Raw genomic sequence first — 53,210 nt, 5'->3', positions numbered from 1 at the left:
CCCTAAGTGGTCGAAACCTTTTACGATTCGCTCATGCGAGCGAAAAGATTATCTGGTATTAGCCCCGGTTTCCCGGAGTTATCCCAGTCTTAGGGGAAAGTTGCCCACGTGTTACTCACCCGTTCGCCGCTAGGAGTTTTCCCGAAGGAAAACTCCCCGCTCGACTTGCATGTATTAGGCACGCCGCCAGCGTTCATCCTGAGCCAGGATCAAACTCTCAAAAAAGTTCTTAGCGATAGCTTAGTACTTCTTGTCCCGAAATCTACGATTCTAGGGCTACCGCTACTAGTTTGATTGCTCATCAGAATTAACGAGTCATGTTTCACTCTTTAGTTTTCAAGGAACACTTTCAGTTGTTTCACCGCGTTCTTGCGGCGACGTTTAATAATATAACATGATAGTCAAAACAAGGTCAAGCGTTTTTTAGATAAAAATTTTAAATAAGAGTCTACCCTTCATTTGCTGCTTATTCCTATCGCCTAAATCAACCTATAAATGCTCTAGAAGATCCTATAAAACAAAAATCTAACCTTAAAAAAAAGATTCACAGCTTCATCTTGGAATGATCGATGATTTTAACTAATAGGTTTATTTATTTTGATCTTTAAACTTTTGTACCTAGGGTACATAAAATCTAATATTGGATACTTTTCCTAGGTATTATGTTTTATAAAAATGACCTTAAGGGCGATTAGGTACCTCTTAAGGTCATGACTTACCTACCAATTATTCACTTTCTGTCAACACACCCACATACTCTTCACGAACAGTTTGGGCACATCGACTACAAAGAGTTTCATATTCATCATCTGAGCCCACCGTAGGAGAAATAACCCAGCAGCGTTCACACTTTTCGCCTTCTGCTTCTTTAACTCTAACCACTAACTTCTGATCAGTAGGCAACTCCGCAGAGGGTGATAAAAGCTCAACATGAGAAACAATGAATAGTTGATCCAAGCGATCCAAGCGACTCAGTAGCTCATATGTTTCAGAGTTTGGTGTAATCTCTACCATAGCCCCGAGTGAGTTACCAATTATTTTTGCCGCTCGAGCTTCTTCCAATGCTTTTAATACTACATCACGTACATCTAAGAAAGCATCCCACTTTTTCTCTAACTGATCATCCAACCACTCAGGTTGCCCATTTGGATATAATTCCAGCTGGACACTTATCTCATCGGTTCCCGGAATGTGCTTCCAAACCTCATCTGCAGTATGAGGTATTAATGGACTAACTAATTTAACCAGCGCTAACATTAGCTCATACAGAACGGTTTGTGCTGAACGGCGAATAGGTGCAGCAGTTGATTCTACATATAATCGATCTTTAAGCACATCCAAATAAAACTGACTTAAAAATACTGTGCAGAATTGATGTACCGAATGATAAACTTGATGGAATTCATAGTTATCATAGCTTTTTTCTACATGTTGAATCAGACGATACAGTTTAACGAGTGTATAGCGATCCAGTTCTGTTAGTTCTGAGTACGATACTCGGTCCGTCTTTGGATCAAAGCCAGCTAAGTTCCCTAGTAGAAAACGGAAAGTATTCCGCCACTTCCGATATACTTCAGCAATTTGCTTTAAGATCGCGTCAGAAATACGCATATCTGCTTGATAGTCTACAGAAGCCACCCACAACCGTAAAATGTCTGCTCCGTACATGTTGATCACTTTTTGTGGAACAATGGTATTTCCTAGTGATTTAGACATTTTACGCCCCTCACCATCAAGGGTAAAACCATGACTTAATACTTCTTTATATGGTGCTGTTCCTCGTGTAGCCACTGCAGTTGACAAAGAGGAATTAAACCAACCTCGATACTGATCAGATCCTTCTAAATAAATATCTGCTGGCCAATGCAGTTCTGGACGTTGTTCTAGTACAGCTGCATGGCTACTACCTGAATCAAACCATACATCCATAATATCCGTTTCTTTACGAAATGCTGTCGAACCACACTTTTCACAAGAATGTCCAGCAGGCACCAACTCATTAACACTCTTAGCATACCAAGCATTAGAACCTTCTTGAGCAAATAAGTTCGCAATATGATCAATCGTTTGCTCATTGATATGTGGCTCTCCACATGCTTCACAATAGAAGATGGGTAATGGCACTCCCCAAATCCGTTGTCTAGAGATACACCAATCACCGCGATCAGCAATCATATTATGCAAGCGAACTTCGCCCCATTTGGGAATCCACTTCACCTTTTTAATTTCATCCAACATCGCTTCACGGAAGCCATCTATAGATGCAAACCACTGTTCAGTAGCTCGGAAAATAATTGGCTTTTTCGTCCGCCAGTCGTGGGGATATTGATGTTTAATAAAGTTAAGCTTGAGTAAACAACCTGCTTCTTCAAGGGTTTCTGTAACCTTTTTATTGGCATCATCATAGAAAAGCCCTTCAAAACCAGGTGCTTCCTGAGTCATACGACCCTTTTCATCGACTGGACAAAGCACACCAAGCCCATACTGCTTTCCAACATGGAAGTCTTCTTCACCGTGTCCTGGAGCAGTATGAACACAGCCGGTTCCAGCATCTAAAGTAACATGATCCCCAAAGATAATGGGGCTTTCCCGATCATAGAATGGATGGCTACACACTACTCCCGAAAGCTCTTGACCTTTCCAAGTTTGTATAATTTGGTATTCGTCGATATCACAAACTTTCATTACTTCTTCCACTAATTTACTAGCAAGTAAAAGATTTCGGCCATTAGCTTGTACAAGGCTATAGTCAAATTCTTCATTTAAGGCAATCCCTAAGTTCGCAGGTATTGTCCATGGGGTTGTGGTCCAAATAACGACATAGGTATTTTCCACTGGTACAACACCATTTCCATTTTTCACAGGAAATGCCACATAAATTGAAGGAGAGCGTTTATCATAATACTCAATTTCCGCTTCGGCTAATGCTGATTCCGAAGTGGGTGACCAGTAAACCGTTTTAAACCCTCGATAAATATGACCTTTGGCGACCATCTCACCAAATACACGAATTTGTGCTGCTTCATATTCAGGTAGCAAGGTGATATATGGATGATCCCAATCACCCCTTACACCTAGTCTTTTAAATTGCTCTCTCTGTTTATCAATAAAAGACAGAGCATATTCCCGACATTTCTCACGGAACTCCACGGGATCTACTTTTTTACGATCCACTTTCTTTTTTGTGACTACAGCATGCTCAATAGGTAATCCATGGGTATCCCAACCAGGAATATAGGGCACATCAAATCCTTTTAAAGATTTATATCGCATAATAAAATCTTTGATGATTTTATTTAATGCGTGTCCAATATGGATATCCCCGTTTGCGTAAGGTGGTCCATCATGCAAAATAAACTTTGCGTTACCTTCACGCTTCTTTCGTACTAATTGATACATGTCAACTTCTTCCCACCATTTTTGTACTTCAGGTTCGCGATTAGGAAGGTTTCCACGCATCGGAAACGCAGTCTTTGGTAGATTAAGTGTTTTACTATAATCTGGCATTTCTATTCACTCCTTCTTTAGCCTATGTAAAAATAAAAAGAGACCGCTCTCTTAACCTGTCGCTCATCGTTTCCACACTTACTCCTGCCCCATTAACAATCCATAAAACTTGTAAGATTTTAGTTCTTGGGAGAATAAGTCAATACTTCACAGAAACGATTCACAGTTTAATCTAGGAATAACCTAGCTTTTGGTCAAATGATACAACACGCTCAGAAAAATAAAAAAACCCTCTCCATCCTCTAGGGACGAGAAGGTTCCCGTGGTACCACCCTACTAGTTTCAAAAAAGAAACTCTTCTTTCGAAACCACTTTCTCATTCTTAACGTGAATGACTCGGTCTACCTTACTAAAAATTTCAGGAGACAGTTCAAGGGTGATCTTCAATAGATGCTCGGATTAGGCTCCCACCTTCCCTAATTCGCTGCTACTCGAGTCCATCTATTTACTCTTCCCTATCCTTACCATTCAACATATCAAGTTGCTATATTTGTTTAACTTCCCCATAATTCAACTTGTTCTTCTATGCCAGAGATTATAGCATAAATACAGATTAAATTCATCTCCCAAATTAGTAACTGGGAGATGAATTTTCCTTAAGTATTAAAACATTGCTTTTTTCTTTAATTTACGAGCTGTTCTTCTCAACTCACGGCGTGGTTCTTCTTCTTCCATATACGAAGCAGCTACTTCATCGATCACACTTTGTTGATCATCCATCGTTCTATAGTCATTTGCTTGATAATCATTCACTCTAAAATCATTATTTTGCATCTGCATCGAATTTGGCATTTGCATATTATTATTCATTTGCATAGGTGACGCCTGATGTTGTTGGAACTGGTGTTGCTGTAATGGTTGATGTTGCTGCTGATGTTGTTGATTTGGTTGTTGTAAGTTTTGATTTGGTTGATAATCCATAACATTTACATTGTTTTGGTTAAGGTTCATCATTTGATGCTCCATCATTTGACCTTGATGGCTTTCCAACATGTACTGATCTTGTTCAGGTGTCACAGTTTCGGTAAACTGCTCTAAATGTTTACCTCGTTCTTCTAAGTTCGTCTCAAGTTCTTCTAAGGATTCCCAATCAGAGTTCTCAAGAATGTCTAAGTGAGATTGGACTAGTGTACGGAAACGTGCACGATACACTGTCGCTTTTTGCTTGAGATCTAATAGTTCGGTATGGATAGCCCGTGCTTTTTGTAAAGCTTCATTAATAATACGATCTGCATTCTTCTCCGCTTCCTGGACGATAAGCTCAGCTTCTTTTTTCGCATTAATCCGCACTTCTTCAGCAACTTCTTGTGCAACACGAATCGACTTATGAATACTTTGCTCCATGGACGATAGAGACATTTGAGAAATTGGAGCAGGTGCATTCGTCGTAGGTAATGCTGGTTGCATTCCCGTAAACTGCTGCTGATTGTGGTTTTGCATTGCCGGGTTTTGCATTGCAGGATTTTGCATCGATGGATGCATAGGTGTATTAAGCGGTACCGTCTCAGGCTGTACTGGCGCAAACCGTTGTGTGCTTTGATGCCCCGATTGTGGCATCGTAGGCTGAGGCTCAGTATACATAGAGGAATCTCCTTGTAAGAGGCCATCGATTTGAGCTTGGAGTTCCTCCACCTGCTGTTCCAATTCTAGCTTCTCACGAGTAATAATTTCGAATTCCTTAATAATCTGGTCAAGAAAATCATTTACCTCGTCTACATCGTATCCCCGGAAAGAACGCTTAAACTCCTTATTGTGTATATCATACGCTGTTAATGCCATTTCCGCACCTCCTGGATTACTTCCATGCCTCTTTCTATTCGACAATATTAACAGATATCCTGCCCAAATGCTACCTATAACCAAAAAAAGGTGTTAATGTTTAAATTAAGTAATCTAATAGTATGATATATCTTCCTTTTTTTGTTAAGCCTTCGATATTTTTCATACAAATACGACCATATCCGCTGAGTGAGATCATATCTCCTTTACCGATTTGAAAAGAAGGATTATCTACTTGACTAAAATTCACCTTACATTTTCCATTTTTAATAAGTAGTGTTGCCTTTGCTCGAGATAAGCGATGTCCTTCTGCGAGTATTGCATCTAAACGTAAGGAAGAAACTGTAACTGCACGCGAAACAAACTCCGGTTCAGTGACAAGGAGTTCTTCTGCATTAATTTCTTTAACATTTACTGTAGTTCGTCCCACTTGGTGCAATAGTGAGCAAATATAATCAATCATTTCTGTACCTATAATACAATCACATCCATTTTCATGTGGATGGAGATCTCCTAACATCTCTCGTTTAATTCCTAAACCAAGTAACGCACCTAAAACATCTGGATGATTTAACTTTCCATGTCCGATCCGTTCAATTCGTAAGAAGGAAAGCTCAAACCAATCCGGATCTATAGGAATATGAGAGGGGCTTACAATTGCTCGGCACCTTTCTGCAGATGAATAGCCCCCACTCATCATCCAGTTTACATCGGGCTTACGTCTGATTAATGTTTCTAAAATATATTGTTCTCGTGGATTAAGAAAATGCGTCTGTATAGGCATTGATCTATTCACCGAACGATCTACAAAATCTAAAGCCCGCTGTACAAAAGGATGTTCATCGGGACGAAAGTGCATAAAAATAGAAGCTTCTCTTTTTACCATACTATCCCATAAATAACCCGGCAATATAATGAATAACTAATTGCAAACCGCTTACTAAAAATGGTAATGCAATAATTGCTAATATCGGTGATAGATCGATAAAGCCGATTGGTGGAATAATCCTACGAAAAACAGATAGATAAGGCTCACAAATTCGCGAAAGAAAAACACCCACAGGTGAATCCTTGACATTAGGTAACCATGACATCAAAACATATATAACGATAATAAACTGATAAATATTACTTCCCCAATTTAGTATGAGATCAATCAAATACAATGTTGTCATTCGAGATCCGTCACCCCGATCCTACCCACATTAAAAAGTGTCATCTTGGAGTATCTCAGTAATCGTTCCTTGTACATCTACATTAGCAGGGGTACATATAAAAATATGTGGCCCAAGTTTTTGGATTTGTCCCCCCAAAGCATAAACAGTCCCACCTAAAAAATCAACAATGCGTAAAGCCTGATCTCTACGGACACGTTGTAAGTTAACTACAACGGGGCGATGAGACTTTAAATTATCCGATATTTCTTGCGCTTCCTCATATGCACGTGGCTCAAATAAAACTAAGCGAATATTTTTTTGAGTGTGCAAGGATACGATATTACTTTTCCCTTTTGGCGGTGGTGTTTGTTGTGATTCCATATCCACTTCCTCTTCTTCATAATGATGATCTTCATCTTCATTGACACCAAAAAAACCTTTAATTCGATTCATCATACTCATGAAATTTAGTCCCTCCTCATAGATTACCTCCTCGTTTATATCCTCCTACAAGAATCGAACCAAGTCGAATCCATGTTGCTCCTTCTTCTATCGCTATGTCAAAATCTTGAGACATACCCATAGACAAGTGAGGAACTTGCAAACGAGGATTGTCTAATTTCTGTAGTCGTTGCTGTAGCCTTTTTAATTCACGAAATACTGGACGAACCTCTTCTGTTCGTTCTAGTTTGGGAGCCATCGTCATAAGACCTACTACTTCAATTTGTGAAAGATTCGCCACTTCTTTCGCAAATTCATCCAATTGATTTGGAGAAATACCATATTTCGATTCTTCTCCAGAAACATTAACCTGTAAGAAACAACGCACGTTTATTTCTTTTTGTAGAGCACGTTTATTTACCTCTTCTGCTAATGAAAAACGATCTAAAGAGTGTAGATATTGAAATCTCCCAATAACATCTTTGACTTTATTACGTTGTAAATGACCAATAAAATGCCAAATTCCACGATTACCTAGATTTTTCCATTTCGGAACTGCATCTTGCACTCGACTCTCACCAACGTGCACGAATCCGGTATCTAGTACTTGTTTCGTTTCTTCCAAATCTAAATACTTAGTGACAGCTACAACATGTAGATCTTGTGGATCTCGACCTACTCGATGACAAGCTTCATGTATCCTAGTTCGAACTTGATCCCACCCATAATTTAATTCGTTCATGAAGATCTCCTTTCCTTCTTTCCAATCCACGCAACCATGCGCCCTGTATTACCCTGATCTCGGCGATGCGAGTAAAAATAATCTAGATCACAGCTTGTACACCAAGATGAGATAATAAGATGTTGTGGATTAATGCCATTTTTAAGAAAAATTGCTGCGTTAGCTTGTTTAAGATCTAACTGCCACTTACTATGATTATTTCTTTTAGCAATTGTAGGTTTTAATTCATCAGACTGTAGAATGGAACGAAGGGGTTGGATCACTTTTTCATCTACTTCATAACAACAACCACCAATTGATGGTCCAATTGCAACACGGATATTTTTTAGGTTAGCTCCTAACTCAACTAAATTTTGAAGCATCTTCTCTCCAATGCCAGCAACTGTTCCTTTCCAACCAGCATGAGCTACTCCTACCCAATCTAAATCAGGGCTATAAAAAAAGAGTGGTACACAGTCCGCATAATAAGATGTAAGTAAAATATCTGTTTCTCCAGTTAATAGTCCATCTGTATCCGAAAACGCTGTTTCGCGCACTTCTCGTCCTTTTCCACGCTGATCTGAATGTACCACTTCAATATGTACCCCATGTACTTGTTCTCCACAAGTCCATGAAGCAAAGGATACTCCTAGCGCTTCTGATAATTGCTTTCTATTGTATATCACTTTTGCTGGATTATCTCCAACATGAAGGGCGTAATTACACGTACTCCAATCTTCTTGTGGTTTTCTTGCACTAAAGCCAACTTGGAGATGTGGAAATTCCTTTTTCCAAGGTGCTAGAGAAAAGAAAGGAAGCCCTTTTTTGCTTTGAAATAAAAATGGTTCCATGTATTCCCCTCCCTGTTTCATCTTATCATATCTCTATACATAGACAAAGAGTTAGATATCAGGAGAAAGCCTTTTCATAAGTAGATAAATCTTATATTTGGATCCATGTACTGTCGACTTAATCCCCATTAGCCCTCGAAATGTGCTTCTCATGAGTCGGCAGTTGAGTGAAAGGACGATTCAATAAGCTAGGAGATTCATGTGAATCTAAACGCACCAAAATAACATCGGAGCCTATTTTAATAATTTGTTTCCAAGGAATTACCCATTCTTGTCCTCCAGAAAACCATCCAAAAAAGCGAGTTTCACTTGGCACAATCACAGCCTTTATTACTCCTTGACGCAAATCTAGCTCCAAATCATGAATTTGTCCTAGCTTTCGTCCATCAATAATATTAACCACATCTTTCGCTTGTAGCTCAGAAATTTTTATCATTGACCCGTCACTCCGCTCTCCATTTTTATTTCATATATATGAAGATGCAAGATAAAATGTACAAGAATACTCACAATAAAAAAGTTCCAACGTTTTCCAAGTTGGAACACTAAATAACTTTTTAATGAATGTATTTATACATTTGACTAACCGCTGCTTTTTCAAGGCGAGATACTTGTGCCTGTGAAATACCAATCTCTTCTGCAACTTCCATCTGTGTTTTTCCTTCAAAAAAGCGCATGGATAAAATCATCTTCTCACGTTCATTTAGCTTACTCATCGCTTCTTTCAGAGCAATTTCTTCCAACCATTGTATGTCTTTGGTTCGATCATCACTTAGCTGATCCATCACAAAAATTGGATCGCCACCATCCTGATAAACTGGTTCAAATAGGGAAACTGGATCTTGGATAGCATCTAATGCAAAAACAACATCCTCTTTAGGTACATTAAGTTCCTCAGAAATCTCATGAATGGTTGGTTCACGTGAATATTGATTGGTCAATTGATCTCGTATTTGAAGAGCCTTATAAGCAATATCTCGAAGTGAACGAGATACACGAATAGGATTGTTATCACGTAAGTACCGTCTTATTTCACCAATAATCATCGGAACCGCATAAGTCGAAAACTTTACATTCTGGCTCAAATCAAAATTATCAATGGCTTTCATTAAACCAATACAGCCTACTTGAAATAGATCATCTACACATTCTCCACGATTATTAAAACGCTGAATTACACTTAAAACTAAGCGCAAATTTCCATTCACCAGTTTTTCTCGTGCAGAACGATCCCCTGATTGCAATTCGCGAAACAATACACGCATCTCTGGATTCTTTAATACAGGTAATTTAGATGTATCTACACCACATATTTCTACTTTGTTTCGCGCCATAAATGTTCCCTCCTCAGGATGGTTTCATGTTCAGTATCTCCTGAGAAAGGAATTTTATAATCGAATAAAATTTACATGAAATTATACCATTTTATTGAATTCTTTACGCAATCTCTTAATAATCCTTTTCTCTAATCGGGAAATATAAGATTGCGAGATACCCAATAAATCTGCTACATCTTTCTGTGTTTTCTCTTCTCCACCATCTAAACCGAAGCGAAGCTCTACGATTTTTCTTTCACGATCTGATAAACTTGATAAAGCGGTATGAAGTATCTTCCGATCCACTTGGTCTTCGATATCTCTGTAAATAGTATCATTTTCTGTGCCAAGCACATCTGAAAGAAGGAGTTCATTCCCATCCCAATCTGTATTGAGTGGTTCGTCAAATGAAACTTCGGAGCGTATTTTGTTGTTGCGTCGTAAAAACATGAGTATTTCATTTTCGATACAGCGAGATGCATAGGTCGCTAACTTGATTTTTTTGTGGGGATCAAATGTGTTGACAGCTTTGATCAGGCCAATTGTTCCAATAGAAATTAAATCTTCAATGTTGATACCTGTGTTTTCAAACTTACGAGCGATATAAACAACCAAACGTAAATTTCTTTCTATTAGCATTCCTCGTACAGCACTATCACCATCTGGTAGTAAGTTTAATAAATGTGCTTCTTCTTCGCGAGAAAGTGGAGGTGGTAAAGCCTCATTACCTCCAATGTAATAAATTTCTTCACCTTTAAATCCCCATTGTAATAAAAAACGGTACCAAAAAAGCTGAACAAATAATTTGAATTTGATCAGCATAAGCAAGCCTCCTCCTGAATAAGCCTAACTTACCACTGAGATACAAGAAGGATGGATAATAGCCTGGTATGTTCCATCTGATGAAAGACTCCCGACATCTATACCTATGAGTACTTTACCAACATTATTCCATCCATCGTCTTGCCAAATTTCTACTTGATCTGGTTTGAATGTAATCATCATATCTGTCTGACTTCCTGCAACCCGATATGGAATTAATTTGACTCTTACCATCCATTCAGGTGGCAAATCTCCCCAGCCATTTTCCCAATCTTTTTCTTTAACCATTTGAATTAATGCAATCGGAATTTTTTCTTCAAGCTGTTTTAATTCAACTAACATCACGGGAGAACGTGTAATGGGATCACGGAGTTGGTTTCCCGTATCGATTAATCCTGTACACTCTAGATATTCTCCTTTGATCTGAATTCTCACTGGTAGTAAATAACTTGCGATTCTCCGCTGCTGTTCCAAAGACCCAAAAGTAAGCTTAGCGTAGATCCATATCAATGGAAAACTAATCATTATAAATCCCCAAGAAACAGGGGAACCCCACCCAGCTGCTGTTTCTGTAAAAAAAATACCTCCAGCTATTTGCTGTTCTCCTGTCCAAAAAAAATGCAGAGCGATCAATGCACCACCTGTTAAGAAGCATACAAAATAGAAAACACCCAGTGTTCGTAGAAAAGCGAATAAATGAAGGAATCCAAACGCAACCCAAATCATGATAAAAGAGGTAATTAGTTTTGCTGGAAGAGAATAAATCAAATGGAACTTTGGCCAAAGATGAAGGGTTGCATAAGCACCTCCAATGACTGCTGCAATAAGTAGCCTCCAAACATTAATTTTTTGTTTTCGAATAATTGATGTCAGCCAAAGAAGCAAAAAGTCAAAAAGCCCGTTGAGGAGGAAAACCACATCTGCATAAACAGTCAGATTTCATCCCCTCCCCATTTTCCCATATTTTATATATAGACCCAGTATATACCTATTACTATTTCAAAGTCTGTCAAAACTTGCTTGCAAGACACCCATTTTTTTTGTCGAAGAGCAGGAATCTTTCGTTATTTTTGTTTAAAATATAGAGCTCTTCGATCTTTTATATGAAAGGGAATGACTCAAAAATCCTAGTATCATTTTTACTAGACTCAAATTTCCATTGATTAAGAAGCAAAATAGTAAAAGCCTGTATCACTTGATATATGATACAGGCACTTATTAAGGATGATGACATAAATAAAAGGCCTTTAGTTTACTTTATTCCCCAAAGGCCTTAGCAGATCCGCTTTTTACTTCTTATTGGTTTTATTAATACGAAGAAAGGTCGGGATATCGATAATCTCTTGCTTATTCGAGTTATAAAATTGCTCTGTATAGTTTAACCGTTCATTAACTGGAGCTAAATTTGGAGGTTTTTTAGTTGATGTGCTATTCAAATTTTCGCCACCAAAGATAGGCTTTTTATGTGAATGTATTGACGTTTTTTCTTGTTGATTTTCATCAAAGCCTGTTGCAATCACTGTGACATAAATTTCATCTTTTAATTCTTCATTAATTACTGCACCAAAAATCATATTCACTTCGGGATGGGATGCTTGTGTTACAATATCGGCAGCTTCATTAACCTCGAACAAGCTTAAATTAATCCCACCTGTGATATTCATTAAAACACCTCGCGCTCCATTGATCGAAGTTTCTAAGAGCGGGCTACAAATTGCTTTTTTTGCAGCTTCAGCGGCTCGGTTCTCTCCTGTAGCTTGTCCGATTCCCATTAGAGCGGAGCCTCTTTCGGTCATAATGGTTTTTACATCTGCAAAATCTAAGTTAATGAGTCCAGGAACAGCAATCAGATCCGATATTCCTTGTACACCTTGTCTCAAGACATTATCCGCTTCTCGAAAAGATTCGAGTAAAGGAGTATTCTTATCTACAATTTCAAGCAAACGATCATTGGGAATAATGATGAGAGTATCTACATTTTCTTTCAGAGCTTGTACCCCTTGATCAGCTTGTAATGCTCTTTTTCTCCCTTCAAAAGTGAAGGGTTTGGTAACTACACCAACCGTAAGCGAACCTAGATCTCTGGCAATCGCTGCAATTTCCGGAGCAGCTCCCGTTCCTGTACCTCCTCCCATTCCCGCTGTTACAAAAACCATATCTGCACCCTTTAAGACGTTTTCGATCTGTTCACGACTTTCTTCAGCAGCCTTTTTTCCAATTTCCGGCTTAGCACCTGCTCCCAAACCTCGTGTCAGCTTTTCACCTATCTGTAATTTCACTGGTGCTTTAGAACGATTAAGTGCTTGAGCATCTGTATTAACGGCAATAAATTCGACACCTTGTACTCCCGCTTCAATCATTCGATTGACCGCATTACTACCTCCACCCCCTACGCCAATCACCTTAATCTGCGCAATTTGATCCATTTCTATTTCAATATCAAAACCTAACATAACTTTGTCCCTCCAATACTTAACTTTACATCTATCCATTTGAAAAGGGCTGAACCCTTCCGAATAACGTTCAGCACAAAAGTCTCTTTTATTTCATTGCCTATGTAGACAATTACGCAAAAGTCTCTTATGGCCGGCGTAGATTTGATTAAATAAATTCACTTAACCAAGTTTTTACACGCTGGAGAGGTGAAAAACCACGTGATTTTTTTGTGCGGGAGTCTTCTAACATGGTAGCTTGCGTCTGGATTCGTCCCGTTTTTTGAAGGTAATGAAGCATACTAATACCTCCAGTATAGGAAGGATCTTGAATTCCTATATTTTCGGGTGTAGCAATCCGAACAGCTGAGCCTAGCTGTTTCTGGGCTACGTGTAAAATGTGGGACGTTGACATAACTCCCCCTGTTAACACATATCCCCCTGCAGGCTCCTCTAAAAACCCCATTGTTTTTACTTGTTGTTTAATCAGCTGAAACATTTCCGAAATCCTCGGCTCAATAATCTGAGCTAACTCCATTTGTGAAATCGTCATCTCTTTGCTACTACCAATCATCTCAACAGTAAATGTCTCGTTTTTTGTAGCATTCTCTTTACTAGCACAACCATGTTTTACCTTAATTTGTTCAGCCAATTCTGATTGTGTGCGAAGACCAAATGCAATGTCATGGGTGATATATTCACCACCGATTGGAATTACTGCCGTACCTGCTAAATGGCCTTGCTCAAAAATGGTAAGGGATGTTGTACCTCCCCCCATATCTACCATGACACAACCTAAATTCTTCTCATCCTCCGATAAGCAAAGTTCACTAACTGCAAGTGGAAGAAAAACAATTCCTGCTACCTGTACAGATGCTTTTTCTACGCATCGTAGTAAGTTGTGTATCATCGTTTTGGCGCCTGTTACAATGATGGCTTCCACTTCTAACCTTACACCGATCATACCATTTGGATCTCGAATATCCTTCAGACCATCAACAATAAACTGCTTAGGTATAACCTCAATGATCCTTCGCTCTGGAGGTAAAGCTATCACTTTCGCTGCCTGTAGAACCCGCTCTACATCGGGTAAACCTATCTCGCGATCCTCATTTGAAATAGCCACAACACCATGACTTTGCTGCAAAGAAACATGGTTACCTGAAACTCCTACATACACTTCTGAAATCTCTATCCCAACCATCCGCTCAGCATGTTCAATGGCTCGCTGGATCGACTGAACGGCATGATCGATATTAACGATGGCCCCCTTCTTCATTCCCTGCGTTGCAGCAGTTCCAATACCGACAATATGTGTGGTACCATCAGAATTAATTTCCGCAATGATGACACGAACCTGGGATGTTCCCACATCGATCGTCACAATAAAATCTTCAGTACTCACCTTGGGCACCTCCTTGCCCCAGAATCAATTTCATCATGAATCATTTTTAATCCTTTCTCTAGGGAATGGGAGGAAAACTGTTACAACTGAGTAATTCAACAATAATCAAGTTATCCCTCTTAAATTCCCAATTTTTCTAGTTATTAAGATACCTATTATTGTAAGTATAGGAAATTAAAATAATATCTCCTATCTACCTACATTTTGTTTTTAGTCATTTTTTTCGGTGTAAACCAAATACTTTCCAATAAATATATCGTTCCACTCGGGTGATTGCGAAAAGCTGAATAAAGCTTTAGTTTTTGATGTAACTCATGTACACGGACAAATATATCATGTTGACGTGTGCTACGTAGAATGATTTGATCAGGTAAATGTGGGGCAGGCTGTATCCAAACAATTTCTTGCTGTAGTTCTCTAGGGAGGGTGGATAATTGTTTAATGGTTAAAATAGCGGTAGCATTGAGTGAATCCCAGCCATCTAATATCGGCTTTGAGCTATGAAAATTCTTTTTCATAGGCACCTTTACACCATTTTCTAATAAAGGCTGTAGCTTTCCATCCTTTGTTCGCCATAAGGCTACAACCGGATATTCCTGCACTTGTATGTATAATTTACTTGGAAACAGCTGATTGACATGCACTTGTTTAATCACGGGTAATTTTTCCAGAATACTTTTTGCTTTTTCTGCATTAAAATGAAAGAAAGACATTCCTTGAATTGCACCAATTCTTTTCATAACTTCACGATCTGATAAGAATTGATTTCCTTGAATTTCAATCTTTTCTACCCTACTAAAAGGCGAGTGCAAAAATAACATACACATTAAAATCGAAAAAAACAAGAAGATTAAACAATATAGCCATGATGGAGAGGCTGATTTCGATTTAAACCTCCATCTTAAAGGAGGAACTCTCCCATTCACAGACACTGCTCCTTTCTTCCCATCTACCTTTCACTCTCGTTCGGTATCTCCCTCCAAGGGTTCATTAGAGAATCTTCCCTATATATTACCATAAAAAAAAGAGAAAATTGATGCCTTCCCATAAAAAAGCCCTATACACACAAAAAAATCAGAATAGATAGCCAATTAGAAGAGCCAGCCCTCCTCTTGCTTATACATGCTTTAAAGCAAGGAGAAAGCTGGCTTCATTTATTATTCTTCACCAATCACTTGTACTTCTGGCACTAACTTAACTTCATACTTTTCTTCGATCGTTTTCATGATATGTTGAATTAAAGACAATACATCACTCGCAGTTGCTTGCCCACGGTTAATAATAAAGTTTCCATGTAAAGTGGATACTTCAGCATCACCGATTCGAAATCCTTTTAACCCTGCATCTTGTATTAAACGACCTGCATAGTCACCAGGCGGGTTACGAAAGACACTTCCAGCACAAGGAAATTGTAGGGGCTGTGTTTGGCGACGGCGATCTTTAAAGTTGGCCAGTGCAGCCACAATTTCCTTTTCATCTCCCTCTTTTAATTGGAAGGTCGCTTCAGTAACGATCCCTCTAAGTTTATTTTGTAAGATCGATGTACGATATTTAAACTTTAATTCCTTGTTAGAAAGGGTTACCCATTCACCGCTGTCCAATAAAACTTCTGCTGAAACGAGTACACGTGAAATTTCGGAACCATGTGCTCCAGCATTCATATAGACAGCTCCACCAACATTCCCAGGAATTCCACCAGCAAATTCCAGTCCAGTGAGTCCTTGTTTAGCTGTTTTTGTAGCTAGTAAAATCGTTGAATAACCTCCACCAGCCGTCACTTTCGTTCCATCTATTTTTAAATAATCAAATCCATCGTCCAATTTAATGACTACACCCCGAATCCCACCATCACGAACTAACAAATTGGATCCTCGTCCAATTGCTCTCCATGGGATTTGATGCTTATACATGATTTTCATTGCCTCTTCTAATTCTTTTCTACTAGTAGGGCAAATCAATACATCAGCAGGTCCGCCTACCTTCCATGTGGTATGACGGGACAACGGCTCATTTGCTCGTACTTCTTTTATTCCACAACTTGCAAGCTCTTCGATTATCGTTTGCATCATCAATAGCGTCCCTCCTTACTGGACCTGAATATGGAATCCATCGACTTAACTTCGTTGATGTATGTGATGAATAAATGAAAGTGAATTACCAATGTCCTAAACTTGCCAGTTTATCTAATTCATCTACCAGCACTTCGGCTGCTTCAGGTCGTCCTAATCTTCTAGCTGCTTCACTCATTTTTTGATGTTCGTCAGGTCGCTGAAGTAGGTAATAGATCCAATCCCATAAATATTTTCCTGAAAGTTCACTTTCACGAATCATTTTTGTCGCACCTTGTTGTTCCATCCATCGTGCATTTGCCTCTTGATGATTATTGGTAACATAAGGTGAAGGGATTAATATCGAAGGAAGTCCTAAAGCCGTAATTTCAGCTAGAGTTGAGGCACCTGCTCGACTCACTACTAAGTACGTAGAAGCGAGTACATCTGGCATATTATAAATAAATGGACGTACATCTAGGTTAGGTACCTCATGAAAGGGGATCTGTGAACGAATCTGTTCATAATGTACATCTCCCGTTACATAAACAAATTGGACATGAGGTGTTTGTTTCATATAAGGAATCATTTGTAATACTGATTCATTAATTGCTTTAGCACCACGACTTCCACCTACAAATAGTACGATAGGGCGAGGATCAAAAATATTTAGAGACCTACGTCCTAGTTCTGGGTTTGCCTCAATGACCTCCGTTGCCCGTGGATTCCCCGTAAAAATAGGCCGTTTTGTATTGCTTAGGTATTTACCTGATTCTTGTAGGCTATAAGCTACCACGTCAGCATAGCGAGCCAAAAATTTAATAGTTAATCCAATCACTACATTTTGTTCATGAATCAATGTAGGTACATTTAATTTATGTGCTGCATAAACAGCAGGACCGCACACATAACCACCTGTACCTACAACCACATCTGGCTTAAATTCACGTATGTACTCCTTTGATTTTTTGACTGCTGATAAAAACTTCCTTACTGTATTAAAATTATCGAGGGATAAACTTCTTTTGAAACCTTGAATTTCTACAGTGAATAGTTTTATATCTCCTTGTTTTGGTACTATTTTCGCTTCCAATCCATTTTTCGTTCCGATATATCCAATTTCCACATTCGGATGTCGCTTCTTAACAGCCTTGGCAATAGCAAGCGCTGGATAGATATGACCACCTGTACCTCCACCGGATAAAATAATTCTCCTCATCCTACTCACCTCTCTTTACTAATGCTTTGTAAAACGTGATAAGTTTAATAATATGCCTATAGCAACCAAAGTTAAAGTTAACGATGAGCCACCATAGCTCAAAAAAGGTAGGGTGATCCCTGTTACAGGAAAAGCACCAGAAACAACTCCGATATTAATCACTGCTTGAATCATAATCATCGCTGTAATACCTGTTGCTACTAAGCTTATAAATAAATTTGGAGCAACAATCGCTATACGTAATCCGCGCCAAACGATGATCAAAAATAAGATGAGTACGGCTCCAGCCCCTATAAAACCGAGTTCTTCAGCTAAGATTGAAAAAATAAAATCGGTATGCGGTTCTGGTAAGTACAAATGTTTTTGTCTACTCATTCCAAGTCCTAACCCAAGCAATCCCCCAGGACCAATCGCATACAATGATTGGATCAAATGATAACCTGCTCCTAGCGGGTCCTGCCAAGGATCCAGAAAAGCGATAATCCGCTTAATACGATAAGGAGCAGCTAAGACCAAACCAACAAATCCTGCAACTCCGAGCGTAGCGAAGCCCAAAAGATGCTTCATTCGTGCTCCTGCTGTATAAATTAAAGCAACCCCTGTTCCCACTAGGACCGTTCCGGTACCCAAATCGGGCTGGAGCATAATTAAACCGAAAGCTGCTCCCAAAATAAGTAAACCTGGTAATAATCCTTTAGCAAACTTTGTTATATCATAACCCGGTTGAGAAAATAGTTTGGCTAAAAAAACAATCATAGCCAACTTCATAAATTCTGAGGGTTGAATACTAAATGCTCCAATCCCTAACCAACTTTGAGCTCCATTTCGGAAGATCCCTACCCCTGGAATTAGTACAATTAATAACAAGAGAAAGCAAATGATTAAACTTGTAGTTGCCCACTTTTCTAATTCTTTTGGTTCGATATTCGCAACCACAAACATCAAAAAAACGCCCAGCGCAGCGAACAAAAACTGTCGTTTGGCAAAATAAAAACTATCTCCATATTTATGATAAGCTAAAGCAGCACTAGCACTATAAACCATAATGACTCCTATCGTGAGTAACAGCAAAATCGCAATAACGATGATATAATCAGGAGTTGTTCGCATTTTCGGCATGGGCGCCCTTCACCTCTTTAAACAAGCTTTTTATTATTAAGATTATGCACAGCTTGTTTAAAAATGCTTCCCCGTTCTTCAAAAGAGGTATACATATCCCAACTCGCACAAGCAGGGGAAAGAAGGACAATATCACCAGGCTTAGCAAGTTCACCCGCTTTTATCACAGCGTCACGGATATCATTTACTTGATGACGTTCAGTGATCTGCGCATCTTCTGCTCGTTTTAAAAAGACAGAAGCTGTTTGGCCATATGTTACCACTGCCTTCACTTTTTCTTTGAATGCTGGAATTAACTCTTTAAAATCTACTCCACGATCCAATCCACCGACAATCAGTACAATCGGTTCAGTAAAGGCTTCCAGTGATTTTAAAGCAGCTTGAGCATTGGTTGCTTTGGAATTATTATAATATTTCACTCCATCCAATGTCTTTACATACTCCAAACGATGTTCTACACCAGTAAAAGTACGAAGTGTTTCTTGGATCGCTGCAATTGGACATCCACAAGTTAAGGCAATGGCTATTGCCGCCAGAGCATTTTCTAGATTAAAAGATCCAGGTAAAGCAACTTCTGATATCGGCAGAATTTTTTGGAAGTATTCGCCACTTCTTCGAAATACGATCCAGTCATCTTTCACACAAACTCCCTGCTCTACTTCTTGTAGACGACTAAACCACCAAATCGTTGATGAAATAGATTTGCTAATATCAACACAAACAGGTGAATCTAAGTTAAGGACTGCTATATCATCTACTGTCTGATTTTGAAATAGCCGCTGTTTGGATAAAATATAATCTTCCATCGTTTGATGATAATCCATATGGGCTGAGACTAAATTCAATAAAGCAGCAATTTGAGGTCGAAAAGTTTGCACCCCTTTTAATTGGAAACTGCTTAACTCGGCAACCAGCCATTCATCTGTAGAAAGTTTTAGGACTGTATCTGTTAACGCTTGGCCTATATTTCCAGCAACTGTTGCTTTTAAGCCTCCTGCTGTCAACATCTTACCTACCAAAGTAGTGGTTGTCGTTTTGCCATTGGAGCCTGTAATACCTATGATCGGTGCTTTTGTTAGTTGGCTTGCAATTTCTACCTCAGTAACAACAGGAATCCCTCGTTTTAGCGCCACTTGGACAGGACTTACATGATATGGAATTCCAGGGTTTTTCACTAGTAAATCCACATCCCCATCCAATAAGTCATCAGGATGTCCACCCGTAATTACTTGAATTCCAAGCTGCTCAAGTTCTTCAGCCTCTGGGCATTCTTTACGAGTTTTCCGATCATTAACGATTACTTTTGCACCTAATTGGTGGAGTAGCTTGGCAACAGCTACTCCACTTTTGGCTAATCCTAAAACGACAACCGAACAATTTGAGAATTCGAATTCATTCATTTTAAGAACACCTCAATATACACACCAATCGCTGCTAGAATGAGTCCTGCACCCCAGAATGTTAATACTACACGCCACTCTGACCAACCTTTTAGCTCATAGTGGTGATGTAATGGTGTCATGCGGAATACACGCTTCCCTCGTAATTTAAACGAAGTTACTTGGATCATCACCGATAAGGTTTCCATCACAAATACTCCACCAATGATTGGAAGCAAAAGCTCTGTTTTCGTAATAACTGAGAGAGCAGCAAGTCCTCCACCCAGTGCAAGCGAACCAGTATCCCCCATAAATACTTTTGCGGGGTGGGCATTAAAAACTAAGAAACCGAGTAATGCACCAACCATCGCCATCGAAAAGATCGCTACTGTATAGTTGCTTTGTACCATTCCAATAATAGCATATGCTCCATAAGCAATCGCTGCTGTTCCACCTAACAAACCATCTAATCCATCCGTTAAGTTTACCCCATTTGAGAAACCAATCAAGATAAATAACAAAAACGGTAAATATAACCAATTCATCTCAAGTACATAACTGGTACCTGGAATATGAATGGAATAAATAAAGCTTTTACCTGTGATTGCTTGTACTTCAGGAGAGATCCGTACTTCCATCAGCACCCAAAACAAAACCAGTCCAATAAATAATTGACCAAATAACTTTTGAGTGACTGTAAGTCCTAAGCTTCGCTTCATGACTACTTTAATATAATCGTCAAGAAAGCCAATAATTCCATAACCTAGCGTAGCAAAAATAAGAAAGAATAGATCGGCATTAATCGCACTATCTGACTTATTTAAGATAAAGTAGCTGCTAAAAGGTACAGCTGTTAAAACCATTGCCGTCAAAATATTTAATCCACCCATGGTGGGAGTTCCTTGTTTTTGCAAATGACTTTCTGGACCTTCTTGACGAATACTCTGTCCAAATTTTAGACGTCGAAGCATCGGAATTAAAAATGGGCCGAGAAATACTCCTAGGCCAAATGCTACCGTAAGGGGAATAAGAACAATCCGGATATCTATATTACCCATTTTTCTTACTCGACTCTCCTTCTGTTAGATGATGAACAACTTGAACTAATTGTGCTCCAAGTGAAGCTTTAATGAGTAGAATAGCCTCTGGTCCTCCTACTTGTGCCAAGAATCGGCTCGCTTCCTCTATCGATGCAAAATGCTGAATCATTCGATTCGAATCGTGATTCGCACGAATAGCTCCCTCAAAAATATAACGACCACGATCTCCTACAGTATAAATATGAGAAACTCCACGATTTACTGCATACTCTCCGATTTCCTGATGATAAATTTTTTCTTGCTGCCCGGTTTCAAGCATATCACCGAGTAGAACCCACTTTTCTAGTGATAAATCTAATTCCATCAGGAGATCAATCGCCGCCCGCATAGAGGTGGGACTAGCATTGTATGCATCATCAATAATTTGCATTCCACTTACAGCCGTTTTTAACTCTAAGCGTCTTCCGGTCAGTTTCACTTGTAGAAGACCTTCAGCAATTTGCTGTTCTTCTAGTCCAAAGTAGCGCCCTACACTTATCGCTAGCATCGCATTGATCACATTATGTCTTCCTAGTAAAGGAAGATGAAAGGAAGTACCCGTACGTGTTGAGGAAAAATGATAACCTTTTACACCGTCTAATACCACATTAGCGGGCCTATCAACATTATTTTCTCCCCATCCTATCGGAAAGAGTGGACGAGTCTCTCGAGCGAGTTTACTTCGTAATAATGGCTCATCCCCATCAAAAAAGATGGGTCCTTTTTCTACTAATCCTTCTCTTATTTCCAATTTCGCCTCAGCAATTCCTTCACGTGAACCCAAAAATTCAATATGTGATTCACCAATATTGGTAATCACTGCGGCATCAGGCTCTGCAATTCGCGAGAGATGTTCAATCTCTCCACGATGATTCATTCCCATCTCTATCACTGCTATTTCTGTTTGAGCGGGCATGCTAAGAATCGTAAGTGGAACGCCAATATGATTATTTAGGTTCCCTTTTGTTTTGTGAACTTGATACTTCTGGGTTAAAACCGAAGCAACAAGATCCTTTGTCGTGGTTTTTCCATTACTACCTGTAATGGCAATGACAGGAATTCTGAGCTCTTTCCGGTAAGCTTGAGCTAACCTTTGTAAGGCTGCAAGTGTATCGGATACGACAATAAGAGGAATTTCCACTTCTGGTAAGGGATGATCTTTTTGCCATAAAGCAGCCGCTGCCCCTTTTTCGATGGCTTGATCAATAAATTGATGACCATCCAATCTTTCTCCTACCAATGGTACATATAGTTGATTGGAACTTAACTCTCGGGTATCTGTAGAAACACCTTGTACAGCCAAGTAAAGATCTGTAGGAGATCCAACCCATGTACCTTCTGTTACTTTTTTAATCCATTCACATCTTCTTTCCATATTTAACCCTCACTTCGGCGGGATTCAATCGCCGCTTTTGCAACAAGCCGATCGTCAAAGTCATAACGAACACCATTTATTTCTTGATACGTTTCATGTCCCTTTCCAGCAATAAGTACAACATCATTTGCTTTTGCTTGATGAATAGCAAAATGGATCGCTTCTCTACGATCTACAATAGTTTCATACCGTTTGAGGTTCACTCCTTTAATTCCTGCAACCATTTCGGCAATAATTTCTTCAGGTGGTTCTGTTCTTGGATTATCTGAGGTGATGATAGTAAGATCACTATACTTTTCAGCAATTTGTGCCATGACAGGCCGCTTGCTACGATCTCGATCTCCACCACATCCTACTACACAAATCACTCGTCCATCCACAAATTCTCGGATCGTCTGTAAAGCATTCTCTAAGCTATCAGGCGTATGCGAATAATCTACTAAAACCGTAAAATTTTGTCCGGCTTGTACTCGCTCAAATCGACCATTTACTCCAGAAATGGATTCTAAGCTTTTTTTCACCTTCTCAAGTGAAATACCTTCCAAAAGAGCTACACTTACTGCTGCTAGCGCATTATAGATATTGAACTTTCCGACCAATTGTAAGTTCATTTCGATATCACCACCAAAACTACGCAGCATAAAACGAGTACCTGTAGCCGTAATTCTTATATTTTCAGCCCGAACATCCGCCTTTTGATCAATCCCATATGTAATGACTTGAGCCGAAGTTGTATTTGCATAATGCTTTGACACAGGGTCATCAGCGTTGAGAACGGCCACCTGATTAAATTGTGGATCATCGGAATATCGGGTACCTAACTGGTTAAAAAGCAGTCCTTTTGCATCCCGATACTTCTCCATTGTCTCATGATAATCCAAATGATCCTGTGTCAAATTTGTAAAAACAGCAATATGAAACTCACAACCTCTTGTTCTTCCCATTACTAAGCCATGGGAAGAAACCTCAATCGCCGCATATTTACACCCTTCATCTAACATCCAGCGAAAGCTTCGTTGTAAATCAACAATTTCAGGAGTTGTATTGTTTACCTTGTACTCACGATTTCCTACTTTCATAGAAATCGTTCCGATTAAACCTGTTTTTTGATCCTGATCATTTAAAATATGCTGGATTAAATTTGTAGTGGTTGTCTTACCATTTGTTCCTGTTACCCCGATCACTTTTAATTCTTTCGTTGGATGACGATAAAAGGTTGCAGCAGCCATAGCCATCGCTCTTCTTGTATCAGGTACAATGACAACTGGAATATTAGCTGAGATCGGTTCTTCAACCATCACTGCCGCTGCTCCTTGTGAAATAGCCTTATCGATAAAACGATGACCATCCACAGTTAATCCGCGAAGTGCAATAAACAAGTCTCCTGATTCTACTTGTCGCGAATCAATTTTAATCCCTTTAATTTCTGTACCTAAATCTCCAATCACTTGTTTCAAAATGAGTGGTTGGATGATATCTTCTAATCTCATACAATTCCTCCTTGAGATAATTCAATTACAAAAAAACACCTTTATTAGCTAGAATTGAATACAACCATCTACTAGAATCATAGATAAACAAGAGAAATGCCAGGGATTTTATCCTGGCACCCATTTTTATACTCCTATTTTAATCACCTTTCTATCATTTGTCACCCAAGTAGATTCGGATGGTTGAACCCTTTTTGACTCTTTCCCCAGGTTTTGGAACTTGATCAATCACTTTTTCCCCGTCACCACTGTATTCTAACTGGAACGAATACAAGCTAGTTCTAATTTTGTCAGTTTCTTGACCGATTAAATTAGGAACCTCGACAATCGGAGTGGTCAGTGGTGTATCTTCAGGTGGAATTTGACTTTTCCTTTTTGGTATCTCTAGATATCGCAAACTATCATGCAAAACTTTTCCCACGATGGGTGCTGCCACCACTCCACCAAATTGAATCCCTTTGGGGTTGTCAACGGCAATATACACCACAAGCTTAGGATCATCCGCTGGGGCAACACCAATAAATGAAACAATATGATTGTTTTTTAAATAAACCCCATTTGGACCTACTTTTTGTGCTGTTCCTGTCTTTCCACCCACTCGGTAACCATCGATAAACGCCTTTCTTCCTGTCCCTTTGGCTACTACACTTTCTAAAGCAAAACGGATCTTTTTCGACGTCTCCTCAGAAATCACACGTCTTTTGGCTTTTGGTTGATTTCGCTCGATAGTATCTCCTGTATCTGAATTAATCCAAGCTTTTGCTAAATGAGGAACCATCAACTTGCCACCATTAACGGCTGCAGAAACGGCGGTTACTTGTTGAATCGGTGTCACAGAAACACCTTGACCAAATGCTGTTGTTGCTAATTCGACTGGTCCCATTCGTTGTGGCTTAAATAAGATTCCTTTGGCTTCACCACTTAGATCAATGCCTGTTTTCTCACCAAATCCAAATTTTTTTATATATGATAACAATTTTTCTTTTCCTAAGCGTTGTCCTAAATTAACAAATCCAGGGTTACAAGAGTTTTCAACGACTTCTAAATATGTTTGATGACCATGTCCACCTGCTTTCCAGCAGCGTAATCTTGCGCCCGCTACTACAATAAAACCTGGATCACTAAATGTTTCATTAAAATTCACTTTTTTTTCCTCAAGTGCAGCTGCGAGTGTGATAATCTTAAATGTAGAACCTGGTTCGTATGTTTTCCAAATCGGCAGATTTCGATTATAAATCATTGGATCAGCAAATCGGTATTGATCAGGACGATAAGTAGGCCGACTGCTCATGGCTAATATTTCACCAGTTTTGGGGTCCATGGCAATTCCTAGGATATTTTCTGGTTGGTACTGGGCCATTGCTTGGTCCATCTCTCTTTCCATAATTGTCTGAATGGACTTATCCAATGTAAGCATGAGATCTAAACCATCTCGAGGAGGAATATAATGATCCATCCCACCTGGTAATTCCTCACCACGTGCATTCGCACTAAATGAGACATATCCAGGTCTTCCTTTTAATCGCTCATCATAGACAAGCTCAAGCCCCGCTAATCCTTGGCTATCAATTCCAGTAAAACCCAATAAATGCGCGGCCAAATTTCCATACGGGTAGTAGCGCTTACTATCTTCTGTGATAAAAACCCCTGGCATTCGCAGTGCTTGAATCTGCCTAGCTTTTTCTTCAGAAATCTTAACTCCTTCGGGTCGAATGGCTACAAACATCTTTCTTTTACTAATTTGTTCTTTTACTTTTTTTTCGGATATTTGTAATATACGAGCAAGCTCTCTAGCCGTTCGTTCTCGATCCTTAATTTGTGCTGGAATCATAAGTACAGTGGGAGAACTAATATTATAGGTCAGCGCTTTCCCATTGCGATCAAGAATCCGCCCGCGTTTCGCTTGGAAAGGAATATCACGGGATCCAAGATCCTGCGCCTTTTTTGAAAGCCAATTTCCTTGCACTAGTTGAACATAGGAGAGCCGACCCAATAAAGCTAAGAATACAAGTGTTGCTATTAAGAGAAATAAAAACAGGCGCTTTCGTACCACTTTCTGCACAATCCGCAAAAGTGATCCCCCTTTCCATCAGGGACTTCTCTAGACAAGCTTATTCAAGTACATGTTAAATAATGACTCAACTTAAGGGCTATTTGTTTGATTCCCCTTTTATATAGAAAATAGGAAACCCCATAAATCTAAATGAAAAAGCTCCACATCCCTATTCGATTAGGTATGGAGCTTTTGGATTTAAGTTTATTGATTTCCTGTTTGTGGTTCTACGTTTTTAGTCTTTTTTTGCTTTAAATTTGGCAAATCGGCTACTTTTAGTTTACATACATAACGAACATTTGCTTTAGAATCATCATAAATAAGTTCATAAGAATCGCTATTAGAAACGTCAAACGCAATCTTACCCAAAACTTTATGATCAGTACTATCTAATGTTTTTATAATAGGTTTGACTGCATTTGTATATTGTTTTTGATTGGCATCGACTAACTTCAAGCGATTAAGTATTGTTACCATAGTTGATCGATCTTTGCTTTGCTCAAAAATCATATCAATATAAACAAAATGGTCATTAAGAGGTGCACCATCACCGAATAAACCTACTTGACGTGCTCTAGCAAAGTCAACAGAAACCTTCACATCTTGGATTTCAATTGTTTCGCCCATTTTAACTTGTTTCGTTTCTTTTGGTTTTGGCTTCTTTTGTTGTGCGGCAACTTGTGATCTCTCTTTTTTGATAACAATCCCGAATCCTCCTGCAAAATATACAGAAGCTCCGAGGAAACTAAGCGCAAACAATCCTATAAAAAATCTTTTTAACACGACAGCATGCCCCCATATCTAACTGTCTAATACTGTAACAATGATTTAACATAGAGTAAACGATCAAACCATAAATTTATTATTAACTTTTATTTATATCATAAATATGACTGATAAAAAAAGAAACAGTTTACACAAAAAAAACGCCTTAAAGGCGTTTGAAAATCCAATTTAATGATACTATAATGCTAGATAAAATTTCAATATCATTGCCTTAAAGTGAGTTATAAGAAGAGAAGAAAAACCTCATTTTAAGTCGAATTCCTCTTCATCTTTGGGTGGAACTCCACGCAACTGAAGTGTTTTCTTTAAAATATCACGGGCAGTTGGTGCAGCTATCGTTCCACCTGATGTAGAACCATAAGCATTGGTCGGCTCATCGAAAGCAACATAAACGACAACATCTGGAGATTCAGCAGGTGCAAATCCGACAAAAGAAACAATATATTTATCTTTTAAATATCCACCACCATTTGGATCTGGCTTCTGTGCTGTTCCAGTCTTACCTGCAACGCGATAACCTGGCAAATCTGCTTCTTGTCCAGTGCCATATTTTACAGCCCCTCGGAGTAGTTCGCGTACTTTCTTGGCCGTTTCTTGTTCAATAATCCGCTTACCCGTTGGTTTTTCTCGATGCACCAATTTTTTTTGTTCTGCATCCCACACTTCTTTTAATAAATGAGGTTTATAAAGTACTCCCCCATTGGCAATCGCACTAACAGCTTGAATCTGCTGAATAGGTGTTACTGAGATCCCCTGTCCAAATGCAGCAGTTGCTATTTCAGACCGATATGGTACTCGATGATAAAAAATCCCTTTTTCTTCTGCTGGAAGATCAAGTCCTGTTTTCTTACCAAACTTCGCATTCATTTTCCCAAATCCAAAACGATCAATGTACTCCTGAAAACGATCAGCACCTAACTTTTCAGCCAGATTTACAAAGGCAACATTACTCGATTTATAAACTCCTTCACGATAAGATATCGTTCCCCAGCCATCCGCTTGCCAATCTCGAATTGTTTGATCATCAATCTTAATCGTACCAGATTGAAAAGTTTCATTTGGATCAAAAAGATTTTCGTTAATTGCTGCAGCTAAAGTAACGATTTTAAAGGTCGATCCTGGCTCAAACTGGCTTTGGACAGCTAGATTCAGTCCATTTTCTTGTGTATATGTAGAGGTAGAACGATTAGGATCAAAAGTGGGCCGACTCGCCATTGCTAAAATTTCACCATTACGAGGATCTGCTACAATTGCTGTCGCTCCTTTAGCTGGGTGTGATTTCAACACTTGATTTAAAACTGCTTCAACATGATTTTGTATACTAGAGTCAATGGAAAGTACTAAATCCTTTCCTGGAACAGGCGGTTGAAACTTCTCAGGACCATCTGAAATCATCATTCCATCTTTTGCTTTTTTATATTTGATAATCCCATCCTTGCCTTTTAACCACTTTTCATTATAATAAGATTCAACTCCACCCACAGGTTTATCGTCACTATTTAAAAAACCAAGCACATGAGCTAATTGCGGTCCACTATATTGACGAGCAGATGTTTTATATCCATAAATTCCTTTTAGCTCCCCATTGTCTTTTAAGCTTAGGATTTTATCATACACTTCTTTTGGATATTTAAACTTGCCATTTTCTTTTAGTGGAACAAATCGTCTCTTTTGACTTACCTTTTCACGTAATGACGATTCGGCAATTTGTAAAATAGGGGACAAAAGTTTGACAGTTTTGTTTACATCTTTTATCTGAGAAGGATCTGCTACAAAATAATAAGCGTTTACTTCCCAAGCCAAGGCATTTATTTTTGTACGGTCATATATCGTTCCCCGTTTTGCCTTAATCACCTGGTTATTATTTTCCCAGCTTTCTTGAGCTTGACTGACCAACTTTTCTGCATCAACTACCTGTATCCATAACAGTCGAAAGATTATGGCAGCCATACACAAGGTTAAAATCAGACCGATTAGGAGGGAACGCTCTTTACTTTGTTTCAATGGGCTACCCATAAGCTCATTTCTCCTCAATTCATTTCTTTCTATATCCTCGGTCTCAATTATCCATCATTCTAGTTCACTGTTGAATTGAGGGAAGTGATTTAACCGTATCTAAATACAAGCCATTCTTTTCTGCAAAATCACGGATTCTCTCTGTATTATTCAATTTTTTCTTTTCCGTATCCAGTTGAAGATTGACCTCTTTGACCTTTCGAATTTCTGTATCTGTCTGGTTAATGGACGCATTTAGTTCTGTCACTTCTGCATATTTTGAGATGACAACGAGAGCTAACAGAACACCAACGAGTACGCTTAGAAGATATAGCACCTTCTCTCCCGTCGTAAGCCCAATCACTTTTAAACGCGGTCTTCTCTTTTGTTTTGGTTTTGTGGCAGCTGTACTCTGTCCAAAAGGTAAAGCTACTGCTACATTCCCTCGATTCTCTCTCATTCCCTTAACCTCCTTACACTACCTCGCTCTTTCTTAACCCCTTAGCACTTTTCAGCAATACGTAGTTTAGCTGAACGCGCTCGTATATTTCTCTCTAATTCTTCTGTGTTTGGTATAATCGGTTTTTTTGTTATCACTTTAAGAAGTGGCCGTTCATTACATGTACATACTGGAAATTCTGGAGGACAAATGCAGCCTTTTGCTTTTTCTAAAAAGAACTGCTTGCAAATTCGATCTTCTAATGAGTGAAAAGTAATTACACTCACCCTTCCGCCTGGCTTAAGTAGCTCGACAGACTGAGCCAAAGCGTCACGAAATACATTTAATTCATCATTAACTGCAATACGAATAGCTTGAAATGTACGCCGAGCAGGATGGGGGCCTGACCTTCTAGCTGGTGCTGGAATCGCTTTTTTTATTAAATCAACCAACTCGAATGTTGTAGTAATGGGTTGCTGTTCCCGCCTCTTGATAATCTCTCTAGTAATCCGACGAGCAAATTTCTCTTCACCATACTCAAATAAAATACGGATGAGTTCTTCTTCAGACGAATCATTAACTACATGGAAAGCTGAGCGCTCTTGCTCTTGATCCATACGCATATCTAAAGGCGCATCTTGATGATAGCTAAAGCCTCTTTCACCTTCATCCAGCTGTGGAGAAGATACACCCAAGTCGAAGAGAATACCATCTACTTCTGAAAATCCAAGTTCATTTACTATTTCTTTTACCCGGCGGAAGTTAGACTTAACCAAGAAAATTCGACAAACTGCATCTTTTAATCTCTCTCTAGCAGCTTCAAGGGCCCTCTCATCTTGATCTAAGCCGATTAGTGTACCCGTCGATTCCAATTGACTAGCAATCTTTTGACTATGTCCTGCACCACCTAGAGTGCAATCCACATAAATGCCATCTGATTTGATCTGAAGTGCTTCTACTGCTTCAAATTTTAGAACTGTCTCATGCTTGAACAACCTACTTCATCCTTTTTTTATAAGTCCAAATTGACAAGACTCTCAGCAATCTCATTAAAAGAGTCTTCGGATTGGGTATAGTAATTTTCCCATTCTTCTTTACACCAAATCTCAACACGTGAAGATACCCCGATTACAACACATTCTTTTTTTAATCGTGCAAAGTCACGAAGATTACTGGGGATATGTACTCTTCCTTGCTTATCCAAATCTACTTCACTCGCACCTGAGAAAAAGAAGCGTGTAAAAGCCCGAGCATCTGCTTTGGTAAATGGGAGCGCTTTGAGCTTTTGCTCTAATTGTATCCATTCTGACTGAGGGTATGCAAAAAGACAATGATCAAGTCCACGTGTGACAACAAATGATGAACCAAGTCCGTCACGAAACTTGGCCGGAATGATTAGTCTACCCTTATCGTCAATAGAATGACGATATTCACCCATGAACATGACCTTATCCTCCCCTCGTCAACCCCTTCCCCCCACTTTCCTCCACTTTTCACCACATTGTAAATTATACCACATTGGGCACAAAAAATCCTGCACGCATGTGCAGGATTCAAAGGGGATTTTCAAATTAATGGAAACTACAAATTCCAGCTAGCTTGATATTGTTTTTGCTCTTCAGTCATATCATCAATTTGGATACCTTGTGAATCCAAATAGTACCGAGCTACTTGTGAATCCAACTGATATGGAACATCAATTACGGATGGTCCAATTTTCCCATGGTTTTCATGGATATACAGAAGGCTTAAAGCTTGTAAAGCAAAGGTCATATCCATAATTTCTGCTGGATGACCATCACCAGCAGCTAAATTGACCAACCGTCCTTCCGCAAGTAAGTAGATTTTCCGTCCATCTTCCATGACATATTCCGTAATATCTTTACGGACAACACGTTGGTTAACCGCTTGTCTTTCCAAAGAAATCTTATCAATTTCAATGTCAAAATGACCAGCATTCGCAAGTATAGCCCCATTTTTCATCACGCGGTAATGCATTCCATTAATTACATTTTTGTTTCCTGTAACCGTTACAAAGATATCTCCTCGTTTAGCTGCCTCAATCATCGGTAAAACGGTATAACCGTCCATATGAGCTTCAATCGCTTTAATCGGATCTACTTCAGTTACTATTACCTTGGCTCCTAAACCTTTGGCTCGAAGTGCTACACCTTTTCCACACCAACCATAACCGATGACTACAACTGTTTTACCAGCAACAACTAAATTAGTCGTACGATTAATTCCATCCCAAACGGATTGCCCTGTACCATATCGATTATCGAAAAAGCATTTAGAATAAGCATCATTTACAGCAACCATCGGAAACTTTAATTCCCCTGATTTTTCTAAAGATACGAGGCGGTTAATTCCAGTGGTTGTCTCTTCACATCCACCCCGTACATATTCAATCAGATCTTGCCTTTCGGAGTGAAGTAAGCTAACTAAATCCCCACCATCATCAATAATAAGCTCAGGTCGTGTCTCTAAGGTTAGTAGCAAGTGCTGCTTATATTCCTCTGGAGACGGATTATACTTAGCAAATACAGTTACTCCTGCTTGTACTAAAGCCGCACATACATCATCCTGCGTAGATAAAGGGTTGCTCCCCGTAATCGTTACCTCTGCCCCTGCATCATGAAGCAACTCAGCAAGACAAGCTGTTTTCGCCTCAAGATGTAATGAGATAGCTACTCTTCTGCCTTCAAATGGTTTTTGCACTAACCATTTTTCACGTAAACGACTTAAGATCGCCATATGCTCCCATGCCCAGTCCATTTTCATACGACCTTGTGATGCTAGATTTACATCACGAATCATACTTTTTTCTACTGAATTCATACTTCCCTGCTACTTGTTTCTCGGTATAGACAAAGTATATATATAACCAGATTTCCTATTTCATTTCATTCTATCTATAAAGCTTGGCATTAGCCTTAACATCGAGTTATCCTATATGCTCTATCAGCCAGTTCATAGTTAAAGTAGCAGGTTTTCACCTCTCTTTCTAGCTATAGTAGACTTCTATACTAGTTACGGTCAAAGGAAAATTTCAAATGCTGACTTAAGAGATTGTTGCACTCCTGTAGCTGATTAGGTAATAGATCAAGATCAATGGGTTTTTGTTTATGCAACAACTCTTCCATCGTTCTGACCGAAAAAAAAATAATAATGTCATTGTATATTATACCTAAAATAAGTTGAAAGCGGAAAACCAATTCACATAATTATTAATTGTAGATGATTTTCTCGATGGATAAATGGATCACTAATCACTTGATCTATCCACTCTAAACCATGCCGATTCCAAAAAGAAAGAAGGTTAAGTACTCGTTCCTGTGGGCGCTTTCTCGGTGATAGGGTGCTTATAAGCTCATCCCATCTACGAAGTACAGTCTGATGTTTAAGTGTGAATTGCCGTTCGGTATATTGTGCAAGAAAGTCTATTTGTTCCCATACCTTCTGCTTATTTTTTTCTGCCATTTGGTTTAAATCCATACCAACTTCTTTTTTCAAAATTTTTATGAGTGGTTGATATAATTCTTCGGTTTTTAGTTTGAGATCATCAAACATTGCTGAAAAATCCACATGAGTCTGGTGTTCTAACCACTCATCTTTCTTCTTTTCTAAATCCGAAACAAGATCACTCCAGGTTAATTGAAACTGTTCCATCCTTTTTTGCACTCGCCGATCAACAATCGTCATGCTCGGACGTGGAAATACAATTGGCATTTGAAGACCCATTTCCAAGAAAGCTTCTTTTAACAATCCCCAATATGCAACTTCACTACCTCCCCCAACAAATACAAGCGTGGGGAATAAAAATTCTTGCATCAATGGACGTGTCAAAACGTTATTACTAAATTTTTCAGGACTATCATGTAAAATTTTAATAATTTGTTCTGTGCTGAAACGGTGTTGTCCTTCTTTGGTAAACCATTCATCTTGATCACGATATAAAAGATGGCGTTCCCCATCTGCATGAATAAATAAATGAGCTTTTTGATCAGATAGCTCAACAGGCACATCATATCCCAGTTTTTCAAATTGAGTGGCCGCTTTAGCTACTTTCTCACTCAAAATCTGATTTTTCTCAAGGAGTTTCTGAAAAAAAGATACTTCAAACTTCCGTAGCGCTAAATCAGATGAATCAATTAAAATCAGACCCCATTTTCCAAATAAATCATGCATGAGTCTAGCGAAATAACGAGTCCAGGAAATAGGTTCTGTAATTAAACTTGTACATCGCTTAAGCCACTCTTGTTTGTATGGACTATCTGGTAAAAGTTTACTTAGCTCTGCCAACCAGATATGCAATTGCTCGGGTTTAATTTTTAATGAAGAAATTGGATATTTCCCTTTGTCTTCATAATCCAAGCGATGTTTAACAAGTTGAGCTCGATCATCTTGAATCCAAACATGATCTACCTCGTCTAAATCATGATCTTCACCCGCTATCCAAAAAACCGGAATAACAGGGCGGCCCAGTTTTTTCTCTTCATTGTGTGCGATTTGAATAATCGTAATGGCTTTGTGAATTGTATACATCGGACCTGTCATCAGTCCTGCTTGTTGTCCACCAATCACTACTACACTGTCAGATTGACTTAATCGTTGTAAGTTATATTCGACCTTAGGATGAAGTAATTCTGGGGCATGAAAAGAGCGGAGTATTTGCACTAATTCTTGTCTATGTGCAAGATTTTCCCTTCCTTCCAGATAGCTAATTCGCTTGACATAACTTTGATCATCAAAAGGGTTGTATTCATATAAAGAATGAATAGTGTTATTAAAATTATAATAATCTATAGTAAAGCGACTCGACCAAGGATTCGTTATTTGTTTATACTTCATCCTGTTTGGTGCAACTTGCTTCATGCACCTTGCCCCCTCTTTCTATACAGTTATCTGGATGAATCATATTCAGATCTTAAATCATTGAAACGAAGTTTAAAACAACGACATTTATCTAAGAAGCTATCTAAGTTACAAATAAGACTATCTTATAGCCTTATTTGTTAAGTCTTATCAATCTATTGTAAATACCCACGTTTTCCTCTCCACCACAAGAAAAAGCTTAGGATAACTCCTATTACAGCACTTTGTGCAGCGAGATTAAACATATAACCAAATGCTATATCTAACGAAGGATTAACAGGATAATTGGGGTCATACCAGCGTGATAACCCTGGCTCCCATACATTTAGTAGTTGTGCCATCACCACAAGTCCTAGTGATCCTCCAGCAGCTCGAAACATACCAAGTACTGTTAAACCACTTCTCCAGCGTTCAGGTTCAACCATTCGAAATAATACATGATGAACTGGTGCCGATATGGTCAACCCCATACCAATTCCAAGTAACACAAATAAGAGTAAAATCAGCCACATGTTTTGAATCCAAAATAACAATATATAGCTCACTGCTGCACAAATAAATCCACAACCTGCAATAACTGAAAAAGATATTTGCTCCACCCATTTCTGAGTGACCCACACTGTAACAACAGATGCTGCCAAAATAAGAGCTAAAATACCTCCATACCAAAGATCATGCTGATGGAAGAAGTGAGTAAACCACCATGGCAATAATACCAATATGGCCCAACTAAATCCAGTCATCATAATAATAATATACAATAACCAAAGATATGGCTTTCCAAATAAATGCGGTTCGAAAAAAGGGTATCGTTTCTTTCTTTCTACCATAAAAAGAATCACAATTAAACCCAGAGCAAGAATCAACAACGGAAGTACACGGGGATGAATCCAAGCACGAAATCCAAGTGGTAGATAAATTCGGGTCATTGCTAACATCAATAAGATGACGATTAAACCAAAGATGGGTGTCCCCCAACTAAAACTTGTATGACGTGTCCCCATCATCTTTTGAGGTAGCCATTTGTTAAGTAAGAAAAAGAGAAAAAAAGCCAGTAATAAATATAATAAAAAGAAACTACGCCACCCGAGTAAACTGATCCACGTAACAGAAAAAATAGGGGTTAGGATCAATAAAGCAATCCAAATCAATCGAAAGCCTTTTGTACGAGAGATGTGAAACAAACGGTAAAATCTTTGAGATAAAAATGGAACCATACCACTGGCACCGAATGCTTGCAAGCCTCGTCCAAATAAAAATAATAACCAGTTATGGCTCACTGCCGATAAGACTGCTCCACTCGAAAAAAAAAGTAAAGCATATCCCATTTCTTTTCGTCGCCCCACCAAACTAGCCCATCTTTCCATCAAGGGTAACGCTACGGCAAAGCTAATTAAATAAATAGCTACTGCCCATACACCCCAACGGATTGATAACATAAATTCTCTATTGATCCAATTTAGTGCAGGGATTAATACAACCATATCCAACGCACTTAAATAAATCGCAATTGTTGAAGACATCATCGAAAATTTTTTTACATTTACCAAGGGAAAATCTCCTCCAAGTCATCCTTCTATTAATTCAGGATGAGTATTCTCCCCTTTTTTTAGTCAACCATTATTTTCTCGATGATGAATCCTTTCCACTAGATACTGATTATATGCTGTAGGAATTTTCTCTTCCTTTCCGTAGCGTATGATTGCCCCATTCATATAATCAATCTCCGTCTGCCTTCCTTGCAATAAGTCCTGAAGCATAGAAGAATAATTATTTTTCGTATTTCGACAAACATAAGCCACTTTTTGTATCATATCATCCAATTCAAAAGAAAATCCTTTCTTTTGTGCCACTGCTTGTACTTCTCTGCTTATTTTTTCGATTTCCGAAATATATTCCGATGATAATAATTCCCCATTTTTCACTTGATGTAACGCAGTGATTGGATTAACCACACAATTTATCGCTAATTTTTCCCACATTCTGCGAAAAATTTGCTGATCCATTGCGATCTGCAAACCTAAATTTTCTACCGCGATGATCCATTCTTGTATAGGAGGATCAAAAGTAAGTAACTTCGGAAACGGACCAACCCAAGTTTCACCTTTACCTGTATGCTTTACCGTATTATAAGAGCTCCTATGTGCTCCTTCCGTAGTTATAGCTGCATAAGTCCAAGGTCGATTAGCTAACAGTTCGATCTGTTTTTCATGTCCTAACCCATTTTGCCAAAATAACAGGCGAGAAGTGGGACTTGTTATTTCTTGTAGGATGGGAATGATCGGTGGTAGATGATTTTGTTTTACCATAACGTGTACCATGTCAAATTGTACAGGCTGTGGTAATTCTTCAATCCACATGGCTTGAACAGGAATTTGTTTTTTTCGCCCATCAAGGCTTTCAAAATCAATTCCATATTGGTTCAGCTGCTGTTGCTGCTCCTTAGAACGAGTTAGTAATGTTAAGGCTCCTGGTATTTGGGTAAAGCGAGCTCCCCACAATAAACCAAGTGAACCACAGCCGATAACTGCCGTCCTCATCCTATCACCTCCAAATAAAAAAGGAGCCATTAATTATGGCTCCTTTTATTATACCGGATAAACAGGATGTTTTCTCTGACTAAAGTGAACTTGTTTACTTTCATAGGCAGTGAAGCGATCAATGAGCTCTTGCCGTAAATCTTCTGGAGCAATTACACCATCGATAATCAGTTCACTGGCTAAACGGTAAATATCAATATCTTGTCTATACTCTTCCCGTTTCTCATGAATAAAACGGCTTCGCTCAGGTTCTTCTAACTCAGCAATTTTATTACTATATACCGCATTGACAGCTGCCTCTGGTCCCATCACTGCAATTTGTGCAGTCGGTAATGCTAAACAGCAATCTGGTTCAAATGAGGGGCCAGCCATAGCGTAAAGTCCAGCTCCATAAGCTTTACGTACAATCACAGAAATTTTCGGAACCGTCGCTTCAGACATTGCTGAAATCATTTTTGCCCCATGCCGGATAATCCCTGCCTTTTCTACTTGGGTACCAATCATAAATCCTGGTACATCAGCTAAAAAGAGAAGGGGAATATTAAAGGCATCGCATAAGGTAATAAATCGGGCTGCTTTATCTGCAGAATCTACAAATAAAACGCCTCCTTTAACTTTCGGTTGGTTGGCAACAATTCCAATGGCTCGTCCGTTCAGGCGAGCAAAGCCTGTAACCAGTTCCTTTGCAAATAATGGCTTTATTTCCATAAAGCTATCTTCATCAACTAATCCATGAATAAAATCGAGCATATCAAAAGGCATATTTTGATGATCCGGTACAACATCAGCAATAGGACGGGCTGTTTTTGCTGGCAATTTGGCTGGAGTCAACTCTGGTTTCTTTTCCCAATTAGCCGGAAAGTAGCTTAAATATCGCCGTGCAGTTGCTATCGCTTCTGCCTCATCTTTAGCTAAAATATCGCCACAACCACTTACTGTACAATGCATACGAGCTCCGCCCATCTCTTCGAGTGAAACTTTTTCACCAATGACCATTTCAGCCATTCGCGGAGACCCAAGATACATACTTGCATTTTTATCAACCATAATCACTACATCACAAAATGCGGGAATATATGCTCCACCAGCTGCAGAAGGGCCAAATAAAATACATACTTGTGGTATCATTCCAGATAACTTGACTTGATTGTAAAATAACCGCCCTGCCCCTCTTCGGCCTGGAAACATTTCAATCTGATCAGTGATACGAGCACCCGCAGAATCAACGAGATAGAGCATAGGCACTTTTAGTTTTTCAGCAATTTCTTGAATTCGAATCATTTTTTCAACAGTTCTTGCTCCCCAAGAACCCGCTTTTACAGTCGAGTCATTTGCCAACACACAAACGGTCTGACCGTGAATCTTTCCAATTGTAGTAATAACCCCATCCGCTGGTAAGCCATCTGATGTACAGTTCGCAAACAGTCCATCTTCTAGCTCAAAACCATCATCAAACAGCAGTTCAAGTCTCTTTCGAACAAATAGTTTATTTTGTTTTGCCAATTTCTCATGATACTTAGGCGCCCCACCTGATTTAATCTGTTTTTCACGTTCACGAAGCTGTTCTGACCAAGACGGTTTCATGTATGATCCCCCTTACTTATTCACCTTTATAACAAGGCTTTCGCTTTTCTTTAAATGCTTGAAGTCCTTCCAGACGATCTTTAGTCGGGATTAATGTTTCATATGCTTTTGTTTCAAGAGCAAGTCCAGTCGTCAGATCTGTTTCCATACCTTGATCGATAGCAAATTTAGCCTGTGCCACAGCGAGTGGTGCATTTTGCTTGATCAGATCTGCCATCTTTTTTGCCTGAGCAAGTTCTTCACCTGGTTTGACTACTTCATTTAACAAGCCGATTTCGAAAGCATGTTTCGCTGATATCTTCTGTGCAGTAAAAATCAATTCTTTTGCTTTTGCTTTCCCAACAATACGTGAGAGACGCTGAGTTCCACCAGCACCAGGAATAATCCCAAGCGATGTTTCTGTAAGTCCTAGTACAACATGTGACCCTGCAATCCGAATATCGCAAGCTAAGGCAAGCTCCATTCCTCCTCCCAACGCCATCCCATTGATTGCAGCAATCACTGGCTGAGGAAGCCGTTCCAAACTCGAAAATGTTTCTCGAATTTGGAAAATATAACGGCGAACTTGTTCTTCATTAAATGTTCGTCTCTCTTTTAAATCGGCTCCTACACAAAAAGCTTTCTCACCCGTACCTGTAACAATAACTACACGAGTATTTCGATCATACTTCAGTTCCGTAATAATTTGCTCTAATTCTTTCAGAGAAGAATAATTTAATGCATGGTATACTTCAGGGCGGGACAGGGTAATAATCGAAATTCCTTCCTCCCTTTCCCACTGAATTTGACCCATGATCTTCGTTCCTTTCTATTAGAAATGATCGGCTATTGAAAATAACTTCTTAGCACCTTCGAGGATAGCTTCTTACCTAATTGTTCTTCTAACCAGTGGCTCGTCTGGCAAAGCTCTTCTAAGTTAATACCTGTCTTTATTCCCATTCCATCTAACATATAAATTAAATCTTCAGTCGCGAGATTACCTGTTGCTCCTGGAGCATAGGGACAGCCACCTAAACCTCCCAAAGAGCTATCTAAAGTGGTAATACCACATTCTAAGGAGACATAGGCATTGACAAGTCCAGTTCCCCTTGTGTCATGGAAATGTACAGCCAACTGTTCACTTGAGAACTGCCTCAATAGCTCAGTTAATGCTTCCTTTACTTGATTAGGTGTAGCTACACCAATGGTATCGCCCAATGAGATTTCATAAACGCCCATGTCCATCAGCCGCTCACAAATCATAACCACTTGCTTTAAATCCACTTTCCCTTCATAGGGACAGCCAAAAACTGTAGAAACATAGCCACGTACTCGTTTTTGATGTTGTTTAGCTTCTGCTACTACCTCTTGTAAAACTGGAAATGTTTCCTCAATACTTTTATTGATATTTTTTTGATTATGTGTCTCACTAGCAGAGATAAACACAGCATACTCATGGATAGGAGTTCGAAGGGCTCGTTCCAATCCCTTGCGATTAGGAACGAGCGCTCGATAAGTTACACCGGGATCAATATGAAGCTGACTTGCCAATAAATCAGCATCTGCCAATTGCGGTACCCAGGTAGGATGCACAAAAGAAGTGACTTCAATCTCCTTAATCCCAGCATTTATTAATCTCTGTACCAATCTTTGTTTAACATGGGTAGGTATCATTAACTTTTCATTTTGCAAGCCATCTCGAAGACCCACTTCAACCACCTGGATCATGATCTCATCCTTTCTACTCTTCTATATCGACGAGCACATCACCATCATTAACAAAATCCCCTTCACTTACTTTTACTTCTTTTACGGTTCCATTTTGCTCTGCTAGAATGGGTATTTCCATTTTCATCGACTCTAAAATAATAAGAGTTTGATCTGATTCTACTTGATCTCCAGCTTTTACGAGTACCTTCCACACTGTTCCTGCCATATTTGAATAAACCTTTGCCATCTCATTCACTCCTTTTAAGCTTTGTAACCCATTTCCTTTAATAACTGCGTATGATAATTACCTTGTACAAATTTAGATTCTTCCAAAACTCGAATGAGTGTTGGGATATTTGTCTTGATTCCTTCAATTTCAAAGGATTGTAAAGCTTGCTTACTCTTTTCTAAAACTTCCTCACGATTGGAACCGCTTACAATGCACTTAGCAATTAACGAATCATAAAATGGTGTAACCACACTTCCTTCTTTTACGCCTGCATCAACACGTATTCCCTTTTCTTTAGGTATCCGAAACCTTGATATTTTTCCGGGAGAAGGGATAAATTGTTTTGGATCTTCTGCACAAATGCGAAACTCCATCGCATGCCCTTTGGCTCTTACTTCATCCTGTGAAAATGGGATGTTATTCCCCATTGCCAAATCAAGTTGCAACGATACCAAGTCTAACTCTGTTATACACTCTGTTACGGGATGCTCTACTTGTAAACGTGTATTCATTTCTAAAAAGTAAAATTCATCATTAGGTCCTACTAAAAATTCTACTGTACCTACTCCTGTATACTGAACTGCCTGGGCAGCTTGGATTGCCATTTCGTGTAAACGTATTCGGGTTTCCGATGAAATCGATGGGGACAAGCTTTCTTCAATCACTTTTTGATTTCGCCTTTGAACAGAACACTCTCTCTCATATAAGTGAAGAACTTGACCACTGGCATCCGCGATGATTTGTACCTCTACATGTCGTGATGGACTAACCCATTTTTCAATAAATAAACGATCATTTCCAAAATATGCTTTTGCACGGCTTTGTGCTGTTGGGAAAAACTGTTTCACATCTTCTAAAGTATGACACACATACATTCCAATTCCGCCACCACCAGCACTCGCTTTGATCATCACAGGTAACCCGATCTGTTCTGCTGCCTGAACTGCATCTTCAATAGTACTTATCTGATCAGCCCCAGGTACTACAGGAACACCTACATTTTGCATGGTTTGTCTAGCGACGACTTTATCTCCCATCAAAGCGATTACTTCTGGGTCTGGTCCTATCCATATGATTCCCTCTTGTATGACCTTCCTAGCAAACTCATCATTTTCTGATAGTAACCCATACCCTGGATGAATCGCATCTGCGCCTACTTCTTTGGCAACTTCAATCATCTTATCCATCTGTAGATAGCTTTTAGCTACAGGTGGCTCTCCAATACACCTCGATTCATCAGCGGCGCTTACATAAGGTAAGTCTTTGTCAGCTTCGGAGTACACTGCTACCGTTTTGACGCCTCGTTCTTGACACGTTCGAATAATACGTCTAGCGATTTCACCACGATTAGCAATTAAAACCTTTTGAATAGCCATACTCCTATCACTTCCTTTTGTAAAATAGAAATAAGTAACGGCAAAAAAATTATAATTTTCTATCTAAACGAGTAAATTATATCACTAAGTGAGATTTTCGACAAAAATAAATTGATTCCTCCTAGAAATTTTAATTGATATATAATAGGAATAAGAATGCACATTGATAAATGGGGGGAATAACTATGGGGCTATATCAGGTTGAAAAGTTAAAAATCAACTTCAAAACATTGGAGGAATTCAAAGAGTTTCGTGAGTATGGCTTAGCTGAATTATCCATGTTAGGTGACCTAGAAGCAAACCTGATAGAAAATGAATTGGATTCACCCTTTTATGGGATTTACCAAGATGATAAGTTAGTCGCCCGTATGAGTTTATATCAGATTTCAGGAAAATATGATCGTTATTTTCTGCCTGCTCAAGATCATTTAGAGCTATGGAAGCTAGAAGTATTAGCACCTTATCAACGAAACGGATTAGGGAGTGAACTAATCTCCTTTGCCAAAAGCTTTGGACTCCCCATTAAAACAAATGCCCGTAATCGTTCTACCCTTTTTTGGGAAAAGATGGGTTTTCAACCTGTGCATTATAACCCGGTTCGTGACCGTGGTGAAAGCCCTTATGTATGGCTACCTGAGGGTGTCTCTTTACAAGTATAATCAATTTTTCTCAAATAAAAAAAGTCCCCACAGCGTATCGTTTGTGGGGACTCTCCTGTTACTATTTATCAATCCTTTCTAAATTCCCATTCGTCTCCATACGGAATTTAGCTTTATGCATTCCATTCTCCTCTTCATCCAGTATAGTCATCTTTCGAGCCCGCTCCATGATTTGAATTAATGTACGATAATCATCATTGACTACTTGATAATTATTTTGCATAGAGTCAAGCTGACTTTTCATTGCATAATTTTCTCTTTCTAATCTCTCCATCTGCTCTTCTCGCTCTTGTAATTCTTTTTCTAACTGTTTCTGTTGCCTACGAAGCTCGCCTACCTCGTTTTTATGTTGCCGTAAAAAACGGATTATATGATCCAGTGAATAATTTGGATCTTGTAAATGATCCTCTCTAGATGTATATGTAGTATAAGAAATTCTTCTCTCCTGACTTCTTTTTTGTCTTTGAGCTTTTGCGATTTGAATTGCAGCTTCATATTTTTTTCTTACAGAGCTATTCCAGCGGAATCCACAAGCTGCAGGGGTTCTACCTAGCCTTTGTGCTACTTCTTCAAAAGCAGCCAGCTGAGTCCCGCCTTCACGAATATGCCGAAGTGTTACTTCTGCTAATACCATATCATCTTCCGCCATCCAAGCATCTTGACGTTTAACAGCCATCAGGCTCCTGTTACTGAAAACATAGACGAATATATCCATGATTAACGTTATCTTTATTTGTCCGCATTCATGGACTATTGCCTATATTTAAGTAACAGTATCCACCTCCTTTTACTTGATCTCGTATCATTTAAACAAAAACCTATTTGTTCTATTTGTATGCAATTAATATAAAACCTAGTATATGTAACTATTAATTTTTATAACCGAAATCATGTGGATGTATACATTTATCTCTCTTAAAAAAGTTACAAGCTTGTCTATGTTTACCTATCTGTTCTTCGTAAAAATTCTTCTACCTTTTGTCTATGTTCCTTTCCTTCCCAGAGAATAGAGCAACTTTCTGCTTCAAGAGGGAATGTCGGTGTAGCCCCATTGAGTCTAGCGATTTGTTTGTAAGTTTGAATAACCTTAGAAGGAATACTTGCCAAGTGTTCTGCCAAAGCTGTAACTTCATCTCTAAAATTTTCTTGTTTATAAAGGTGATCCACCAGTTGCAGTTCATATGCTTTGGTAGCAGAGATTATTTCACCCGTTAATAGTAAATATAAAGCTCGCCCCGAACCGATTTTTCTAGTCAATCGACCCGCTCCTCCCCAACCTGTCGTAATCTTTAAATGAACTTGTATAAAGCCAAATTTAGCTTTTTCGGAAGCTACACAAAGGTCACAACTGGTTAAGATCTCGCAACCTCCTCCTACTGCTGTTCCTTCAACTGTTGCTATAGTTAAACAGTTCAATTGATCCATTCTTTCTAGTAGCTGTCCCATTCGAAACATGATGGGATAAATCTCTTCTTTTTTCTCCAATTGGTGAAACTCCCGGACATCCCCACCTGAAACAAAGGCTCTTTCATCTCCAGAAAAAATAAGAACATGGAGTGTATCATCTTGTTCACATTTCGTAATAACTTGTTCCAATTCTTCTATCATCTGTAGATTGACAGCATTTCGCACCTCTGGTCGATGAAAACGAATCCAGCCGATCCCATCTTTTTTTGAGAAAACAAGTGTCTTCATTTCAAACATCCTTTCTTCTTAACTTGATACCCTAAAAAGCTCTAGGTATAATAAATCTGTGATCGTATGCACAAATTAGCAATTAAAGGTTCATAAAATGAGGTAGCCTTAAACGGAAAGGGGTGGGCTAGATGGCACGCATGTTTCATGTATTAGGTTTCTGGGCTGGAGTTATAGCACTTATGTTTTTAGCAGGAGAAATGTATATTCCAGCTATCCTCTTTTTAGTACAAACTGCTTTCTTTGTCATTTTAGGTGCACTTAAATTAACAGAAAAAACATATATGTACTTCTTTGCTGGATACATGTTTGTCTCATTCTGTGGTATGGTTTGGTATGCTACTTTTATGATGGATGGAGTACAAGCTGCCGTTCATTAATAATAAAAGCTCCCACTGGGAGCTTTTATTCATATTTACCCTAGTTTCTCTTTTACATTCCTTAAACAACCTATTTTTTCTGAACAAGTACTCGAAATACTTCTCCCATTCCATCTGGGTGGATCAATTGCTGCATCGCTCTCATTTGTTTTGCTTCAGGACTAAACGGGTTAGAAGCTGGAACCACTGGAACCAGATCCAAAATTCCCTGATCTAATAAAAAAGCTCCTTGTGTCTGAAATCCTACGGTTTGAAACTCTAGCTCCTCCCCCCATTTCATCAACGAAGAAAAATTAACATGACTTGTCATATCAATTTCCCCAAACAAAGAGTAGGGATCATCTAGTATTTGGTGATGGCGATAATAACGTATGGTTCCATTTTTACGTACGGAGTTAAAAAGCTCTTCTTGAGTGCCACCATAATCGATCGTTAATAAATACCCTGTTTCCATCCAGCTAGCCAGTTCTTTTAACCAATCATAAGCCTGTAAATTGACTTCAATCACTTGTCCTTCTGTAAGCTTAATTTCAAAGTCTTGGATAAAATGTTGCAAAGCTGTTGTGGATAATGGAGCCAGAACCTCATGAAAAATTTCCTGATCTTCATCAAAAGTGACACAGACTTCCTGTAAGTTTTCACCTACTTGGCAAATTCGATGCACAGGAAAAGCATCCACTAGCTCATTGCTATATACAATTGCAAATGGAACTTTGGGCAATTCTAAAATATGGGAAGCCCATTTGCAGGAGATGGGTAAACCAGATAGCCTCTTTTGCTGACATTGCCTCATATAGTCACTTGTTTCCACCAAAAAAAATTGGATCATATCCGGCGAGACACCTAATTGAAGCAAGCTACCAATAACCGCTTCAGTTAATCTACCATCCCCAGGTCCCATTTCCACAATAACATAAGGCTTATGACTCCATTTATGAAAAACACGACCTAATACTTTCCCTACTAAATCTCCTACATGCGCATTCGTAAAAAAGTCTCCTTCTTTTCCCAGTTTCATTTGTTTTGTTTGGTAGTATCCCCAATCCGGATGATACAAAGATAGCTCCATAAACCGGGAGAAAGGCAGTGCCCTTCTGGAAGACTTTTTTATTTCATCTATAACGATTTGTTGTAAGGAGGTAGTCAAAGCATCTGCCCTCTTTTCTACAAGATCAAGCACGGAAAACTTATAAGGACTTATTAGTATCGCAACCTTCAAATGCAAAAATATCTGTGCTTAGATAACGCTCTCCTGTATCAGGAGCTATGCAAAGAACCTTTTTGCCTGTTCCAAGCTGTTGAGCTACTTGTAATGCTGCCCAAACCGCAGCGCCTGATGAAGGTCCTACAAGCAAGCCTTCTTCTCGTGCTAAACTCCTTGTTATCTCTGTGACCTCGTCATCAGTGACATGTAGTATTTCATCATAAATCTGTTGGTTTAAAATCGGAGGAATAAAGCCTGGACTTGTTCCTGGCACCTTATGTGGACCTGGTTTTCCTCCTGCCAAAACGGGAGAATTTTTAGGCTCAACCACCGTAATTCTTAAGTGAGGCATATGCTTACGTAGATATTCTCCTGTCCCTGTAATAGTACCGCCTGTTCCCGCAGTGGCTACAAATGCATCTAACTTACCTTCCATCTGTTCTAAAATCTCTGGGCCTGTGGTTCGCCGATGAACATCTGGATTAGCGACATTTTGAAACTGATAAGGCATAAATGAATGAGGAATTTTCTTCATAAGCTCTTCTGCAAGGCGAATAGCCCCTGGCATCCGCTCACTACCGGGAGACAACACAACCTCCGCACCATATGCTTTTAAAATTCGAATCCTTTCCCTACTCATCGTATCTGGCATCACTAAAATCGTCCGATAGCCTTTAAAGGCTCCAACCATTGCAAGGCCAATCCCAGTATTTCCACTCGTTGGCTCAATAATAGTGGAAACAGGCCGAAGATGTCCTTGTTTTTCAGCCCAATCAATCATATTGTATGCAGTACGATCTTTGACACTACCGCCAGGATTGAATTTCTCTAGCTTCACAAAAAGATCTGCACTCGATGGACTAACCAATTTTTGCAGCTTCACAACTGGAGTTTGGCCGATCAATTCTGATAAACGATTAACAGTACGAGCAAAGGGGAATTGTCTTGACTGACTTACTCGATGGGACCTGTCCACTCTAACATTCCGCCTTTCATATTAAACAACGAGGGGAAACCGTGCTCAGCTAAAACATTAGCAGCAAAAACACTTCGCTTTCCACTTCGACAGATTAAAAGAAGCTTCTTCTCTTTGTATGGTAATAACTCTTGATAGCGTAATTCCATCTGATCATGAGGAATATGTATACTTCCCGGGATATGACCATTTGTATACTCTTCTGGTGTACGTACGTCGATCCAGATATAATTTTCTTTTATATCAGCAAAATCCTGACTCAACTTCTTGGCTTCTAGATCTTCATATTTCTTCATCGAAAACACCTCTTTTTCTTTTATTTTACTTTGAACTTTCCTTTTTAACATCATATTACTTCAAAAACTCTATCTCGGTAAAATCTGATTAATATAAAGCTCTAGCTGACTTGTATCCAAAGGACCTTCAATAAAGTTTTTAACTTTACCTTGAGGATCAATAAAAACACTACTTGGTAATGGCTTAATTTTGTACAGTCGGACTACATCGCGGCTTTTATCCATCAAGATAGGGAATCCAAGTTGATATTGCTCTTTAAAGTTCGAGACAGCAATATCCGTTTCTGCAATATTAATAGCCAAAATTTCAAATCCCTTATTTTTATATTTACTATACATGCTCTGCATAGCAGGCATTTCACTGCGACAAGGCTCACACCAAGTTCCCCAAAAATTAAGCATAACTGCTTTTCCTCGTAGTTGACTTAATTTAATTTCTTTACCATCTAACGTTTTAAGCTGAAAGTCAGGGGCAACTTGTCCTACTTGTGGTTTTTGGGCAGTACTTGGATTAATGACAAGGTATAAAGAATAACCAAGAGCCGCCAGTAATACCAGAAAGATAACGCGTCGAATCCATAATCGAGTTTCTTTCTTCATCATCTCACCTTATTCTATAACATCTATTATTTTTTGCTTCGATTGTAACACACTAAAAAAAAAGCTGAAATGACCTTTCATTTCAGCTACTTGCCTACAAAGTTGCACTAAAAGCCACGGAATCCACCCGTCAGCTGAGTTAACCATACAATAATCACCGTCAGCTGGTCTGTATATAGTAGAACCCCAAATATCACCATCAAAGCTCCACCGACTTTCATAAAACGGCTCGAATTTTTCAGCAACCATTTTGTCCGACCAATAAAAAAAGCCATTAATAAAAAAGGAATTGAAAAGCCCAAAGTATAAAAGGTGATATAGACAAAAGCACGTTCTGGATGTAGCGATGTCATTGCTAATACAGATGCTAAAATAGGCCCAATACATGGGGACCATCCCGCTGCAAAGCCCATACCAATGAACGTAGAACTTACAAAGCCTAGTCCTTTCTTTGAAACTTCCCATTTCTTTTCTTTCATCATAAATTTAGGACGAAAAATTCCGAGCATAAATAATCCCATCGCAATCATGAGAATAGCTGATAACATACGCACTACATCTTGATATGCTTTAAAAAGTGATCCAACCCAACTTACCGCAAAGCCGAGTGCATAGAAAATCAAAGAAAAGCCCAAAACAAAGAAAAAAGCATGAATCAAAGCTGCTTTTTGAACTTCGCGTGGGCGTGATGAGTCCTTAAGCTGCGAAACAGAAATGCCTGTAATGTATGATAAGTACGAAGGATATAGCGGTAGACAACAAGGAGAAATAAAAGAAAGAAAGCCCGCTCCAAAAGCAAGCCACCATGTGATTTGTTCCATTGTTTTTCTTCGCCCTCTCCCTTTCTAGTTGGTCAGTTTTTGCATAATATCATCAAGTACTTCTTGATTCATCTCCCCTGGGTGTTTATACATGATTTTCCCTTTCGCATCCACAATGAAAGTCATCGGAAAGCCTAAAACACCATAATGAGTTTGTGTAGTTGTTACATATTTCGGTCGATATGGATCTAAAAGAATGGGAAAATTAAAGCCGTTCTGCTTTACATAATCGCGCATTTTTTTCTCATCGTCAAATGCTGTTGCGTTTACCATCAAAAAGTTAACTTGTCCTTTATACTTTTGATAGGCCTTCTGAAGCATTGGCATCTCTCTTTTACATGGTTCACACCAAGATGCCCAGAAGTTAAGAAAAGTTGGCTTCCCATGATTTTGATATAACTCCACTTTTTTACCATCAAGTGAGGTCAAAGTAAAGTTTGGTGCACAATATCCTGTTTCAGCTTGCTCTTCTTCACGACAATCTGCATGAGTAACCGCTGCTTTTCCTTGATTTGCTCCTTTTTGCGTTGATGTCACTTGCTCTTGTGGCCATTTCCACCATATTGTTCCAACAACTGCAAATATGAGCAAGGCTGCAATTAGCCAATTTCTGCTTTTCATCTACATCACTGCCACTCAGTAGAGTAACAGCATCCACCCCCTTAATTGAACCCGATATTGTCCCCCCACAATCATGACAGATCTACTATTAAGAAAAAATCGGATAAAGTGAAAAAAAGATGACATTTTTGATCAATCTATTGAAAACTAGAGAGATTCCAATTGATCTTTTTCTTTTAACTCATGCAAACCCTCGTCTTTGTCTTAACATCCAGATACACAGTGGAATTAACAAAAACAGCCAAATAACTACTAGCGAGTTTATCAATGGAGCTAGATGATGGATGGCGTTTCTATAGGAGGTAACTTTTTCTTCGATGCTTTGATTAATTCGCTAGCTAGTTTCTTATTTCCTTCACTTAACTCCTTCGTTACATTTACAAATAAAGTGTATTTAACTTTTGAGTTCCTTGTGTTAACAATTGGATCCCTACTTCTAATTGCCTGCTTCCCTTTGCCAGATGTTTACTTCCTTTAATAAGCTTATCAACTTGATGAACCTGTGAAACTAGACTTTACCATTGTTTTTTGATTTGAGCTATATCTTGGCGAATTTGTCCTTTTATTTCAGCTATTTTAGGTGGAATTGGTAAAATTGGGATTTGCCATTTTTTTGTACGCACTTCGCTTATGATCCACTCAATCTTATCAATCCGACATTCTAAATTTTTGATATTTATTTTTCTTAGAGTATTCATTTTTGTCCAATGATCGCCAGACCATTTGCCCATCTGCTCAGCACCTTTTGCTAATTGAGTAGACGCATCTAAAATTTCCCCTGTTCCCTGTGAACCATATACAAAAAAGATAGTGCAATTAAGCACTACCTTTTTTGTATATCTATTTACCAACCAGTGATATATGGATTTTGTTCCATCTCTCGGCCAATTGTCGTTTCTGGACCATGCCCACACAAAACACGGGTCTCTTCAGGTAACGTCAATAATTGATGATGAATCGAATTCATTAAAGTCTCCAAGCTTCCTCCTGGTAAATCAGTTCGACCAATCGACCCCGCAAACAAAACATCCCCACTGATAAGCAAAGATCCGCACAAATATGACACACTTCCGGGAGAATGGCCAGGCGTATGGATAACTTGGAAATTTTCGCCGATGAATGTTAGTTTTTCTCCTCCATCCAAAAGGAAATCAGCTGGCTGACAAACAATCGGTTTTCCCATTAACAATGCGGAGCCATTCTGTTTAGGGTCTGTAAGCCAATCCTCTTCAATCCGATGTACATACACAGGTGCTTGTGTTAGTTGACGAACTTCTTCTAGACCACCAATATGATCAAAATGCGCGTGTGTAAGTAAAATTCCCTGAATCTTTAATCCTAGCTCTTTGATTTGGTTAATGAGTGGACTGGGATTCATCCCCGGATCAAATACAATGCCTTCTTTACTTTCTTCATCATATATTAAATAAGCATTTGTCATTACAGGTCCTAAAGAAAATGTTTCGACTCTCATCGCTTTGATTACCACCTTTACATAGTGAAATGCATTTTTCTAGCATTTCCTTTTAGTTCTTCCTCAATAAATTCCCATACTCTTGGGTTCACCATTACTCATACATTTTGTTCTTCAGGAAACACTATAGCTAAATGAAAACCGTGAAAGGAAGAAATACGATGCATCTACTTCTTAGACGATTAAGTATTCTCTTTGTTATATCCATACTAATCACAGGGTGTGAAACAAGTAATAAGCCACCAGCTAAAGAAGCAACACCGGGTCCTAACCAACCTATTTCTCATACAGAACGAGTCAAGCAAACCATTCCACAGCCAAAACGGGATCAATCATCACAAGCCATCGCCAATCGATTGGTCAACCTTGCGACAAGCGTTCCTCATGTACGTGGAGCAACCGCAGTTGTACTCGGAAAGTATACGATTGTTGGGATTGATTTAGATCCGCGTTTAGATCGTGGACGTGTGGGAACAGTTAAGTACACGGTTGCACAAGCTTTACATGAAGACCCTCAAGGAGCTCGCGCACTGGTAACTGCTGACATTGATCTTGTTCAACGATTACGCGATGTGAATCATGATATTCGGCAAGGTCGCCCTCTTGGTGGCATACTTGAAGAACTAGCAGATATCACCAATCGTATTGTGCCACAGCCTTCTAGAGAAGCTCCCAAACGAGAAGAACCACCTACACGTACCAATGAACAACGTCTAAAACAAACACCTTAAATAAATATCATCCACTTTCTCATACTTAGGATAAACTCCGATATCAGGAATGGGTTCATGAAAATAACCCATTCCTGGTACAAAAGCTTCTTAACTTAAACTTGTCGTCATCCATTACTTGTATCCCTTGTATTGTTTCCATAGAATAGAGTTAAGCTCATTCACTTGATTCCAACGTTAAAGGGAGTTATTTATGAAATTAATTTGTATCTTATGTGATCAGTCTTTTGAGCTTAATAAAATCCAAGAAAAGAAAGTAAAAAAGCATCCACACAAAATTCAAATTTGCCCAACATGCTATCTACGAATTAGTAAACAAGTTGAAAAGCGGCATCAAGAAAAAGAAAGCGAAGAACGTACGAATGAGTTTATCTACTTGGGCTATTCAAACGATTGATTGTACTTAGGCTCTGAAACAATATCCGAAAGAAGCTTTTCTGCAGCTTCTTTAGGAAAGGAATAGGAAAGCATTTCATCATGTTGGCGAAATGAAATGACATACTCCGATTCCTCTTCTCGCTTCTCTAAATCTGACACTTGATGATCTTCACGTAAAATTTCCGTAAAAAAAAGGACTGTATCCCGTGCAGAACGATCTGATGGACGAGCTTCCCAAACGATTTGAATTTGTAACCAATTAAACAGTGCATCTTTCAACTGCATAAAACTCCCCCACTTCCACCAGTTTAAATTCGTTCAATACATACCCCTTTTTCACTACCTCGATGAGGGTAAAAAGGGGACTTTCTTTTTTAACACTTAATCTTACTTGGATTGATTTGATTTTCCAAACATCAATCGTAAACGTGTTAAAACGATGAGTACTACCGTAATTAACATCGCCTCAATAATAGGAAACTGCATAATTTGAAAAATAAGGAGAATCACACAACCAATAGCTAGTACGATATAAACGAAGATACTTTTTAAAAGAGGTAGATTACGTGCAAAAGCCATTTGATAAATAACAGCGGATAAAATTAGAATGATTAGATATCTTCCATACCCTGGAAGTTGATCAACCCAATCAAACATGATTTCTCCTCCTTTCTTTACGACTTCTCTGGTCGAAGCTGGTGCAGATAAGCGATTTCATCTGCATACTCACTCTCATCTTCGACTGGTGTCTCTAAAATAATAGGAAGTCCCTCAAAAACATCACTCTTTAGAAAAAGAGACAAAGCTTCAGCCCCGATTTCGCCTTTACCTATTTTTTCATGTCGGTCTTTGCGGCTATTAAAAGGGACTTTACTATCATTAAAATGGATTGCCACCAAATGATTCAAGTACCCTGTTTTTTTCATCGTATCAACACACTCAGCAAAAGTATCATAAGACCACATACCAGCAGCAAAACCATGACACGTATCAAAACAAAAACCAATCTTTTCTGGATAGTCGGTCGCCTCTCTTATTTCGACTAGCTCTTCAATGGTTAGCCCAAGTTCACTGCCTTGTCCTGCTGTATTTTCTAATAATAACTTTGGTGTGCCTTGGTATTCTTCCAATATAAAATTTAAGGTTTCTACCATCCTCTTTTTCCCAAACTCTACTCCTTCGCCCACATGTTTTCCACAATGTACTACAGCACCAACCGCACCATAAGCTTCTGCAATATGTAAATCTTCTTTAATAGAACGAATCGTTACTTCTTGTAGATCTGCTTTAGGTGTAGATAAGTTGGTAATATAAGGCGTATGGGCAACAAGTGTCATATCATGCTCTTTTATGTAATTCCTTCCTTTTTCTGCATCTTTTAAATTTAACTTTTTGGGCCTTAAGCCTCTTGGATTCTTTGTAAATACTTGAAATGCAGCAGCATTTAGCTCATGAGCTCGTTTTGCAGCGGGATAAAGTCCTTTCGCTACACTTATATGACAGCCGATTTTCATCGTAATCACCTTTCCTTCATTGAGATTGTACACACTTTTACAACCTCTTCATAAGAAAAAAGCGCCAAGCTCGGCGCCTTTCCATCATATCACTTTCATTCTAACCCGTGCAACCTAACTGATCTCAATGGCTTTTTCTTGTAATAATCCAT

The 53,210-nt window shown here is 38.9% G+C and carries 54 protein-coding genes, 1 rRNA gene, 1 pseudogene and 1 other annotated feature (1 of these 57 only partly in view); of the genes and pseudogenes, 4 read left to right on the top strand and 52 right to left on the bottom strand.

The genetic code is table 11. The features are described from left to right. The 38 genes and pseudogenes from DL897_RS08200 to DL897_RS08015 form a co-directional block, all read right to left on the bottom strand. Positions 1-225: ribosomal RNA gene (locus DL897_RS08200) — 16S ribosomal RNA — on the bottom strand; the annotation flags it as partial. 501 nt (positions 226-726) lie between these two features. After that, a complete protein-coding gene (gene ileS / locus DL897_RS08195; RefSeq protein WP_113658643.1) occupies positions 727-3,507 on the bottom strand; it encodes an isoleucine--tRNA ligase in 2,781 nt (926 codons plus the stop codon). A 241-nt stretch (positions 3,508-3,748) separates the two neighbouring features. After that, positions 3,749-3,978 (bottom strand) — a binding site (T-box leader). A gap of 132 nt (positions 3,979-4,110) precedes the next feature. Continuing rightward, positions 4,111-5,064 (bottom strand): DivIVA domain-containing protein, encoded by a 954-nt coding sequence (locus DL897_RS19030; protein WP_420824124.1) that lies wholly within the window; start codon positions 5,062-5,064, stop codon positions 4,111-4,113. Between the two features lie 48 nt (positions 5,065-5,112). Beyond that, positions 5,113-5,286 (bottom strand): annotated as a pseudogene (locus tag DL897_RS08185) (DivIVA domain-containing protein); the annotation flags it as partial. A gap of 100 nt (positions 5,287-5,386) precedes the next feature. Next, on the bottom strand, positions 5,387-6,172 hold the full coding sequence (locus DL897_RS08180; protein ID WP_113658642.1) for a YlmH family RNA-binding protein: 786 nt from the start codon (positions 6,170-6,172) through the stop codon (positions 5,387-5,389). Position 6,173: 1 nt separating this feature from the next. Then, complete coding sequence (locus DL897_RS08175; RefSeq protein ID WP_113658641.1) at positions 6,174-6,461, bottom strand: YggT family protein; 288 nt, start codon at positions 6,459-6,461, stop codon at positions 6,174-6,176. 30 nt (positions 6,462-6,491) lie between these two features. Further along, positions 6,492-6,905: a cell division protein SepF gene (locus DL897_RS08170; protein ID WP_113658640.1), complete on the bottom strand. Its 414-nt coding sequence runs from the start codon at positions 6,903-6,905 to the stop codon at positions 6,492-6,494. A gap of 16 nt (positions 6,906-6,921) precedes the next feature. Beyond that, positions 6,922-7,626 carry a YggS family pyridoxal phosphate-dependent enzyme gene (locus DL897_RS08165; RefSeq protein WP_113658639.1) on the bottom strand — a complete coding sequence of 235 codons (705 nt, stop codon included), beginning with the start codon at positions 7,624-7,626 and terminating at the stop codon, positions 6,922-6,924. After that, on the bottom strand, positions 7,623-8,456 hold the full coding sequence (gene pgeF, locus DL897_RS08160) for a peptidoglycan editing factor PgeF (protein ID WP_113658638.1): 834 nt from the start codon (positions 8,454-8,456) through the stop codon (positions 7,623-7,625). Before pgeF ends, DL897_RS08165 begins: the two co-directional genes overlap by 4 nt. Before the next feature lie 118 nt (positions 8,457-8,574). Continuing rightward, positions 8,575-8,892, bottom strand: coding sequence for a YlmC/YmxH family sporulation protein (locus DL897_RS08155; protein WP_113658637.1), 318 nt, complete (start codon positions 8,890-8,892; stop codon positions 8,575-8,577). A gap of 121 nt (positions 8,893-9,013) precedes the next feature. Beyond that, the gene (gene sigG / locus DL897_RS08150) at positions 9,014-9,790 is read right to left on the bottom strand and encodes an RNA polymerase sporulation sigma factor SigG (protein WP_113658636.1); all 777 of its coding nucleotides are present in this window, start codon (positions 9,788-9,790) and stop codon (positions 9,014-9,016) included. An 81-nt stretch (positions 9,791-9,871) separates the two neighbouring features. Next, a complete protein-coding gene (gene sigE / locus DL897_RS08145) occupies positions 9,872-10,594 on the bottom strand; it encodes an RNA polymerase sporulation sigma factor SigE (RefSeq protein WP_113658635.1) in 723 nt (240 codons plus the stop codon). A gap of 24 nt (positions 10,595-10,618) precedes the next feature. Next, entirely contained in the window at positions 10,619-11,530 is a 912-nt protein-coding gene (spoIIGA, locus tag DL897_RS08140; protein WP_113658634.1) for a sigma-E processing peptidase SpoIIGA, read from the bottom strand. Between the two features lie 353 nt (positions 11,531-11,883). Then, complete coding sequence (gene ftsZ, locus DL897_RS08135; RefSeq protein WP_113658633.1) at positions 11,884-13,047, bottom strand: cell division protein FtsZ; 1,164 nt, start codon at positions 13,045-13,047, stop codon at positions 11,884-11,886. 148 nt (positions 13,048-13,195) lie between these two features. Next, a complete protein-coding gene (ftsA, locus tag DL897_RS08130) occupies positions 13,196-14,431 on the bottom strand; it encodes a cell division protein FtsA (RefSeq protein ID WP_113658632.1) in 1,236 nt (411 codons plus the stop codon). A gap of 197 nt (positions 14,432-14,628) precedes the next feature. Next, complete coding sequence (locus DL897_RS08125; RefSeq protein WP_113658631.1) at positions 14,629-15,357, bottom strand: cell division protein FtsQ/DivIB; 729 nt, start codon at positions 15,355-15,357, stop codon at positions 14,629-14,631. A 231-nt stretch (positions 15,358-15,588) separates the two neighbouring features. Then, positions 15,589-16,497 carry a UDP-N-acetylmuramate dehydrogenase gene (gene murB / locus DL897_RS08120; RefSeq protein WP_113658673.1) on the bottom strand — a complete coding sequence of 303 codons (909 nt, stop codon included), beginning with the start codon at positions 16,495-16,497 and terminating at the stop codon, positions 15,589-15,591. Between the two features lie 88 nt (positions 16,498-16,585). Next, positions 16,586-17,698, bottom strand: a complete 1,113-nt coding sequence (murG, locus tag DL897_RS08115; protein WP_113658630.1) for an undecaprenyldiphospho-muramoylpentapeptide beta-N-acetylglucosaminyltransferase — start codon at positions 17,696-17,698, stop codon at positions 16,586-16,588. Positions 17,699-17,716: 18 nt separating this feature from the next. Then, positions 17,717-18,817 (bottom strand): stage V sporulation protein E, encoded by a 1,101-nt coding sequence (gene spoVE, locus DL897_RS08110; protein ID WP_113658629.1) that lies wholly within the window; start codon positions 18,815-18,817, stop codon positions 17,717-17,719. 17 nt (positions 18,818-18,834) lie between these two features. Next, on the bottom strand, positions 18,835-20,217 hold the full coding sequence (murD, locus tag DL897_RS08105; protein WP_113658628.1) for a UDP-N-acetylmuramoyl-L-alanine--D-glutamate ligase: 1,383 nt from the start codon (positions 20,215-20,217) through the stop codon (positions 18,835-18,837). After that, on the bottom strand, positions 20,214-21,254 hold the full coding sequence (gene mraY, locus DL897_RS08100; RefSeq protein WP_420824120.1) for a phospho-N-acetylmuramoyl-pentapeptide-transferase: 1,041 nt from the start codon (positions 21,252-21,254) through the stop codon (positions 20,214-20,216). The genes murD and mraY overlap by 4 nt, the downstream gene beginning before the upstream one ends. Then, positions 21,247-22,650 carry a UDP-N-acetylmuramoyl-tripeptide--D-alanyl-D-alanine ligase gene (locus DL897_RS08095; protein ID WP_113658627.1) on the bottom strand — a complete coding sequence of 468 codons (1,404 nt, stop codon included), beginning with the start codon at positions 22,648-22,650 and terminating at the stop codon, positions 21,247-21,249. The genes mraY and DL897_RS08095 overlap by 8 nt, the downstream gene beginning before the upstream one ends. Before the next feature lie 2 nt (positions 22,651-22,652). Beyond that, a complete protein-coding gene (locus tag DL897_RS08090) occupies positions 22,653-24,140 on the bottom strand; it encodes a UDP-N-acetylmuramoyl-L-alanyl-D-glutamate--2,6-diaminopimelate ligase (RefSeq protein ID WP_113658626.1) in 1,488 nt (495 codons plus the stop codon). A 154-nt stretch (positions 24,141-24,294) separates the two neighbouring features. Continuing rightward, the gene (locus DL897_RS08085; protein ID WP_420824119.1) at positions 24,295-26,211 is read right to left on the bottom strand and encodes a stage V sporulation protein D; all 1,917 of its coding nucleotides are present in this window, start codon (positions 26,209-26,211) and stop codon (positions 24,295-24,297) included. A 186-nt stretch (positions 26,212-26,397) separates the two neighbouring features. Beyond that, positions 26,398-26,976: a hypothetical protein gene (locus DL897_RS08080; RefSeq protein ID WP_113658625.1), complete on the bottom strand. Its 579-nt coding sequence runs from the start codon at positions 26,974-26,976 to the stop codon at positions 26,398-26,400. 246 nt (positions 26,977-27,222) lie between these two features. Then, positions 27,223-28,995 (bottom strand): peptidoglycan D,D-transpeptidase FtsI family protein, encoded by a 1,773-nt coding sequence (locus DL897_RS08075; RefSeq protein ID WP_113658624.1) that lies wholly within the window; start codon positions 28,993-28,995, stop codon positions 27,223-27,225. Positions 28,996-29,059: 64 nt separating this feature from the next. Beyond that, positions 29,060-29,434, bottom strand: a complete 375-nt coding sequence (locus DL897_RS08070) for a hypothetical protein (RefSeq protein ID WP_113658623.1) — start codon at positions 29,432-29,434, stop codon at positions 29,060-29,062. A 41-nt stretch (positions 29,435-29,475) separates the two neighbouring features. Beyond that, positions 29,476-30,408 (bottom strand): 16S rRNA (cytosine(1402)-N(4))-methyltransferase RsmH, encoded by a 933-nt coding sequence (rsmH, locus tag DL897_RS08065; RefSeq protein ID WP_113658622.1) that lies wholly within the window; start codon positions 30,406-30,408, stop codon positions 29,476-29,478. Between the two features lie 17 nt (positions 30,409-30,425). Continuing rightward, positions 30,426-30,857: a division/cell wall cluster transcriptional repressor MraZ gene (mraZ, locus tag DL897_RS08060; protein WP_113658621.1), complete on the bottom strand. Its 432-nt coding sequence runs from the start codon at positions 30,855-30,857 to the stop codon at positions 30,426-30,428. Between the two features lie 137 nt (positions 30,858-30,994). After that, a complete protein-coding gene (locus DL897_RS08055) occupies positions 30,995-32,254 on the bottom strand; it encodes an adenosylhomocysteinase (protein WP_113658620.1) in 1,260 nt (419 codons plus the stop codon). A gap of 378 nt (positions 32,255-32,632) precedes the next feature. Further along, entirely contained in the window at positions 32,633-34,291 is a 1,659-nt protein-coding gene (gene bshC / locus DL897_RS08050; protein WP_113658619.1) for a bacillithiol biosynthesis cysteine-adding enzyme BshC, read from the bottom strand. Positions 34,292-34,446: 155 nt separating this feature from the next. After that, a complete protein-coding gene (locus DL897_RS08045) occupies positions 34,447-35,841 on the bottom strand; it encodes an MFS transporter (RefSeq protein ID WP_113658618.1) in 1,395 nt (464 codons plus the stop codon). A 63-nt stretch (positions 35,842-35,904) separates the two neighbouring features. After that, the gene (locus DL897_RS08040) at positions 35,905-36,831 is read right to left on the bottom strand and encodes a ketopantoate reductase family protein (protein ID WP_168188709.1); all 927 of its coding nucleotides are present in this window, start codon (positions 36,829-36,831) and stop codon (positions 35,905-35,907) included. A 48-nt stretch (positions 36,832-36,879) separates the two neighbouring features. Next, entirely contained in the window at positions 36,880-38,415 is a 1,536-nt protein-coding gene (locus DL897_RS08035; protein WP_113658616.1) for an acyl-CoA carboxylase subunit beta, read from the bottom strand. A 16-nt stretch (positions 38,416-38,431) separates the two neighbouring features. Next, a complete protein-coding gene (locus DL897_RS08030; RefSeq protein ID WP_113658615.1) occupies positions 38,432-39,208 on the bottom strand; it encodes an enoyl-CoA hydratase in 777 nt (258 codons plus the stop codon). Positions 39,209-39,240: 32 nt separating this feature from the next. Further along, entirely contained in the window at positions 39,241-40,122 is an 882-nt protein-coding gene (locus DL897_RS08025; RefSeq protein WP_113658614.1) for a hydroxymethylglutaryl-CoA lyase, read from the bottom strand. A gap of 13 nt (positions 40,123-40,135) precedes the next feature. Next, positions 40,136-40,351 carry an acetyl-CoA carboxylase biotin carboxyl carrier protein subunit gene (locus DL897_RS08020; RefSeq protein ID WP_113658613.1) on the bottom strand — a complete coding sequence of 72 codons (216 nt, stop codon included), beginning with the start codon at positions 40,349-40,351 and terminating at the stop codon, positions 40,136-40,138. A 14-nt stretch (positions 40,352-40,365) separates the two neighbouring features. Further along, a complete protein-coding gene (locus DL897_RS08015; protein WP_338067079.1) occupies positions 40,366-41,709 on the bottom strand; it encodes an acetyl-CoA carboxylase biotin carboxylase subunit in 1,344 nt (447 codons plus the stop codon). A gap of 185 nt (positions 41,710-41,894) precedes the next feature. Between DL897_RS08015 and DL897_RS08010 the strand changes: the two genes are divergently transcribed. Then, complete coding sequence (locus DL897_RS08010; RefSeq protein ID WP_113658612.1) at positions 41,895-42,368, top strand: N-acetyltransferase; 474 nt, start codon at positions 41,895-41,897, stop codon at positions 42,366-42,368. 61 nt (positions 42,369-42,429) lie between these two features. Here the strand turns inward: DL897_RS08010 and DL897_RS08005 are convergent, their stop codons facing one another. After that, a complete protein-coding gene (locus DL897_RS08005; protein ID WP_113658611.1) occupies positions 42,430-43,044 on the bottom strand; it encodes an RsfA family transcriptional regulator in 615 nt (204 codons plus the stop codon). A gap of 266 nt (positions 43,045-43,310) precedes the next feature. Further along, positions 43,311-44,063 (bottom strand): enoyl-CoA hydratase/isomerase family protein, encoded by a 753-nt coding sequence (locus DL897_RS08000; protein ID WP_168188708.1) that lies wholly within the window; start codon positions 44,061-44,063, stop codon positions 43,311-43,313. A gap of 131 nt (positions 44,064-44,194) precedes the next feature. On the opposite strand from DL897_RS08000, the gene DL897_RS07995 reads away from it, so the two are divergent. Then, a complete protein-coding gene (locus tag DL897_RS07995; protein ID WP_113658609.1) occupies positions 44,195-44,443 on the top strand; it encodes a DUF2626 family protein in 249 nt (82 codons plus the stop codon). 70 nt (positions 44,444-44,513) lie between these two features. Here the strand turns inward: DL897_RS07995 and DL897_RS07990 are convergent, their stop codons facing one another. The 8 genes from DL897_RS07990 to DL897_RS07955 form a co-directional block, all read right to left on the bottom strand. Next, on the bottom strand, positions 44,514-45,590 hold the full coding sequence (locus tag DL897_RS07990; protein WP_145962209.1) for a class I SAM-dependent methyltransferase: 1,077 nt from the start codon (positions 45,588-45,590) through the stop codon (positions 44,514-44,516). A 40-nt stretch (positions 45,591-45,630) separates the two neighbouring features. Continuing rightward, a complete protein-coding gene (gene cysK, locus DL897_RS07985; RefSeq protein WP_240627314.1) occupies positions 45,631-46,551 on the bottom strand; it encodes a cysteine synthase A in 921 nt (306 codons plus the stop codon). Between the two features lie 50 nt (positions 46,552-46,601). Then, positions 46,602-46,919, bottom strand: a complete 318-nt coding sequence (locus tag DL897_RS07980) for a rhodanese-like domain-containing protein (protein ID WP_113658606.1) — start codon at positions 46,917-46,919, stop codon at positions 46,602-46,604. 69 nt (positions 46,920-46,988) lie between these two features. Continuing rightward, positions 46,989-47,519: a thiol-disulfide oxidoreductase ResA gene (resA, locus tag DL897_RS07975; protein WP_113658605.1), complete on the bottom strand. Its 531-nt coding sequence runs from the start codon at positions 47,517-47,519 to the stop codon at positions 46,989-46,991. 107 nt (positions 47,520-47,626) lie between these two features. Then, complete coding sequence (locus tag DL897_RS07970; protein ID WP_113658604.1) at positions 47,627-48,340, bottom strand: cytochrome c biogenesis CcdA family protein; 714 nt, start codon at positions 48,338-48,340, stop codon at positions 47,627-47,629. A gap of 24 nt (positions 48,341-48,364) precedes the next feature. Continuing rightward, positions 48,365-48,961, bottom strand: a complete 597-nt coding sequence (locus DL897_RS07965; protein WP_113658603.1) for a TlpA family protein disulfide reductase — start codon at positions 48,959-48,961, stop codon at positions 48,365-48,367. A 515-nt stretch (positions 48,962-49,476) separates the two neighbouring features. Further along, a complete protein-coding gene (locus DL897_RS18015) occupies positions 49,477-49,692 on the bottom strand; it encodes a hypothetical protein (protein ID WP_145962208.1) in 216 nt (71 codons plus the stop codon). Positions 49,693-49,805: 113 nt separating this feature from the next. Then, positions 49,806-50,435, bottom strand: a complete 630-nt coding sequence (locus DL897_RS07955; RefSeq protein ID WP_113658601.1) for an MBL fold metallo-hydrolase — start codon at positions 50,433-50,435, stop codon at positions 49,806-49,808. A 161-nt stretch (positions 50,436-50,596) separates the two neighbouring features. On the opposite strand from DL897_RS07955, the gene DL897_RS07950 reads away from it, so the two are divergent. Then, positions 50,597-51,166: a YhcN/YlaJ family sporulation lipoprotein gene (locus DL897_RS07950; protein WP_240627301.1), complete on the top strand. Its 570-nt coding sequence runs from the start codon at positions 50,597-50,599 to the stop codon at positions 51,164-51,166. A 193-nt stretch (positions 51,167-51,359) separates the two neighbouring features. Beyond that, on the top strand, positions 51,360-51,563 hold the full coding sequence (locus DL897_RS07945) for a DUF2197 domain-containing protein (RefSeq protein WP_113658599.1): 204 nt from the start codon (positions 51,360-51,362) through the stop codon (positions 51,561-51,563). Here DL897_RS07945 and DL897_RS07940 read toward each other — a convergent pair. The 4 genes from DL897_RS07940 to DL897_RS07925 all read right to left on the bottom strand — a co-directional run. After that, a complete protein-coding gene (locus DL897_RS07940; RefSeq protein ID WP_113658598.1) occupies positions 51,548-51,829 on the bottom strand; it encodes a hypothetical protein in 282 nt (93 codons plus the stop codon). The two genes, DL897_RS07945 and DL897_RS07940, sit on opposite strands and share 16 nt — an antisense overlap. 102 nt (positions 51,830-51,931) lie before the next feature. After that, positions 51,932-52,201, bottom strand: a complete 270-nt coding sequence (locus DL897_RS07935; protein ID WP_113658597.1) for a YlaH-like family protein — start codon at positions 52,199-52,201, stop codon at positions 51,932-51,934. Positions 52,202-52,218: 17 nt separating this feature from the next. After that, a complete protein-coding gene (locus tag DL897_RS07930) occupies positions 52,219-53,091 on the bottom strand; it encodes a deoxyribonuclease IV (RefSeq protein WP_240627300.1) in 873 nt (290 codons plus the stop codon). Between the two features lie 81 nt (positions 53,092-53,172). Beyond that, a protein-coding gene (locus DL897_RS07925; RefSeq protein ID WP_113658596.1) for a glycerophosphodiester phosphodiesterase crosses the window boundary here: on the bottom strand, positions 53,173-53,210 show its 3' portion. Its footprint extends 706 nt past the window's final position; 38 of the gene's 744 nt are visible here — the last part of the coding sequence; the start codon falls outside the window, past its right edge; its stop codon occupies positions 53,173-53,175.

It is taken from the genome of Thermoflavimicrobium daqui (assembly GCF_003313465.1).
GTDB lineage: Bacteria > Bacillota > Bacilli > Thermoactinomycetales > Thermoactinomycetaceae > Thermoflavimicrobium > Thermoflavimicrobium daqui.
Note: the sequence above shows the minus strand (reverse complement) of the source record. Positions and strands in the feature narration are given on the sequence as shown.

Bases quoted from the DNA above. Each gene is read 5' to 3' on its own strand.
- ileS (WP_113658643.1), bottom strand. From the start codon at position 3,507: ATGCCAGATTATAGTAAAACACTTAATCTACCAAAGACTGCGTTTCCG.
- DL897_RS08075 (WP_113658624.1), bottom strand. From the start codon at position 28,995: ATGGGTAGCCCATTGAAACAAAGTAAAGAGCGTTCCCTCCTAATCGGT.
- bshC (WP_113658619.1), bottom strand. From the start codon at position 34,291: ATGAAGCAAGTTGCACCAAACAGGATGAAGTATAAACAAATAACGAAT.
- DL897_RS08170 (WP_113658640.1), bottom strand. From the start codon at position 6,905: ATGAGTATGATGAATCGAATTAAAGGTTTTTTTGGTGTCAATGAAGAT.
- DL897_RS07955 (WP_113658601.1), bottom strand. From the start codon at position 50,435: ATGAGAGTCGAAACATTTTCTTTAGGACCTGTAATGACAAATGCTTAT.
- DL897_RS08090 (WP_113658626.1), bottom strand. From the start codon at position 24,140: ATGAGATTAGAAGATATCATCCAACCACTCATTTTGAAACAAGTGATT.
- DL897_RS08175 (WP_113658641.1), bottom strand. From the start codon at position 6,461: ATGACAACATTGTATTTGATTGATCTCATACTAAATTGGGGAAGTAAT.
- DL897_RS08055 (WP_113658620.1), bottom strand. From the start codon at position 32,254: ATGAATTCAGTAGAAAAAAGTATGATTCGTGATGTAAATCTAGCATCA.
- DL897_RS18015 (WP_145962208.1), bottom strand. From the start codon at position 49,692: ATGGGCAAATGGTCTGGCGATCATTGGACAAAAATGAATACTCTAAGA.
- resA (WP_113658605.1), bottom strand. From the start codon at position 47,519: ATGAAGAAAGAAACTCGATTATGGATTCGACGCGTTATCTTTCTGGTA.
- DL897_RS08095 (WP_113658627.1), bottom strand. From the start codon at position 22,650: ATGGAAAGAAGATGTGAATGGATTAAAAAAGTAACAGAAGGTACATGG.
- sigG (WP_113658636.1), bottom strand. From the start codon at position 9,790: ATGGCGCGAAACAAAGTAGAAATATGTGGTGTAGATACATCTAAATTA.
- murB (WP_113658673.1), bottom strand. From the start codon at position 16,497: ATGCAAACGATAATCGAAGAGCTTGCAAGTTGTGGAATAAAAGAAGTA.
- murD (WP_113658628.1), bottom strand. From the start codon at position 20,217: ATGAATGAATTCGAATTCTCAAATTGTTCGGTTGTCGTTTTAGGATTA.
- DL897_RS08000 (WP_168188708.1), bottom strand. From the start codon at position 44,063: ATGAAGACACTTGTTTTCTCAAAAAAAGATGGGATCGGCTGGATTCGT.
- DL897_RS07995 (WP_113658609.1), top strand. From the start codon at position 44,195: ATGGCACGCATGTTTCATGTATTAGGTTTCTGGGCTGGAGTTATAGCA.
- DL897_RS07950 (WP_240627301.1), top strand. From the start codon at position 50,597: ATGCATCTACTTCTTAGACGATTAAGTATTCTCTTTGTTATATCCATA.
- DL897_RS08015 (WP_338067079.1), bottom strand. From the start codon at position 41,709: ATGGCTATTCAAAAGGTTTTAATTGCTAATCGTGGTGAAATCGCTAGA.
- murG (WP_113658630.1), bottom strand. From the start codon at position 17,698: ATGAGGAGAATTATTTTATCCGGTGGAGGTACAGGTGGTCATATCTAT.
- pgeF (WP_113658638.1), bottom strand. From the start codon at position 8,456: ATGGAACCATTTTTATTTCAAAGCAAAAAAGGGCTTCCTTTCTTTTCT.
- DL897_RS07945 (WP_113658599.1), top strand. From the start codon at position 51,360: ATGAAATTAATTTGTATCTTATGTGATCAGTCTTTTGAGCTTAATAAA.
- DL897_RS08010 (WP_113658612.1), top strand. From the start codon at position 41,895: ATGGGGCTATATCAGGTTGAAAAGTTAAAAATCAACTTCAAAACATTG.
- DL897_RS08040 (WP_168188709.1), bottom strand. From the start codon at position 36,831: ATGAGGACGGCAGTTATCGGCTGTGGTTCACTTGGTTTATTGTGGGGA.
- sigE (WP_113658635.1), bottom strand. From the start codon at position 10,594: ATGCTGATCAAATTCAAATTATTTGTTCAGCTTTTTTGGTACCGTTTT.
- DL897_RS07935 (WP_113658597.1), bottom strand. From the start codon at position 52,201: ATGTTTGATTGGGTTGATCAACTTCCAGGGTATGGAAGATATCTAATC.
- DL897_RS19030 (WP_420824124.1), bottom strand. From the start codon at position 5,064: ATGCCACAATCGGGGCATCAAAGCACACAACGGTTTGCGCCAGTACAG.
- DL897_RS08165 (WP_113658639.1), bottom strand. From the start codon at position 7,626: ATGAACGAATTAAATTATGGGTGGGATCAAGTTCGAACTAGGATACAT.
- mraY (WP_420824120.1), bottom strand. From the start codon at position 21,254: ATGGGTAATATAGATATCCGGATTGTTCTTATTCCCCTTACGGTAGCA.
- DL897_RS08155 (WP_113658637.1), bottom strand. From the start codon at position 8,892: ATGATAAAAATTTCTGAGCTACAAGCGAAAGATGTGGTTAATATTATT.
- DL897_RS08070 (WP_113658623.1), bottom strand. From the start codon at position 29,434: ATGAGAGAGAATCGAGGGAATGTAGCAGTAGCTTTACCTTTTGGACAG.
- DL897_RS07965 (WP_113658603.1), bottom strand. From the start codon at position 48,961: ATGAAAAGCAGAAATTGGCTAATTGCAGCCTTGCTCATATTTGCAGTT.
- DL897_RS07940 (WP_113658598.1), bottom strand. From the start codon at position 51,829: ATGCAGTTGAAAGATGCACTGTTTAATTGGTTACAAATTCAAATCGTT.
- DL897_RS08005 (WP_113658611.1), bottom strand. From the start codon at position 43,044: ATGGCTGTTAAACGTCAAGATGCTTGGATGGCGGAAGATGATATGGTA.
- DL897_RS08030 (WP_113658615.1), bottom strand. From the start codon at position 39,208: ATGGGTCAAATTCAGTGGGAAAGGGAGGAAGGAATTTCGATTATTACC.
- DL897_RS08035 (WP_113658616.1), bottom strand. From the start codon at position 38,415: ATGAAACCGTCTTGGTCAGAACAGCTTCGTGAACGTGAAAAACAGATT.
- mraZ (WP_113658621.1), bottom strand. From the start codon at position 30,857: ATGTTCATGGGTGAATATCGTCATTCTATTGACGATAAGGGTAGACTA.
- DL897_RS08020 (WP_113658613.1), bottom strand. From the start codon at position 40,351: ATGGCAAAGGTTTATTCAAATATGGCAGGAACAGTGTGGAAGGTACTC.
- DL897_RS08025 (WP_113658614.1), bottom strand. From the start codon at position 40,122: ATGATCCAGGTGGTTGAAGTGGGTCTTCGAGATGGCTTGCAAAATGAA.
- DL897_RS07980 (WP_113658606.1), bottom strand. From the start codon at position 46,919: ATGAAGAAATATGAAGATCTAGAAGCCAAGAAGTTGAGTCAGGATTTT.
- spoVE (WP_113658629.1), bottom strand. From the start codon at position 18,817: ATGCCGAAAATGCGAACAACTCCTGATTATATCATCGTTATTGCGATT.
- ftsZ (WP_113658633.1), bottom strand. From the start codon at position 13,047: ATGTTAGGTTTTGATATTGAAATAGAAATGGATCAAATTGCGCAGATT.
- DL897_RS07970 (WP_113658604.1), bottom strand. From the start codon at position 48,340: ATGGAACAAATCACATGGTGGCTTGCTTTTGGAGCGGGCTTTCTTTCT.
- DL897_RS08180 (WP_113658642.1), bottom strand. From the start codon at position 6,172: ATGGTAAAAAGAGAAGCTTCTATTTTTATGCACTTTCGTCCCGATGAA.